At 38.5% G+C, this 55,216-nt stretch carries 52 protein-coding genes and 2 tRNA genes (1 of these 54 running past the window's edge); 21 read left to right on the top strand and 33 right to left on the bottom strand.

The annotated features are described in order from the left end of the window. Window positions 1-225: 225 nt before the first annotated feature. The 17 genes from ftsH to ACMZ6Z_RS01065 all read right to left on the bottom strand — a co-directional run bounded on the left by ftsH (window position 226) and on the right by ACMZ6Z_RS01065 (window position 17,993). Window positions 226-2,187 (bottom strand): ATP-dependent zinc metalloprotease FtsH, encoded by a 1,962-nt coding sequence (gene ftsH / locus ACMZ6Z_RS01145; protein ID WP_416130825.1) that lies wholly within the window; start codon window positions 2,185-2,187, stop codon window positions 226-228. Between the two features lie 16 nt (window positions 2,188-2,203). Then, window positions 2,204-2,755: a hypoxanthine phosphoribosyltransferase gene (gene hpt, locus ACMZ6Z_RS01140; RefSeq protein WP_416130824.1), complete on the bottom strand. Its 552-nt coding sequence runs from the start codon at window positions 2,753-2,755 to the stop codon at window positions 2,204-2,206. A gap of 14 nt (window positions 2,756-2,769) precedes the next feature. After that, window positions 2,770-4,047, bottom strand: coding sequence for a tRNA lysidine(34) synthetase TilS (gene tilS / locus ACMZ6Z_RS01135; RefSeq protein ID WP_416130828.1), 1,278 nt, complete (start codon window positions 4,045-4,047; stop codon window positions 2,770-2,772). Continuing rightward, entirely contained in the window at window positions 4,047-5,327 is a 1,281-nt protein-coding gene (locus ACMZ6Z_RS01130) for a serine hydrolase (RefSeq protein ID WP_416130823.1), read from the bottom strand. The genes tilS and ACMZ6Z_RS01130 overlap by 1 nt, the downstream gene beginning before the upstream one ends. A gap of 1 nt (window position 5,328) precedes the next feature. Continuing rightward, on the bottom strand, window positions 5,329-5,448 hold the full coding sequence (locus ACMZ6Z_RS01125; RefSeq protein WP_416130822.1) for an SP_0009 family protein: 120 nt from the start codon (window positions 5,446-5,448) through the stop codon (window positions 5,329-5,331). Continuing rightward, complete coding sequence (locus ACMZ6Z_RS01120; protein ID WP_416130821.1) at window positions 5,448-5,819, bottom strand: FtsB family cell division protein; 372 nt, start codon at window positions 5,817-5,819, stop codon at window positions 5,448-5,450. The genes ACMZ6Z_RS01125 and ACMZ6Z_RS01120 overlap by 1 nt, the downstream gene beginning before the upstream one ends. After that, window positions 5,806-6,078: an RNA-binding S4 domain-containing protein gene (locus ACMZ6Z_RS01115; RefSeq protein ID WP_416130820.1), complete on the bottom strand. Its 273-nt coding sequence runs from the start codon at window positions 6,076-6,078 to the stop codon at window positions 5,806-5,808. The genes ACMZ6Z_RS01120 and ACMZ6Z_RS01115 overlap by 14 nt, the downstream gene beginning before the upstream one ends. Window positions 6,079-6,322: 244 nt before the next feature. After that, window positions 6,323-6,736, bottom strand: coding sequence for a helix-turn-helix domain-containing protein (locus ACMZ6Z_RS01110; protein ID WP_416130819.1), 414 nt, complete (start codon window positions 6,734-6,736; stop codon window positions 6,323-6,325). Between the two features lie 109 nt (window positions 6,737-6,845). Then, on the bottom strand, window positions 6,846-10,352 hold the full coding sequence (gene mfd / locus ACMZ6Z_RS01105) for a transcription-repair coupling factor (RefSeq protein ID WP_416130818.1): 3,507 nt from the start codon (window positions 10,350-10,352) through the stop codon (window positions 6,846-6,848). Beyond that, entirely contained in the window at window positions 10,345-10,914 is a 570-nt protein-coding gene (gene pth, locus ACMZ6Z_RS01100; protein WP_416130817.1) for an aminoacyl-tRNA hydrolase, read from the bottom strand. Before pth ends, mfd begins: the two co-directional genes overlap by 8 nt. Before the next feature lie 64 nt (window positions 10,915-10,978). Then, window positions 10,979-12,094, bottom strand: coding sequence for a redox-regulated ATPase YchF (gene ychF, locus ACMZ6Z_RS01095; protein ID WP_416130816.1), 1,116 nt, complete (start codon window positions 12,092-12,094; stop codon window positions 10,979-10,981). Between the two features lie 83 nt (window positions 12,095-12,177). Next, window positions 12,178-12,534 (bottom strand): helix-turn-helix domain-containing protein, encoded by a 357-nt coding sequence (locus ACMZ6Z_RS01090; protein ID WP_416130827.1) that lies wholly within the window; start codon window positions 12,532-12,534, stop codon window positions 12,178-12,180. 119 nt (window positions 12,535-12,653) lie between these two features. Then, window positions 12,654-12,857, bottom strand: a complete 204-nt coding sequence (locus ACMZ6Z_RS01085) for a DUF951 domain-containing protein (protein WP_416130815.1) — start codon at window positions 12,855-12,857, stop codon at window positions 12,654-12,656. An 83-nt stretch (window positions 12,858-12,940) separates the two neighbouring features. Further along, window positions 12,941-14,077 (bottom strand): DNA polymerase III subunit beta, encoded by a 1,137-nt coding sequence (dnaN, locus tag ACMZ6Z_RS01080; RefSeq protein WP_416130814.1) that lies wholly within the window; start codon window positions 14,075-14,077, stop codon window positions 12,941-12,943. A 153-nt stretch (window positions 14,078-14,230) separates the two neighbouring features. Continuing rightward, window positions 14,231-15,598, bottom strand: a complete 1,368-nt coding sequence (gene dnaA / locus ACMZ6Z_RS01075; RefSeq protein ID WP_416130813.1) for a chromosomal replication initiator protein DnaA — start codon at window positions 15,596-15,598, stop codon at window positions 14,231-14,233. Between the two features lie 304 nt (window positions 15,599-15,902). Then, window positions 15,903-16,670, bottom strand: coding sequence for a ParB/RepB/Spo0J family partition protein (locus ACMZ6Z_RS01070; protein ID WP_416130812.1), 768 nt, complete (start codon window positions 16,668-16,670; stop codon window positions 15,903-15,905). Window positions 16,671-16,790: 120 nt separating this feature from the next. Further along, window positions 16,791-17,993: a S1C family serine protease gene (locus ACMZ6Z_RS01065; RefSeq protein WP_416130811.1), complete on the bottom strand. Its 1,203-nt coding sequence runs from the start codon at window positions 17,991-17,993 to the stop codon at window positions 16,791-16,793. Between the two features lie 218 nt (window positions 17,994-18,211). Here ACMZ6Z_RS01065 and rlmH point away from each other — a divergent pair, with 218 nt between their 5' ends. Then, entirely contained in the window at window positions 18,212-18,691 is a 480-nt protein-coding gene (rlmH, locus tag ACMZ6Z_RS01060; RefSeq protein ID WP_416130810.1) for a 23S rRNA (pseudouridine(1915)-N(3))-methyltransferase RlmH, read from the top strand. A 60-nt stretch (window positions 18,692-18,751) separates the two neighbouring features. Here the strand turns inward: rlmH and ACMZ6Z_RS01055 are convergent. Further along, window positions 18,752-18,825: transfer RNA gene (locus tag ACMZ6Z_RS01055), tRNA-Arg, on the bottom strand. Between the two features lie 126 nt (window positions 18,826-18,951). On the opposite strand from ACMZ6Z_RS01055, the gene ACMZ6Z_RS01050 reads away from it, so the two are divergent. From ACMZ6Z_RS01050 to ACMZ6Z_RS01010, 9 genes are all read left to right on the top strand, one after another. Then, window positions 18,952-19,023: transfer RNA gene (locus ACMZ6Z_RS01050), tRNA-Glu, on the top strand. Window positions 19,024-19,219: 196 nt separating this feature from the next. Next, on the top strand, window positions 19,220-20,569 hold the full coding sequence (locus ACMZ6Z_RS01045; RefSeq protein WP_416130809.1) for a glucose-6-phosphate isomerase: 1,350 nt from the start codon (window positions 19,220-19,222) through the stop codon (window positions 20,567-20,569). Between the two features lie 287 nt (window positions 20,570-20,856). After that, a complete protein-coding gene (locus tag ACMZ6Z_RS01040) occupies window positions 20,857-21,954 on the top strand; it encodes a hypothetical protein (RefSeq protein WP_416130808.1) in 1,098 nt (365 codons plus the stop codon). Between the two features lie 26 nt (window positions 21,955-21,980). Continuing rightward, a complete protein-coding gene (locus ACMZ6Z_RS01035) occupies window positions 21,981-24,383 on the top strand; it encodes a GbpC/Spa domain-containing protein (protein WP_416130807.1) in 2,403 nt (800 codons plus the stop codon). Next, window positions 24,380-24,910 carry a hypothetical protein gene (locus ACMZ6Z_RS01030; protein WP_416130806.1) on the top strand — a complete coding sequence of 177 codons (531 nt, stop codon included), beginning with the start codon at window positions 24,380-24,382 and terminating at the stop codon, window positions 24,908-24,910. Before ACMZ6Z_RS01035 ends, ACMZ6Z_RS01030 begins: the two co-directional genes overlap by 4 nt. Window positions 24,911-24,919: 9 nt before the next feature. Further along, window positions 24,920-25,234, top strand: a complete 315-nt coding sequence (locus tag ACMZ6Z_RS01025; protein ID WP_416130805.1) for a hypothetical protein — start codon at window positions 24,920-24,922, stop codon at window positions 25,232-25,234. A gap of 223 nt (window positions 25,235-25,457) precedes the next feature. After that, complete coding sequence (locus ACMZ6Z_RS01020; protein WP_416130804.1) at window positions 25,458-25,988, top strand: hypothetical protein; 531 nt, start codon at window positions 25,458-25,460, stop codon at window positions 25,986-25,988. A gap of 9 nt (window positions 25,989-25,997) precedes the next feature. Next, window positions 25,998-26,522: a hypothetical protein gene (locus tag ACMZ6Z_RS01015; protein WP_416130803.1), complete on the top strand. Its 525-nt coding sequence runs from the start codon at window positions 25,998-26,000 to the stop codon at window positions 26,520-26,522. 9 nt (window positions 26,523-26,531) lie between these two features. Further along, complete coding sequence (locus ACMZ6Z_RS01010; protein ID WP_416130802.1) at window positions 26,532-27,053, top strand: hypothetical protein; 522 nt, start codon at window positions 26,532-26,534, stop codon at window positions 27,051-27,053. Between the two features lie 88 nt (window positions 27,054-27,141). On the opposite strand, the gene spx is transcribed toward ACMZ6Z_RS01010, so the two are convergent. The 3 genes from spx to ACMZ6Z_RS00995 all read right to left on the bottom strand — a co-directional run bounded on the left by spx (window position 27,142) and on the right by ACMZ6Z_RS00995 (window position 30,478). Continuing rightward, entirely contained in the window at window positions 27,142-27,540 is a 399-nt protein-coding gene (spx, locus tag ACMZ6Z_RS01005; protein ID WP_416130801.1) for a transcriptional regulator Spx, read from the bottom strand. Between the two features lie 373 nt (window positions 27,541-27,913). Next, window positions 27,914-29,074 (bottom strand): recombinase RecA, encoded by a 1,161-nt coding sequence (gene recA, locus ACMZ6Z_RS01000; RefSeq protein ID WP_416130800.1) that lies wholly within the window; start codon window positions 29,072-29,074, stop codon window positions 27,914-27,916. Between the two features lie 147 nt (window positions 29,075-29,221). Next, window positions 29,222-30,478: a competence/damage-inducible protein A gene (locus ACMZ6Z_RS00995; RefSeq protein WP_416130799.1), complete on the bottom strand. Its 1,257-nt coding sequence runs from the start codon at window positions 30,476-30,478 to the stop codon at window positions 29,222-29,224. A gap of 376 nt (window positions 30,479-30,854) precedes the next feature. On the opposite strand from ACMZ6Z_RS00995, the gene ACMZ6Z_RS00990 reads away from it, so the two are divergent. Then, complete coding sequence (locus ACMZ6Z_RS00990) at window positions 30,855-31,430, top strand: helix-turn-helix domain-containing protein (RefSeq protein ID WP_416130798.1); 576 nt, start codon at window positions 30,855-30,857, stop codon at window positions 31,428-31,430. 128 nt (window positions 31,431-31,558) lie between these two features. Here the strand turns inward: ACMZ6Z_RS00990 and ACMZ6Z_RS00985 are convergent, their stop codons facing one another. From ACMZ6Z_RS00985 to argR, 6 genes are all read right to left on the bottom strand, one after another. After that, window positions 31,559-32,110 (bottom strand): DNA-3-methyladenine glycosylase I, encoded by a 552-nt coding sequence (locus ACMZ6Z_RS00985; RefSeq protein WP_416130797.1) that lies wholly within the window; start codon window positions 32,108-32,110, stop codon window positions 31,559-31,561. A 35-nt stretch (window positions 32,111-32,145) separates the two neighbouring features. Beyond that, window positions 32,146-32,739 (bottom strand): Holliday junction branch migration protein RuvA, encoded by a 594-nt coding sequence (ruvA, locus tag ACMZ6Z_RS00980; protein ID WP_416130796.1) that lies wholly within the window; start codon window positions 32,737-32,739, stop codon window positions 32,146-32,148. A gap of 9 nt (window positions 32,740-32,748) precedes the next feature. Continuing rightward, complete coding sequence (locus tag ACMZ6Z_RS00975; RefSeq protein WP_416130795.1) at window positions 32,749-33,972, bottom strand: MDR family MFS transporter; 1,224 nt, start codon at window positions 33,970-33,972, stop codon at window positions 32,749-32,751. A 37-nt stretch (window positions 33,973-34,009) separates the two neighbouring features. After that, the gene (gene mutL / locus ACMZ6Z_RS00970) at window positions 34,010-35,965 is read right to left on the bottom strand and encodes a DNA mismatch repair endonuclease MutL (protein ID WP_416130794.1); all 1,956 of its coding nucleotides are present in this window, start codon (window positions 35,963-35,965) and stop codon (window positions 34,010-34,012) included. 180 nt (window positions 35,966-36,145) lie between these two features. Beyond that, window positions 36,146-38,698: a DNA mismatch repair protein MutS gene (mutS, locus tag ACMZ6Z_RS00965; protein ID WP_416130793.1), complete on the bottom strand. Its 2,553-nt coding sequence runs from the start codon at window positions 38,696-38,698 to the stop codon at window positions 36,146-36,148. Window positions 38,699-38,700: 2 nt separating this feature from the next. Continuing rightward, entirely contained in the window at window positions 38,701-39,147 is a 447-nt protein-coding gene (argR, locus tag ACMZ6Z_RS00960) for an arginine repressor (RefSeq protein ID WP_416130792.1), read from the bottom strand. Window positions 39,148-39,313: 166 nt separating this feature from the next. Between argR and argS the strand changes: the two genes are divergently transcribed. Next, a complete protein-coding gene (gene argS, locus ACMZ6Z_RS00955; RefSeq protein ID WP_416130791.1) occupies window positions 39,314-41,005 on the top strand; it encodes an arginine--tRNA ligase in 1,692 nt (563 codons plus the stop codon). Window positions 41,006-41,084: 79 nt separating this feature from the next. Here argS and ACMZ6Z_RS00950 read toward each other — a convergent pair whose 3' ends face one another. The 4 genes from ACMZ6Z_RS00950 to hisS form a co-directional block, all read right to left on the bottom strand. Further along, on the bottom strand, window positions 41,085-41,963 hold the full coding sequence (locus ACMZ6Z_RS00950) for a YitT family protein (protein ID WP_416130790.1): 879 nt from the start codon (window positions 41,961-41,963) through the stop codon (window positions 41,085-41,087). A 104-nt stretch (window positions 41,964-42,067) separates the two neighbouring features. Beyond that, on the bottom strand, window positions 42,068-43,006 hold the full coding sequence (locus tag ACMZ6Z_RS00945) for a YitT family protein (protein WP_416130789.1): 939 nt from the start codon (window positions 43,004-43,006) through the stop codon (window positions 42,068-42,070). Continuing rightward, window positions 42,999-44,750 (bottom strand): aspartate--tRNA ligase, encoded by a 1,752-nt coding sequence (gene aspS, locus ACMZ6Z_RS00940; protein WP_416130788.1) that lies wholly within the window; start codon window positions 44,748-44,750, stop codon window positions 42,999-43,001. The genes ACMZ6Z_RS00945 and aspS overlap by 8 nt, the downstream gene beginning before the upstream one ends. Before the next feature lie 119 nt (window positions 44,751-44,869). Beyond that, window positions 44,870-46,147, bottom strand: a complete 1,278-nt coding sequence (gene hisS / locus ACMZ6Z_RS00935; protein WP_416130787.1) for a histidine--tRNA ligase — start codon at window positions 46,145-46,147, stop codon at window positions 44,870-44,872. A 345-nt stretch (window positions 46,148-46,492) separates the two neighbouring features. Here hisS and rpmF point away from each other — a divergent pair, with 345 nt between their 5' ends. The 8 genes from rpmF to ACMZ6Z_RS00895 all read left to right on the top strand — a co-directional run bounded on the left by rpmF (window position 46,493) and on the right by ACMZ6Z_RS00895 (window position 52,393). Beyond that, on the top strand, window positions 46,493-46,675 hold the full coding sequence (gene rpmF, locus ACMZ6Z_RS00930) for a 50S ribosomal protein L32 (protein WP_416130786.1): 183 nt from the start codon (window positions 46,493-46,495) through the stop codon (window positions 46,673-46,675). Window positions 46,676-46,690: 15 nt separating this feature from the next. After that, the gene (gene rpmG / locus ACMZ6Z_RS00925; protein ID WP_002982147.1) at window positions 46,691-46,840 is read left to right on the top strand and encodes a 50S ribosomal protein L33; all 150 of its coding nucleotides are present in this window, start codon (window positions 46,691-46,693) and stop codon (window positions 46,838-46,840) included. Window positions 46,841-46,930: 90 nt separating this feature from the next. After that, window positions 46,931-47,293, top strand: coding sequence for an IS630 transposase-related protein (locus tag ACMZ6Z_RS00920; RefSeq protein WP_416130785.1), 363 nt, complete (start codon window positions 46,931-46,933; stop codon window positions 47,291-47,293). A gap of 14 nt (window positions 47,294-47,307) precedes the next feature. Beyond that, window positions 47,308-47,706 (top strand): transposase, encoded by a 399-nt coding sequence (locus ACMZ6Z_RS00915; RefSeq protein ID WP_416130784.1) that lies wholly within the window; start codon window positions 47,308-47,310, stop codon window positions 47,704-47,706. 103 nt (window positions 47,707-47,809) lie between these two features. Then, the gene (locus ACMZ6Z_RS00910) at window positions 47,810-48,700 is read left to right on the top strand and encodes an Rgg/GadR/MutR family transcriptional regulator (protein ID WP_416130783.1); all 891 of its coding nucleotides are present in this window, start codon (window positions 47,810-47,812) and stop codon (window positions 48,698-48,700) included. Window positions 48,701-49,051: 351 nt separating this feature from the next. After that, window positions 49,052-49,228, top strand: coding sequence for a hypothetical protein (locus ACMZ6Z_RS00905; protein ID WP_416130782.1), 177 nt, complete (start codon window positions 49,052-49,054; stop codon window positions 49,226-49,228). Further along, window positions 49,218-51,164, top strand: a complete 1,947-nt coding sequence (locus ACMZ6Z_RS00900) for a protein kinase domain-containing protein (protein WP_416130781.1) — start codon at window positions 49,218-49,220, stop codon at window positions 51,162-51,164. Before ACMZ6Z_RS00905 ends, ACMZ6Z_RS00900 begins: the two co-directional genes overlap by 11 nt. Before the next feature lie 8 nt (window positions 51,165-51,172). After that, complete coding sequence (locus tag ACMZ6Z_RS00895) at window positions 51,173-52,393, top strand: transporter (protein WP_416130780.1); 1,221 nt, start codon at window positions 51,173-51,175, stop codon at window positions 52,391-52,393. A gap of 104 nt (window positions 52,394-52,497) precedes the next feature. On the opposite strand, the gene ACMZ6Z_RS00890 is transcribed toward ACMZ6Z_RS00895, so the two are convergent. Next, window positions 52,498-53,715, bottom strand: coding sequence for an ABC transporter permease (locus ACMZ6Z_RS00890; protein ID WP_416130779.1), 1,218 nt, complete (start codon window positions 53,713-53,715; stop codon window positions 52,498-52,500). Next, complete coding sequence (locus ACMZ6Z_RS00885) at window positions 53,715-54,605, bottom strand: ABC transporter ATP-binding protein (protein WP_416130778.1); 891 nt, start codon at window positions 54,603-54,605, stop codon at window positions 53,715-53,717. Before ACMZ6Z_RS00885 ends, ACMZ6Z_RS00890 begins: the two co-directional genes overlap by 1 nt. Window positions 54,606-55,002: 397 nt before the next feature. Between ACMZ6Z_RS00885 and ACMZ6Z_RS00880 the strand changes: the two genes are divergently transcribed. Beyond that, window positions 55,003-55,216, top strand: the 5' portion of a protein-coding gene (locus ACMZ6Z_RS00880; protein WP_416130777.1) for a PadR family transcriptional regulator. 113 nt of this gene lie beyond the right edge of the window; the window shows 214 of its 327 coding nt (coding positions 1-214); it begins with the start codon at window positions 55,003-55,005; its stop codon lies beyond the right edge, outside the window.

Here is a 55,216-nt window from a genome sequence, read left to right as displayed (position 1 = left end):
ACAATAGCACTGACTGTTGCACCTTCTTGGTAGTATGCCTCTATCATAACAAGTTCATTTGTGGTTCATCAGTATAGGTCATTTAGGTTAGTTCCTTTCAGACAAATGTGGTGTTTATCTGAGCCTAACATAAATGGCTTTTTTCTGTCTAGCTTAATTTTACAAATTGGGATCATTATAATAACCAAAAATCAACACTGATTATCAATGCTGATTTTTGAACATTTAGTCTTCTGTCATTTTTTCTTTGATTTCGTCGTAAGATAAGGCGTGCACTTCATCTTCTTGGTCTACAATATCAGGCATTTTACCTGTTTCATAGATTGATTTGATTTGGGCAGCATCCAATGTTTCATGTTTAAGAAGAGCTTCCGCAATTAACTGATGTGTCTCACGATTATCATTGATGATGTCTGCTGCTTTTTGTCGCGCTTCATTTAGAAGGTCGCGGACTTCATCATCGATGATTTGGGCTGTCTCTTGCGAATATGATTTTTCTGGTGGTATTTGACCTGCTAGAACAGTGTGATTTCCTTCGTACTGCACAGGCCCTAATTTCTCGCTCATTCCATATTCTGTTACCATCGCACGAGCCATTTGACTTGCCTGCTCAAAGTCATTAGAAGCACCAGTCGTCTGAACATTAAAGATTACTTCCTCTGCTACACGACCACCCATGAGACCTGCTAATTGCTCTTTCATATCATCTTTTGATAATAACATTTGATCTTCTTTTGGAAGAGCAATCATGTAACCACCTGCACGTCCACGAGGCACAATAGTTACTTTATGAACTACGCGAGCATTGGATAACACTAATCCAACAATGGTATGACCTGCTTCGTGATAAGCTACAATTTCACGATCTCGTTTAGAAACTGACTTGTCTTTCTTAGATGGCCCTGCAATCACACGATCTTCTGCCTCATCAATATCAGAGGCATCGATAACTTTTTTATCGCGACGTGCAGCAACTAGAGCAGCTTCATTAAGAACATTTTCCAAATCTGCTCCTACAAATCCTGGGGTTTGTTGAGCAACAACTTTTAAGTCAACATCATCTGCTAAAGGTTTGTTCTTAGCATGAACACGTAAAATGGCTTCACGACCCTTAACATCAGGCTGCCCTACAAGAACCTTACGGTCAAAACGTCCAGGACGTAGAAGAGCAGGATCTAAAACATCACTACGGTTGGTGGCTGCAATCACAATGATGCTTTCGTTTCCTTCAAAACCATCCATTTCAATAAGCAGTTGGTTAAGAGTCTGTTCACGCTCATCGTTTCCGCCACCCATACCAGCACCACGGCGACGTCCAACAGCATCAATTTCATCAATAAAAATGATGGCACGTTCTGCTTTTTTAGCATCCTCAAATAGAGATCTAACACGACTAGCACCAACTCCAACAAACATTTCAACAAAGTCAGACCCTGAAATGCTAAAGAATGGTACACCTGCTTCACCAGCTACTGCCTTAGCAAGTAGTGTTTTACCTGTTCCTGGAGGACCTTCTAAGAGGACACCAGCAGGGATACGAGCGCCGAGTGCTTTGTATTTTTTAGGATTTTTCAAAAAGTCGACAACTTCAACCAGTTCTTGCTTTTCTTCCTCAGCACCTGCAACATCTGAAAAACGTATTTTGACCTTGCCATCGCTTTGATTCTTAGCTCTATTTTTTCCGAAACTCATGGCACCACGAGCACCGCCGCCACCTTGATTCATCATCATACTGAAAAATACAATCATGATAACCAAGGGTAAGAAACTCATGATGACAGAAATCCAAGTGCCGCTAGAACTTTCTTGCTTGACTTTAATGGTAACACCAGCATCATCTGATGCTTTTTGGATAGTATCTAAAGCTGAATCACTGTATAAAATCATGCTTGTAAAATGGGTGACTTTTTGGCTAGATTTTCCTAAAAAGGCTAAATCAGTGGATGTTTCTGTCTGTTTAGGCTTTTTATATTCTCCAGTCACCTCTAAAATTCTACCACTTGGTTGGTAGGTTACGGTTTTAATATCGCCTTTTTTAAGCTGTTTTACTAAACTTGTATAACTGATTCGCTGACTCTGAGCGTTATTCCCGCTAAAATAATATTGAAATCCCGTTACTAAAAAAACGATAATCAATATATAAAGCAGAGAATTTTTCACAAAGCCGTTATTATTTTTATTATTCATTAAATGAAGTGACCCTCTAATCTTGTGACTTAATGTAGACTTCTTCTTTTAGAACACCTACATAGGGGAGATTGCGGTAATGCTCGTTATAGTCTAAGCCAAACCCAACGATAAACTCGTTTGGAACATCGTAACAGACATAATCAGCATCAATAGCAACAGCACGATTTTCTGGCTTGTCAAACAAGGTCGCAATTTTTACAGAATTTGCTTTACGGTATTTAAACATATCACGCAGATAAAGAAGCGTACGACCAGTATCAATAATATCTTCAATAAAGATAACATCGCGACCTTCTATATTCGTGTCAACGTCTTTCAAAATTTTGACCTCACCGCTAGATGTTGTACCACCATGATAGCTAGAAACCACCATGAAATCCACTTCTACATGCGTGTCAATGTGTTTGATGAGCTCCGCCATAAAAGGAACAGCTCCCTTTAAAACCCCGACAAGTAGAGGATTTTTACCTGCATAATCTCTGGTTAACTGTTGACCAAGCTCTTTTGACTTTGCCACAATCTCTTCTTCAGAATAAAGAACTTTTTTAATATCTTTTTCTAACATTATTGCTCACCATTCTAGATTTTTTGAATATACAATTTTCCCCTCATTATATCATGATAAGAAGGATTACTCAAATATGTTTTTCCCTGACACAATACAGCTAGGATTTCATTGTTTTGTTCAACAATAATCGTTTCTTCTCGCTCTTTGTGTGGCACCTTTTCATCTATAAAAAAGCGTCGCAATTTTTTGGAAAGCTTTTTGACAAAAATTCTATCACCTGGTTTGCGATGCCTTAATGTCAGGGGTGCTAAACCTGATAATGGGATAAAAGTCTCATAAGTCTCTTCAGTGTCTGCTTCTGATTTGTAGGAAAAAGCATACTCTCCAAAAGTAGCCAGTAAGCCATATTTTAGCACCATTTCTTTGGGCTGACTATCCGTCTTTGGACTGATTTTTTCAATCATAAAACGCTCTGCCGTTTTGTTAAAATGATAATTATTTTTTAACGGAAAGTCATAATTTTTAGCGTTATTAAGCTGACGTAATAACTGCTCAAATTGGGATTTTCCAATTTGCAAATCTAAAAAATTAGCTAAGTAATCCTCCAGTAAAAACCGTTGGACTAACGGGGATTGACTTTGAAAGACTTTGCAATCTTGACTATCAATGGTTTTGGTTAATTCTTGCAAAGCCTCTATCAGCATGGCCACATCTCTGCCGTGGTTGAGAAGGGCCTCATCAATATTGGGATTTTCTTTTCTCAAATCTGGTAAATAACGATTTCGGACACGATTCCTCAAATAATGATTGTCATGATTACTATCATCCTCAAAATGAAAAATAGAGGGAAGCTCACTTTTGGTAAAGGCTAAAAATGGACGAATCAACTCTCCTTGAGCAAATGCCTGCCGCTCCTTGATGCCAGATTGATAACGTAATTTACTGCCACGAAGGAGACGCATAAAGATCGTTTCAACCTGATCATCAGCATGGTGAGCAGTTACCAAGGCGGTATAGCCATGTACCTGCATCAGCTCTCTAAAAAAAGCATAACGGTAATCACGCGCCCTCTTTTCGCTAAACTGTCCCTCAAAATGTCCCAAATGAAAAGGAATACTTTGTTGTCTAGCCCATGCTTTAAGGTAATCTTCTTCTTTTTGAGACGATAATCGCTGATGATGATTGACATGAGCTATGCCAATGTCAATACCAAGAGTTTCACGTGAAACGTATAAAAAATGCAGTAGATTCATCGAATCTACTCCACCTGAAACCGCTATGAGTACTTTTTGATGTCTTGTGAAAAATTGCTTTTTGGTAACATGTTGTAAAAAATCATCTGCTTTCATCATTTTAAAATCTCATAAACATCCATTGCAATCGCTGTTATATCATCATAGCTTGCCTTATCTGTCATAATGGTCATAACAAAAGGAGATGGTGTATAAATAATAGCAGCATCATGCTTATAGTCGTAAGCGTCTCCAATTTTATGCGATACCTTGTCAGTAATTTGTTTCGAGATCCGCTGATCATCAAAATCCGTCTCCGATAAATAATCTAGAACAAAACCGTCTTGATGATAAAGAGCCTCCAACACCTTATTGATCATTTCTGGTGAAGCCTCTCGCTTTCTCATATCCCAAGTTGTTCCAGAGATTTTTTTGAGATGCTTTTGAAAAGCCGCACCAAATTGATTAGTAATGTAGTATGCCAGTATGTTACTGGCTACATTGTCCGACTCCTTGGCCACTTTTTTCATCAAGTCATCCACAGTATAATCTTTATCATCTGCTTCTTTAGGAAGGCTGCCACTACCACTGGGATCATAAGCCCCATAAAAATCATTCACTTTTGAAGTGTATTTAAATGTGGTGTCCATACTTATTTTTCCTTGATGAATGGCTTCTTGCGCGGCATACAAAACAGGAAGTTTTGCTAGACTGGCCATGTAAACAGGCTTATCAGATTGAATTCCCGCCACTTGATTCGTCTCTAGTTGCTTAACGCTAATACTATAATCAGCTTTTTGATATTTCTGATGAAGCATCTCCTGAACTTTTTCCATCCGTGTGTCTTGACTAGAAAGGAAATGCTCTTCAACCCAACCATAGTGTTCTAATTGGTAATAAGTACCACTATGAGTTGTCGCAACAGCAGTCACCTTAACTGGCGTAAAATCTTGAGGTTTTTGAGATAAGGTTTGGCTTCCTTTGACATAAGGACTATTGTAGATGGTGTCAATTTTTCGTGTCCAATATGTCTTTGAAAGCGGTCTTTGCTCTAAAATAATATCTTGATAATAAAGGCTCTCATCAGCTAGCATGTAGGTGTCATCAGCCAAATGAAAGACTGGTAGACCGAGTTGATTGAGACTTACAGCTGTGATCTGTAGAGGGTCTGTTGGGGATAAGATTTTGACAGGAAGGTTTAAATCAAGATCTTGATAGACTGAAATAGTGGTTTTTAAAACAGGGTTTTGAGGTAGTTGCAAGGTTAGTGATGAGCCTGCTGTATGTGATAACTCATAGCGTTGGGCATCAGTCAGTGCCACATCAACCTCAGTGCTGTCCACATGGAAAGACTTCAAGAAAAAAGGAAGGAGCATCAAAAGAATGATTTTCTTCATGTTACTTTTCGCTTTCCTCACTTTCTTCCTGTCTTAGGGCTAGATTTTTTTCTGAGAGTTCTGCTAATTTGTCATCAGAATAATACAAGAACTTCTCTATGATATCGATTAACTGTTCCATTATTTCGGTAATAAGTCTGGCACGGGGAAAATCATTTCCCCTTCTTTAGAATAGTAATATTTTGCTCTGGCGTATTTGGCAGCAAAAGCTTTGTCTTTTAAACTATTGGCTAACTTCTTTCTGTCTTGAACTTCTTGAGAAACCGCTTGGTAGTCTGTTTTTAACTGTTTAACAAGTCGTTGTTTATCTTGTAGTTTATGATAATTACTAATGAGATTATAAGTTGGCAGGATAAAAAGAAGCATGACAATCAATAGTAGCCCACCCATAAATCGATGACGTTTGGCATTTTCTTCCATTTCATAGCGATATTTGAGTTTTTCATCTTTGATGTAATGGTTGTTAAGCTGAACAACATTAGGCTTCTTCATTGGCTTCTACTCGCTTTTCACTAATGATGTCGTACATTTTTGTAGCATCTTCTTTTTTAGTGCTGTCTTTCATTTCTAATACCCTAACGGTTAAGAGTTTATTTCCAAAACGAACTTCTACTTCATCATTTAATTTTAAATCTGTAGAGGATTTGGCTAAAACACCGTTAACTTTGATACGTCCTTTATCTGCAACTTCTTTAGCCACAGGACGACGTTTGATAATCCGTGATACTTTTAAATATTTGTCTAAACGCATACTCTTCTCCTTTTGAGACTGTCTCTTACATTTTATCATTTTTTTGTGAAAATGGCAGAGCTTATGGTACATACCATCAAAATAAAAAGAGAGTTATGAATTCTCTTACCAGAATATTAAAGCTGAACATATAGTCCCTACAAAGAAAATCAAGAAAATAACAGCTAGAATACTAATACCAAACCACAGTTCACTAAAAAGACTTGTTTTAGTATTTTTCTTAGGATCTAAAAAATTCAAGATATCAGCATAAGTCTGTAATTGACGATTTCATGATGTCAAAAATTTGAAAAGCTGAGTAAATCATCGGACATGATAATAACCATAAAATAGGAGAAACTACCCCTATAGAAAACAAATATCTTGTCGGAACAACAACTGAAAATAAAAACCAAGAAATTCCTCCAACAACAAGCCACTTTTTGAATTGCGATTGATCAACCTGATGTTTCATAATGTCCACATCTCCTTTAATTAGATTATCTAAGGAGACATCGAAAAATGTTGCTATCAATAATAGTGAGTTGATATCAGGGTAAGTTCTACCTCTTTCCCAATTGGAAATGGTTTGTCGTGAGACATAAAGTTTCTCAGCCAATTCTTCTTGAGAGAGCTTTTTGCTATTTCTTAAATCAACTAAGCGATTATGAAACTTCATTTCGACCTCCTTGATAACTTTAGTCTAATTAACTCGAGTTTAGTTTACCATACAAGTCCTTTGTCATGAAGGTATTTTTATGTCAAAAGGCTTTGACAAGGGGGGATGGTTATTTGTCTTCCATTTTACGTTCTTTAATATCAGCAAATCCTTGTCCAAACTGAATCAATTCTTCCAAAATCTCATAATCTTTTTTGTTACGAATATCAAAAATGACTTCAATTTTTCCTTGATGTTCACTGATGCGAGCCTTGAGATTGGTTTTTGATAGGGCTTCAAAGTAATCTTGCGTTAAAAAGAGGGTCTGAGCCACTTTTTCAAAACGAACGACCAACTGACTATCTTTACGGTCAACTAATTCTGTAAAGACGCTGTCAAGGTAAGATTTGACAAGGCCAATTTCTAGTAAATAGGCAACTTGATCAGGATACTCTCCAAAACGGTCAATCAACTCATCTTGAAGTTCTTGGTAGGCAGTGCGTGAGTCAAGTTCACGGATACGTTTGTAGATTTCAATTTTCTGACGTTCATCCGAAATATAGTTTGTCGGTAGATAGGCGTCAATTTGCAGATTAAGCTCTGCATTGCCTTTTTGGCGAACTTGCGATTTTCCTTGTTTCTTCAAAATAGCATTTTCTAAGAGTTGCGAATACATTTCAAACCCAACAGAATCAATAAAGCCACTTTGTGAAGCACCTAAGATATTACCAGCACCACGAATAGACAAGTCACGCATGGCAATTTTAAAGCCTGAACCCAGTTCTGTAAAGCCTTTAATGGCATCCAAACGTTTTTCTGACACCTCCGTTAAAATCTTGTCAGGTCGATACATGAGATAGGCATAAGCAATCCGATTAGAACGTCCGACACGTCCACGAAGTTGATACAAGGTTGACAAGCCCATGTGGTCAGCATTTTCAACAAAGAGGGTATTGACATTAGAAATATCAACTCCAGTTTCAATGATGGTTGTTGCAACCAAGACATCGTAAACCCCTGCAATAAAGTCTAGAAGAGTATTTTCTAACTGAATCTCACTCATTTGACCATGGACAAAACCAATACTTGCCTCTGGGACAAGTTCTTGTAATTCTGCTACTTTTTGCTCAATAGTGTCAACTTTATTGTAAACATAAAAAACCTGTCCTCCACGGTCTAATTCTCTCAAAACAGCTTCTCGAATCATGCCAAGATTAGTTTCCATCACATAAGTTTGAACAGGATAACGATTGGTTGGTGGTGTCTCAATAACAGACAAATCACGGATACCCAGCATAGACATGTGAAGTGTTCTAGGAATTGGCGTAGCAGTCAAGGTCAAAACATCAACCTTAGTTTTCAACTCTTTCAAGGTTTCTTTATGCTTGACTCCAAAACGCTGTTCTTCATCAATGACGATGAGGCCCAGATCTGAAAAGATCACATCCTTAGAAAGTAGGCGGTGAGTTCCAATAATGATGTCAACTTGACCCTTAGATAATTCCTCTAAAACAGCTGTTTGCTCTTTCTTACTCCTAAAACGACTGAGTTCCTCAATGTTGACAGCTTGGTTGTCAAAACGTTCTTTAAAGTTGACATAATGCTGGTGAGCCAGTACCGTCGTTGGCACTAAAATAGCAACCTGCTTGCCATCTTTAACAGCCTTAAAAGCAGCGCGCATAGCAACCTCAGTCTTACCAAAGCCAACATCACCAACCAAGAGGCGATCCATAGGCTTGTCAGACTCCATGTCTTTTTTAATCTCAGCAATAGAGCGCAACTGATCCTCAGTCTCTACATAAGCAAAATCCTCATCAAATTCACGCTGGTCATCATCATCTGGTGAAAAGGCAAAACCTTTGAGTTGACTTCTCTCAGCGTAAAGTTTCAATAAATCATCAGCGATATCCTCAACTTGCTTGGTGACCTTTTGTTTGGTTTTTTGAAAACGACCATCATTTAGTTTATTAATTTTTGGTTCTTTACCATCTGCTGAAACATACTTAGATAAGCTATCAATCTGCTCAATCGGTAATGAAATCTTGTCAGAATTTTGGTATTGGATGGTCAGATAATCACGGTGAACACCCTTTATTTCTAGCGTTTCGATTCCCAAAAATTTCCCGATACCATGAACTTGATGAACAACATAATCTCCTTTTTCTAATTCATTATAATCTTTAAGACGTTCAGCATTAGAAATGTTGGAAGAGCGAGCACGGCGTTTGATTTTTTTATGGAAAATCTCTCGTTCTGTGATTAGAACAAGCTTTTCATCAGCCAAATAAAAACCTTTTGACAAGTGACCAATCATCAACTGAGCTTGATGGGGCACGATATGCTGATTATCAGAAATCAGTAAGTCCAACTCATACTCTTGTAGTGTTTTTTGTAAATTCTCCAAAGTTTTTTGAGAATCAGCTTGAAGGATGATGGTTGCTTTTTGCTTTTGATAGCGGTGAATCTCATCTACTAAAAGAGGAAACTGATTGAAAAATTCCTGCATCTGATATTGGGTCATGTTATGCAAGGTATCAAATGTGATGTTTCCTAATCCTTTATGGAAATTGGAAAAAAAAGTAGCTGGTTGGTACTGTCTCAGTTTTTGATAGGTATCTGCAAAGTAAATCTGACTTGACACAGCTTTACACTGTTGTAAATCATCTGTCAATAAATTGGCTATCTCTACTTCAAATCGAGCATGACGATCCATCAGTTTTTGAAAATCATCAATAACTAAAACCGTTTTATTATCAAGGTAATCAAAGAGGCTATAGATTTTATCATAGAAAAAACTCAAAAAACGACGACTGTCCTTATGACGATAACCCTCTCTTGTCACTGATAAGACATCCGTCAAATAACCTGTCAACTCCTTGTTAAGAGACTTGTCAACTTCTTTTTCTAACCTACTGATGGCTCTATCAAAGTCACTTTGATGAAACAGAATGTCTGTTGCAGGTGAAATCCTAATTTCTTCTAGGCTCTCTAAGGATTTTTGACTCTCACTGTCAAATCGTCTAATACCATCGATTTCATCACCAAAAAATTCGATTCTAAAAGGATAAGGCTCTGTGACTTCGTAAATATCAAGAATGTCGCCCCTTCGACTATACTCTCCTGGACTTAACACTTGGTTGACACGTTCATAACCAAGTTGTGCTAATTGTTTGACAATATTATCAAGTTCCTTATCAATACCTACTGTTAGAGTGATTTGTGCCTTCTGATACTCTTTAGGACTTGGCAAGATGATTTTTGTGCCAATGATTGATGTCACCAAAATACCACTTGCCGTATGATCTTGTAAAAAATTAAGGCTTTCTAAACGGGATAAACTGCGATCAAGTGATGAAAAGATGAACTCTGCTGCCGCGACATCATCTGCAAAAAAATGATACAAATAACAATCATCAAGAAGAGCTGATAAATCACTGAGCAGCTGTTCTGCCTCATTTTGTGTTGATGTCACAATAAGGAATTTTCCTTGATGTTCCTTAAAAGCTGTTGCAATAGCTAAAGCTTTGCTGGAAGCAGATAACCCCATAACCAATTGACGGCCTGTATGAGCTTTTAAAATCCAATTTTGTATTTGTTTATTTTGTAGTAGTAAATCTGTTAATCCTAATTTAGCCATTGTATCGTCTCATTATCGCTTCAAAATCATCCATTTTTAAATAATCATTGACAGCCTTGTCAACTTTATCAAGCGTATTGTCAATTGTAATCATTTCTTCTGATGAGAATTTTCCTAAGACATGATTGATAACGGTCATACCATTTTGAGGGCGACCGATACCAATTTTGATACGGTCAAATTCTTGTGTTCCGATATGAGCGATAATGGATTTAATACCGTTATGACCACCGGCAGAGCCTTTTTGGCGGAAGCGAATTTTCCCAACTGCCATATCTAAATCGTCATAAATCACCATCAAGTCTTCGATGGCAATGTTGTAGTAGGTTAAGAGTGCTTTAACAGCAATGCCACTATTATTCATAAAAGTAGTTGGTTTGATCAAATAAACTTTCTCACCCTCAATAAAACCGCTTGTGACATAAGCTTTGAAGGTTTTATCTTCTGTAAAGGTTAAGTCAAGTTCCTTTACAATAGTGTCAACTGCCATAAACCCAACATTATGTCGCGTATTGTCATATTTTGAACCAGGATTTCCCAAGCCCACAATCAATTTTGTCATATTTTCTCCATACAAGCACAAAAGGACTGGAAGTGACTTCCAGTCAGTTACTTATTGTTCAATCTTAAACGTTGAAACGAAACTCCATAACATCGCCATCTTGAACGATGTATTCTTTTCCTTCTTCACGCAGGCGGCCTGCTTCTTTGACGGCTTTTTCAGAGCCATGGTGAACCAAGTCATCATAAGACATGGTCACAGCTCGAATAAAGCCTTTTTCAAAGTCTGAGTGGATGATTCCAGCTGCTTGAGGGGCTTTGATGCCACGTTTAAAAGTCCAAGCACGCACTTCTTTTTCGCCAGCTGTAAAGTAGGTCCCAAGTCCTAATAAATGATAAGCTGCACGTGTTAACTTGTCGACACCTGACTCAGTCAAACCAATAGCTTCTAAAAAGTCTTGTTTATCGTCATCGTCAAGTTCAGAAATTTCTTCTTCAGCACGCGCTGAGATCACAACAACTTCGGCATTTTCAGTCGCTGCAAATTCACGGATGGCTTTGACGTAGTCAATCTCATCTGGCTCTGCAACTTTATCCTCGTCAACGTTGGCGACATAGAGGATTGGTTTCGTGGTCAAGAGAAATAGCCCTTTAACCACTTTTTGCTCTTCTTCTGTAAAGTCAATGGTACGAGCTGATTTGCCATCTTCTAAAACTGGTTTGATTTTTTCTAAAACCTTAAATTCAGCCACTGAGTCTTTATCTTTTTGCGTCCGAGCCATTTTTTCAACACGCGCATAGCGTTTGTTAATAGATTCCAGGTCAGCTAAAATCAACTCTAAATTGATGGTTTCAATATCAGCGATGGGATCAACAAAGTCTGATTCACGCCCTTGCTCACGCATGACATTTTCATCGTCAAAAGCACGAACAACATGGACAATAGCGTCGACTTCACGGATATTAGCCAAGAATTTATTGCCCAAACCTTCGCCACGAGAAGCGCCTTTGACGATACCAGCGATATCTGTAAATTCAAAGGTTGTAGGAACTGTCTTTTTAGGTTTAACCAATTCTGTTAATTTATTAAGACGTTCATCTGGCACTTCAACCATCCCAACATTAGGATCAATGGTGGCAAATGGGTAGTTGGCTGCTTCTGCACCAGCCTTTGTAATTGCGTTAAATAGCGTTGATTTCCCAACGTTTGGTAAACCAACAATACCTGCTGTTAAAGCCATAGTCTATAACTTCCTTATCTTTTTTTCAATCAAGTCTATTATAGCAGAAAATAAAGGAAAAAGCCCATCATCTGACAGACTTTTTACCCAAAGACATTTGGAAGGATGTGTGGCAAAAACCAAGACAAAAATCCTAATAAGGGAAACAAAATCCACCAAAAGCCCGATAAAAATTCCCAAAAGTTCATTGGTCTCTCTGCTTCTCTTGTTTCGACTACTCGTTCAATTTTTACTTGTGGTTCTTTGTCTAATATGAGTCGATCTAGACTAACGTCTAGAATCTCTGCCAACTTAATTAAATTCTCCAAATCTGGTGTGGCATCACCATTTTCCCACTTTGAAATCGACTGCCTAGAAATATAACGTTTTTCAGCTAAGGCATCTTGAGAAAGCTTTTTTTCTGTTCGCAGTTTTTTGAGTTGTTCTGCAAATACACTCATAATCATGATCATCCCTTCTTTTTTGATAGTTTTAGTATAAGGCAGGCAGACCTTATTTACCAGCACTTTTGAGAGCAACTAATGGTTGCAAAAGGTCTTAAAAATTGATTTTAATAGGCTTATTGAGGTTGCGATAAGATTTTTTTGAGTTTACGCTCAAAATCATGACGGCTCATCATCACCACATGCTGACAATTAGTGCATTTGATTTTAATATCAGCTCCTAGACGGGTGATTTCCCAACTATTAGCTTTTTTACCAGTTTCTTTAATGAGACAGGCATGAGGTTTTTTCATTTCAACCTTACTTCCCACATGATACATGCTTTTTCTCCTTAGGGTTTATTATACCAAATTATGAGCTTAAAAAAACCACCTAGACCTGCTAAATGGTTTGATTAATAAGACTAGTTTGTACGTACAGGTGTAATCAGTTGAATAAAGTTCTCACTATCATCACCCGGTGCTAGGGTAAATGGTCGTACTGGTGATAAGAAACGAATGCAAACTGTTTCACTCTTTAGGGCTTTTAGCGCATCAATCAAATAAGTCGGATTAAAACTAATGATCAAATCATTACCTGATAAGGTTTCTATATCCAGTTCTTCATGGACTTTTCCAACTTCTGGTGAGTTAACATAGGCATTGACTGCATTATCTGCAATTTCAAGTTTGACCGTACCGTTTTGTGTCGCATTGGATACCAAGAAAGCACGTTCCATAGCATGACGAAGGGTCACTGTCTTAAAAATAACCTCTGTTTCAAATTGATCTGTTAAGAGACGATCAGTATCTGGGTAAGCTCCTTCAAGAAGACGTGTGTAGAAGCTAATATTGTCACTTCTAAAGAGGATTTGGCTTGCTGAGAAGAAAATCTCAACGGTTTCAATATCATCCGTAAAAACGGCTGAAAATTCGCGTAGAGAGCGACTAGGGATTACGACATCAAAATCAGCTGATTTTTTCTCTAAAGTTAATTGACGTTGGCTCATGCGATGAGAATCTGTCGCTACAGCTTTAAAAATATGATTATCCTTTAGCATGACATGGACACCTGTTAGGATAGGACGACTTTCTTGTGTACTTGCTGCAAAAGCTGTTTCTGCAATCACCTGTTTTAAGGTTTTGGTTTCTAAAATCAAGGGGTTTTGAGTATCAACTTCTTGAAGGCGAGGGTATTGTTCAACATCCTTACCTTTTAGGGTAATCTCTGATTTACCACTTGTGATTTGAACTTGATAGTGGGGTAATTCCTTAACATCAAGAGTCACATCAGGCAAACTTGATACAATGTTAATGAAAAATCCGGCTTCTAAAAGAATGGCACCAGTAGAAGTTATCAACAAGCCAGCGTCATCATTTTCAATTGAAATAAAATGTTCTATTGAGATTTGACCATTTGATCCTGTTAAAGTGATTCCTGAAGTAGCCACTTCAATCTTAATGGTTGATAAAATAGGAATGGCATTTTTAGTTGAAATAGCTTTTTTAGTCGCATTTAAAGCATGGAGAAAGAAAGCTTTATTAATAGCAAATGAAATCATGGATACTCCTTTATATCTAAAGTATTATATATAGTATTAGTAATAGGCTTTGTTGATACTGTGGAAAAGTCTTTAAAACCGTCTAAACGCAATCTTTGGGACTTGTTAACAACTTGTGGAAAAAAGACAAGAAAACACAAAACTTATCCACAACTACTTTATTTTGTTTTTAATACTGTCCAGCTCAAGACGAAGACTTTGATCCTGAGCTAGCATGTTTTTGATTTTATTATAGGCATGAAGTACGGTCGAATGATCACGGCCACCAAATTCTTTTCCAATTTTAGGAAGGGAATTATCGGTCATTTCGCGTGCCAAGTACATGGCAACCTGTCTGGCTAAGACAATGTTCTGTGTTCGTTTGGTAGCCTTGATTTCTTTGACAGTTACCCCGTAGAATTTACCGACGGTTGTCTGGATATCTTCGATTGGGATAACAGTGACTTGAGGACCATCTTTCTTGCGAGCCCTGATGGCTTCTGCCGCAACATCAACGGTGATGACTTTTAATTTTTTAAAATTAGCTACTAGGCTAATATCTTTTAAAGCTCCTTCTAAGTCTCGGACATTGGAGTCAAATTGGCCAGCTAGATACTCAATGGTTTCTGTTTTGAAATCAAAGTCGTATTCTTGAATTTTATTGGTTAAAATAGCTACCCGTGTCTCAAAATCTGGCGGGGTAATATTGACTGTCAGTCCCCACTTGAAGCGCGTGACCAAACGGTCTTCTAAGTCATTTAGATGATCTGGATTACGGTCACTGGTCAATACAATTTGTTTGTTATTGACATGAAGGGCATTGAAGGTATTAAAAAATTCTTCTTGAATCCCAGCATTGGTTGTTTTTTTGGGGAGAGATTGAATATCATCAATGAGAAGGACATCAAGGGTTCTGAATTTGTCTTTTAGCTCATCCATAGTGTTGAGTCGCAAATGTTTGGTAAATTCATTCATGAAATTTTCAGCGGTGATGTAGCGAATTCTAGCATTAGGATTATCTTTTAAAATGGTATTTCCAATAGCATTTAATAAATGGGTCTTACCTAGGCCTGGACCACCATAGATAAAGAGAGGATTGTAAGTGGTTCCTGGACCTTCTGTTACAGCAATAGAGGCTGCAACTGCCCAGCGATTTTCATCTCCTTGAACAAAATTTTGAAAACTATACTTGTCATTAAGATTTGAGTCAATATGAGCCAGTACAGGTGGGTTAGGTGTTAAGCTGGTGCTTTGATGAGTGATTCCAGTTGTTTCTGAGGCTTGTAAATCATCTTCTGGAAAAATATAGTGATTGGTAATTTCCGCATTAAAAATTTCAAATCCAGCAGTTAAGGTAAAGGGCTGAAGGTTTTTTTGCCAAAATAATTCTTTAATCTCACTATCTAATAAAATCGTTGCGACATGATTGTCAATCTTGATTAATCTTGCATCAGTTACAAAAAAATCAAAAGTCGCTTGTTTTAATTGGCTATGAGCCAATTCCAAAACCCTACTCCAAAAGAGACGTTCGTTTTCGGTCATAGCTATCCTCTCTTTCTTGATTATGTCTCTAACATTTTATCATAAACTCAAAAAGTTTTCCACAAGTTTATAAATGATACCCACATTGTTCAAAGGAGTTTTCCACAAGTTGTGGAAAATAAAAAGAGAAGCTACTGACAAATCGACAACTTCTCTTTTAGAATCAGATGATGTTACAGTTAATCTATTGATACCAAAGCCTTTAGTGGGGTATTTTATTAAAAAAAATACCTGAGTGATGACCAATAGTTTTAGCTGTTTAAGTGTGTATAAGTCCGTTTTTGAGATTGTTATTATCAACAGCTTATCTTAACTTGTTGATAATTCTGTTGAATTCCTCTTCATTGGCAAAGCTTATGGACAGGTATCCTTTTTGTTGTTGGAATCCTGATATTTTGACCTCCAAACCAAGTGATTTTTGAAGTTCTATCTCAATATGATGTTGAAAAATCGTTTTATTTTTTGAAGTTACTTTATCCTTCTGTTTTTTAAGCTGTTTTTCCAGTTGATGGACACTTAGGACCTGGTGGATAATAGTTTTTAACCAACTGTCTTGTTCTTTTTTTGATAAGGCTAAAATTAACCTGGCATGTCCTGGTGTGACCAATCCTTTTTCAATAGCATCTTGAAAAGACTTGGAAAGTTGCAGTAGGCGTAGTTGATTAGAGATATAAGGACGAGATTTTCCAATGGATACTGCTAGTTCTTGGTGGGTCATCTTAAGCTTATCAATGATATTTTGATAGGCTTTAGCTTCTTCAATGGGATTTAAATCAGCTCTTTGGAGATTTTCAATCAGAGCTTGTTTCATACTTTCTTGATGGCTTTTTTGGGTAATAACGGCTTTAATATATGTTTTACCAAGGTATTGATGAGCTCGTAGTCGTCTCTCACCAGCAATCAATTCGTAACCAATAACATCAGATGGTCTAACGATAATGGGTTGAATCAGCCCATTATTAGCTATGGATTCAGCCAATGTTTTAATGGCATCTTCATGAAATAATTGTCGCGGCTGATTAGGATTTTTGGTGATATCACTGATGAGGATATCTTTTAACATATCTTCCATTACTTGGTTTCCTTTAGAGGTAACATGATGACATAGAGATTGGGACCAACGATTAGTCCCAATAGTTTTTTTAGTCATGACTTTTAATGATGCGGATTGAAAGGTCACACTCATGCTAAGTTAGCGATTTTCTAAACCCTGTGTTGACTTGCTTAATGTGACATCAACGGTTTCTTTGTCTTTACCGCGATAATAAGTTATTTTGATGGTATCACCAATTTGATGGCCGTAAAGAACACTTTGTAGATCACTAGCAGATGTTATATCTTTATTATCAATAGCAGTAATGACATCATACTGTTTTAGTTTTCCAACTGCTGGCATCTCATTTTGAACGGAAGCAACGACAACACCAGCAGTGATTTTATTAGGAATTTTGAGTTCTGAGATAGCACCTGTTGAGAGATCACTTAGATCAACCATCCAAATTCCTAGGGCTGGACGTGTGACCTGCCCACTTTTTTCTAACTGATTGATGATTTTGATCACGTCATTGGCTGGAATCGCAAATCCCATTCCTTCTACAGATTTTTCAGACTTTGATGCTACTTTACTTGAGTTGATTCCAATAACTTGTCCCTCAATATTGATAAGAGCACCTCCAGAGTTACCAGGATTGATGGCAGCGTCTGTTTGAATGGCGTTGGTTGAGATAGTTTCGCCATTCTCATTTTTAAGGGTTACAATACGGCTCAAACTGGAAACAATACCTTGTGTGACAGAATTGGCATATTCACTACCAAGAGGACTTCCCATAGCGATAGCAATTTCACCAACATTTAACTTATCTGAATCAGCAAATTCTGCAACGATGCTTACTTTGTCATCAGCAATTTTAACAACAGCCAAGTCAGAGTAGGTATCAGCACCAACTAATTCACCGACTACTTTAGTGCCATTAGAGAGCATGATTTCAATACTATCTGCACCTTCAATAACGTGATTATTAGTGACAATATAGGCTGAGCCATTTGCTTTTTTATAAATAACGCCAGATCCCTCGCTATAGATACTTAATTTTTCTTCAGAATGACTCTCATTATTATTTCCACCAAATATTTGGCGATAGAGATCATCTGAAGTTCCTGTGTTTTTTCGATAGTTAATAACAGATACAACAGCATCTTGAACTTTTTTAGCGGCCTTGGTTGTGTTTGTTGTGTTATTATAGACGACATCGCTGGTTTTTAGTGATTGAGAGCTATTTAGGGATACTGGTCTGTGATCAGAAAATTGTAACATCGCATAAGCTCCTATCAAACCAGAACCTAGTGCTATGATGACTGTTGTGAGAGTGTTTTTAAAGTGAGTATTTTTGTTCAAATCAATCGCTCCTATCTATTTTTAAATGATTTGTTAGCATCATAAATGAAGTGTCTTAATTATATCTTAAAGGTTTAAAAAAAGAAAGTATCCACAGGCTGTGGATAAGTCTAGTTATTTTGTGGAAATCCCTCTAAATCAACTTTTTTAAAAAGGTATTATGGTGACTAAGATGTGGATAAGGTGTGAAAAACAGCTATCTATGGTATAATCAAAGCATGAAAATTAAGCTGATTTGTGTTGGAAAATTAAAAGAAAAGTATTTAAAAGAAGGTATAGCAGAGTATGTCAAACGCCTAGGACGTTTTACCAAATATGACGTGATTGAATTAGCTGATGAGAAAACCCCTGATCAAGCTAGCCCAGCAGAAAATCTTACTATTTTAGCAAAAGAAGGTGATACGATTTTAAGTAAAATCGGAGATAGAGATTATGTCGTTGCGCTTGCTATTGAGGGAAAGCAAGCCTCGTCAGAAGATTTTGCTAAACATCTGGAGAAAATGACTCTCTCAGGTTATTCCACGTTTACGTTTATCATTGGAGGTAGTTTAGGCTTAGATGCGCGTGTCAAAAAGAGGGCTAACCATCTCATGAGTTTTGGCTCAATGACCTTACCTCATCAGCTTATGCGCCTAGTTCTCCTCGAGCAAATTTACCGTACTTTTATGATTCAACAAGGCAGTCCTTATCATAAGTAAAGGTTTAAGCTATTAGTTTTTGAAAAAAAGAATCTGGCATATTACCAGACTCTTTTACTTTGATCCCAGCAGGATTTGAACCTGCGACCGTTCGCTTAGAAGGCGAATGCTCTATCCAGCTGAGCTATGAGACCTTTATCAACTCCATTAGTTTATCAAAAAATCTGCCAATCTGCAATAGTTAAAAAAAATTGAAAAAAAGTCTAGACAAAGAAAAATTTTCTGCTATAATAATAAGAGTGTTACAGATAACATCTATTGGTCCGTTGGTCAAGGGGTTAAGACACCGCCTTTTCACGGCGGTAACACGGGTTCGAATCCCGTACGGACTATCTTTAAAGCTGAGATTTCTCAGCTTTTTTTATTTTTCTATTCTTTTACAATAAGTAATAGAATTACTGAAATGACTCAGTTTTAGAGTTCATTGATGGGCTGATTTGTCCATTTGATTTCTATTGAAATGATTGAAAAAAAACTCACAAAAGAGTATGATAGTAGTTAAGTTAAAAAATGAACAGGAGTATTGATATGACACATCTTCAATTTGATTATTCTAAAGTCCTTGATCAGTTTGTCGCACCACATGAACTTGATTACATGCAAGTGCAGGTAACCGCAGCAGATAAGCTGCTTCGTCAAGGCACTGGACCTGGTTCAGACTTCTTAGGTTGGTTGGACCTCCCAGAAAACTATGACAAGGAAGAGTTTGCTCGTATCCAAGAAGCTGCTAAAAAAATCAAAGCTGATAGCGACGTTCTTGTCGTTATCGGTATCGGTGGCTCTTACCTTGGTGCTAAAGCAGCTATCGACTTTTTGAGCAACCACTTTGCTAACTTGCAAACTGCAAAAGAACGCAAAGCCCCTCAGATTCTTTACGCTGGAAACTCTATCTCCTCAACTTACCTTGCTGATTTAGTAGAGTACGTTCAAGATAAAGACTTCTCCGTAAACGTGATTTCAAAATCAGGGACAACAACTGAGCCAGCTATCGCTTTTCGTGTTTTTAAGGAACTTTTGGTTAAAAAATACGGTCAAGAAGAAGCTAACAAACGCATCTATGCGACAACTGACAAAGTTAAAGGCGCTGTTAAAGTCGAAGCTGACGCTAACAACTGGGAAACTTACGTTGTGCCAGACAATGTCGGTGGACGTTTCTCAGTTCTTACAGCTGTAGGTCTTCTTCCAATCGCTGCATCAGGTGCTGATATCACTGCTCTTATGGAAGGCGCTAAGGCAGCTCGCAAGGAATTGTCATCAGATAAGATCTCTGACAATATTGCCTACCAATACGCAGCTGTTCGTAACGTGCTTTACCGCAAAGGTTACGTGACTGAAATCTTGGCTAACTATGAGCCATCACTTCAATACTTCGGTGAATGGTGGAAACAATTAGCTGGTGAATCAGAAGGTAAAGACCAAAAAGGTATCTACCCAACATCTGCTAACTTCTCAACAGACCTTCACTCACTTGGACAATTCATCCAAGAAGGTTATCGAAATATCTTTGAGACCGTTATTCGTGTGGACAAACCACGTCAAAACGTTCTGATCCCTGAAATGGCTGAAGATCTCGATGGTCTTGGTTACCTCCAAGGCAAAGACGTTGACTTTGTAAACAAAAAAGCAACTGACGGTGTGCTTCTTGCCCACACAGATGGTGGCGTTCCAAACATGTTCGTCACACTTCCAGAGCAAAATGAATTCACACTTGGCTACGCTATCTACTTCTTCGAATTGGCAATCGGTCTTTCAGGTTACCTCAACAGCGTTAACCCATTTGACCAACCAGGGGTAGAAGCCTACAAAAAAAACATGTTTGCCTTCCTTGGCAAGCCAGGATTTGAAGACCTCGGTGCAGAACTCAGCGCTCGTTTGTAAGGCTGTTTGAAACCTAAAATCAAAAAAAGTACAATTCGTGAGGTCAGTTTTGGTCGTTTAAAAACCTTCCAAATGACCAATCAAGCATTGTATCAAGCTGTTTTTTTAAAATAATTTTAAGAGGTTGAACTCATTGTTCAATCTTTTTTTGACTGTTGATAGTAATGATACCTATTGACTTGTCTAATCTTTTGTTGAAATCATTTTAAGGACATCACAATCCTTAGAAAATATGCTAAAATAAACTACAAATAAAAAGAAAAGATATGATTTCATAAAGAGGTTCTATGACAACGAAAACGATTTTACGACAATCTATGGGTATTGCTCTTTTTAGCACCAGTCTTGTTTTAGGAAATTATCAAACCGTTCATGCAGATGAACTTAGTAAAAGCCCATCCTTAGCGACCACCAATCTATCTAGTGATGATTCTAACCTTGCTCCACTAGATGCTGCCATCACCAAAGCTAGCCAAGCTGGTGTTTTAGCGGTTGAAAGTCAACCAGTGGCTTTTGATCGTTTTGAGGATGCTGAAAAAGACGCCAAACATCAGATTGGTATGCTTGAGCAAGCAAGACAAGAAGCGCTGATTGATCAAAGCAACTACCTAAAAGACCAACAGGCTTATCAAACCTATCTCAAAGACCAAGCAGCCTATGAGCAAGCTAGTCGTGACTATGAGGCTTATCTTAGAGAGTTAGCAGTCTATCGTAAGGCCTACACCACCTATCAAGAGCAAGAAAATGCCTATCAACAAATCCTAGAAGAAAATCGTCAAAGCCAAGACCATCATCAAGAAGCTCTCAAAAAGTATGATCATGACTTTAAGCAATACCATGACAAACTCAAGGCTTTTGAACAAGGACAGCTTAGCAATGAAGTCTTAAAACAAGAATACGAAGCAGCGCAACTAGCCTATGAGCGTGACCTTTTAGCTTATCAAGAGCAAGAGAAAAAACAGCAACAAGCCAAACAAGCACAAATACAGGCACAATCAGCCTACCAAAAAGCTTTGGAAGGCTATCAGGTTGAGCTTAAGACTTATCAAGTTGCCAGGGCAAGGTACGATGAGCAGGTAGCAGAAGCTCAAGGAAAAATAGGCCAGTTTGGCTATCTTTCTGAGGTTGTCGCTCAAAACCTCATCTTTAGATCTGAGCCAAACACCACCCAAACCTTTACTGGAAAGTACCTTTCACCCCAGCAGTTGGCTACTTTGAGCAAAAATGGAATGGGCTGGTTAGATCCAGGAACACTGACAACACCTGTCAGCCAAACAACCATTCGTAACAAAGGGCAATGGAATGCCGCTTACATGCGAGTGGGAGATACAGTTCAAGTGGACTATAGCGGTCTAGAAAATCTAGTTTTTCTGGCAATAAGTTAAAGCGGGTTCGCTACACCTATACTTTATTGTCTTCTACTCATTATGACCAGTCGGTTATCCTTCAAGCCATTAGTGATCCTACAGTCACAGTCTATGCTCATGTTTACAATAAGGATGATAAGACAACGGCTTCTTTTGAGATGGAGATGAGGGTTCAGTTCTTTGATGCTAACGATCAAGAAATCATCCCAACTCCTAGTCAATATGCTCTAACCAGCTTTGCTAGTATCAACTCCTTCAACGCAAGTGGCGAATATGTCGCAGGCTATAATGGGCAACTGCTCCCTATTACTGGCTCAACCATCACGGTGCAAAATGGGCGTGCCATGAATCACTCAAATATCAGACAAGAAAGTGTCGCACCTGATTGGGATCACGCGAACAGTCCTGATGCTTATATCGGAGCGATTGTAGGGAAGTCAACAGGGCCTATCCGATTTACCTTTGGAAATTCGGATGGCTTTGCCTACTGGTTTGCCTTTAATAGCGATGTCAAGGCAAAGGGTGTGCTCGGACCAGAGCCCATCGCCCCAGTCAAGCCAGAGCTTTTACAGATCGCCTTGCCAGATCTAGGACCAGCACCACAGAAACCGACCAAGCCTCAGTATGGCACTCTTGAGAAGCCTCTAGCTCCCCAAAAACCTCAAGCACCTAGCCTTAAGACAGCTATCAAACCAAGTGCTCCGATAGCACCAATCTCTGTTAAAAATCCCATCCAGCCTAAGGTGGTTAAAGCGCCTAGCCTGCCAGAGCTAATCGTGCTTGTCTTTCATCGGAGTTTCTATCGTCCAAAACCAAGTAACAACCAGTCTCTCTCAACTCCCAAACCACAGCCAGTCTCAGGTCAAGAAAGGCCTTATGCTCCTATCACAGTGACTGTCCAGACCCATCAGCCAAGCTCAGCATTAAACTATCCAGTTATTGCTACTAATGATCTAGCAGGTCTGCCTCTACTGACGAGCTCTTGGTCGCCTCAAAGACCACCACTTCGGATAAGCCCAGAGCTTATCCCAGTCTACACTCGCCAGCAAGTACCTACTGATAGCCAAGCCCAGCATTTTAGGGATAATCTCAACCTCAACAATGATGAAGGAAATGCTCTGAAAGATGCTAAAGCAACGCTTGCCTATATTGATTCAGTCACTAAGACCCTCAAGCAAAAACACCGAGGAAACCAGACCAAGGTTGATCGTGACTTAGCCCTCCTTCTGGCAAAAGACGTCTATCAAGAAGATAGGCTACAAAATCTATTAAATAATTTTACAGATACAGGCATCAGTAAAGGCTTAAGTAATCTTAATAAGGTGATGACAAAATCTATCCAGGAGAACCATTATAATAATAGTGCCGACATTGACTTTGCCCATGTCATGACCACTCTGGCTTCTTTGGAAAACCAAAAAGGGCATATGACTGAAATGATGAAAGGTTTCTTTAGTGTGAGGCTACCAGTCTTCAATCTTTCTTGGAAAGATTTATTATTAAATAAAGCATTACTAAAAAATAAACAATTACTAAGGATCAGTTGGCAGCGCTTCTGGAGGGAACTGGCTTTGCGTCCTGTTTTAGGAGCCTATGATAGACAAAATATCCTACAGCTCAACTCTCTTGTGGGGGATTTTCTAACCACCAATTCCCAAAAAGACATCTACTCGGACATGGATGCTATTATCCTCAGCCAGCATCCTCGCTATCGCAAACTCCCTCTCAATGAGCGGATCAAGGCTTACTATGGGCAGAAAGACCTGACCAAAAAGCGTCAAAGTCTCTTTTTAGAAAGCTATCACAAGGATCAAAAGCTAGCCAAAACAGCTGCTACGCTAGATCTCTTAGTTCCTCTAGCTACTCTGGGAGGTCTTGCAGCTTTGGCCTTCGGCTTAGGCAAGTACAAGGGCTCCTCAAAACCAATCGCTAAAAACCTAGCCTTGACTGATCAGATCGCCCTAAAAGGAACGCTACATCAGTGGCAGAAACAGCCTCTCAAGGCAGTCAAAGAGATAGCTACCCTAAAGTCTAGTAGGATCATCCAGCCTATCGCCACGGCTAGCAAACTAATCGCCAAGAAAACCCATCAGACAATCAAGCAAGTCTCTGGTGTGGTAAAAAAGACCGTTTCAAAAGTGCTTCAATCTATTACCAAATCACCCCAACCTACTCAAGCTCCCAAACCTGTTTCAAGACCAGTCTACCATCCTCCTGCTCAGGTCCAGCCTCTACGCCCTTCAACTAGACCTCAATCAGCTCCCAAGCCAACGGCAGCACCCTCAAGACCACAGCCAGCCCCAGCTGCTCCTCCAAAACCAGCTTCTATCATTAAGCAAGTCTCTAAAGCTGTCATTGCCCCAGTCGTAAAGGTAGCCAAGACTGTCATCAAAAACATCACCAAAGTATTTCACAGAGCCCCTAAAAAGAAAGGACGCCGTCGATGAAAAAGCCCATCCTTATCACTTTCCTCCTCACTCTACTTAGCCTCCTCCTTTTTGGTGTGGCAAAGCTCTACATCGCCTATAACCTAGCCGCCTACGCAGGCTACTATGTCCAGCACATGCCTAGAAAGGCAGGGACGCACCCAGAGTTAGCAATTATTGTGGATTATATGCATGATATCACAGAACCGACCAAAGGGAATGTTACTTTTGACCTTGATGGAAACGGCACAGTTCATAAAAGCAAGCTAGGAAAAGATGCCATTTATGTTACTGACTATACTTTTCCTGAAAAATATCATTTAAGCAATGTTTTGAATGATGATGTCTATTATTTTAGTTATAATACCATTTTTGCTTATAAAATTAGAGGAAGTGACTATCAAAAAGAAGAAGTTACTGAAGACAATTTATCTGAAGCTGAGTCTCTCTTAGACGAACTCCTCCAGCCTGTGCTTGACGTTCAGCCCAAGCCTAAGATCAACCTGCAACACTGGTTTAACGCCAAACACCAAGAACGCTTTAATTAGGTCAATACGATGAAAAAAACCATCCTTATCACTTTCCTCCTCACCCTGCTTAGCCTCCTCCTTTTTGGTGTGGCAAAGCTCTATATCGCCTATAACCTAGCTGCCTACGCAGGCTACTATGTCCAGCACATGCCTAGAAAGGCAGGAACGCACCCAGAACTAGCGATTATTGTGGACTATGCACATGATATCACAGAACCGACCAAAGGGAATGTTACTTTTGACCTTGATGGAACTGGTGCAATTCATAAAAGCAAGCTAGGAAAAGATGCCATTTATGTTACTGACTATACTTTAAAAATATTATTTAAGCAATGTTCTTAATGGTGATGAATATTATTTTAGCTATGATACCGTTTTTGCTTATAAAATCGGAGGAGGTGATTATGACGAAAAGGAGATAAATGATGAATCTACTTTATCTGAAGCCGAGTCTCTCTTAGAGGAACTCCTCCAGCCTGTGCTTGACGTTCAGCCCAAGCCTAAGATCAACCTGCAACAACAGTTTAACGCCAAACACCAAAAACGCTTTAATTAGGTCAATACGATGAAAAAAACTCTCCTTATCACTCTCCTCCTCACCCTGCTTAGCCTCCTCCTTTTTGGTGTGGCAAAGCTCTACATCGCCTATAACCTAGCCGCCTACGCAGGCTACTATGTCCAGCACATGCCTAGAAAGGCAGGGACGCACCCAGAGTTAGCAATTATTGTTGATTACATGCATGATATCACAGAACCGACCAAAGGGAATGTTACTTTTGACCTTGATGGAAACGGCACAGTTCATAAAAGCAAGCTAGGAAAAGATGCCATTTATGTTACTGACTATACTTTTCCTGAAAAATATCATTTAAGCAATGTTTTGAATGATGATGTCTATTATTTTAGTTATGATACCATTTTTGCTTATAAAATTAGAGGAAGTGACTATCAAAAAGAAGAAGTTACTGAAGACAATTTATCTGAAGCTGAGTCTCTCTTAGATGAACTCCTCCAGCCTGTACTTGACGTTCAGCCCAAGCCCAAGATTAACCTGCAACAACAGTTTAACGCCAAACACCAAAAACGCTTTAATTAGGTCAATACGATGAAAAAAACTCTCCTTATCACTCTCCTCCTCACCCTGCTTAGCCTTCTCCTTTTTGGTGTTACAAAGCTCTACATGGCCTATAACCTAGCCGCCTACGCAGGCTACTATGTCCAGCACATGCCTAGAAAGGCAGGAACGCACCCAGAACTAGCGATTATTGTGGACTATGCACATGATATCACAGATCCCAGAACAAAAACCCATTACTTTGATTTAGATGGCAACGGAGCAGTCTTTAAGAAAGATACCTCTTATGCAGCCTATTATACTGCTTATGACAAATACTACCTCCGAAATATTTCTAATAATTATGAGTATATTTTTAGTAATAATACTGTTTTCGATTACAAAGTTAGAGGGAGTGATTATGAAGAAAAAGAAAAAATATACAATGATCATACTTTATCCGAAGCCGAGTCTCTCTTAGACGAACTCCTCCAGCCTGTGCTTGACGTTCAGCCTAAGCCTAAGATCAACCTGCAACAACAGTTTAATGCCCAACACCAAAAACGCTTTAATTAGGTCAATACGATGAAAAAAACTCTCCTTATCACTCTCCTCCTCACTCTGTTTAGCCTTCTCCTTTTTGGTGTGGCAAAGCTCTATATTGCCTATAACCTAGCCGCCTACGCAGGCTACTATGTCCAGCACATGCCTAGAAAGGCAGGGACACACCCAGAACTAGCGATTATTGTGGACTATGCACATGATATCACAGATCCCAGAACAAAAACCCATTACTTTGACTTAGATGGCAACGGAGCAGTCTTTAAGAAAGATACTTCTTATGCAGCCTATTATAACGCTTATGACAAATACTATCTCTTAAATATTTCTAGTGGTGATGAATACTTTTTTAGCTATGATACCGTTTTTGCTTATAAAATCGGAGGAGGTGATTATGACGAAAAGGAAATAAATGATGAATCTACTTTATCTGAAGCCGAGTCTCTCTTAGACGAACTCCTCCAGCCTGTGCTTGACGTTCAGCCCAAGCCCAAGATTAACCTGCAACAACAGTTTAACGCCCAACACCAAAAACGCTTTAATTAGGTCAATATGATGAAAACTCTGTAAGCCACCATAATGTAATCGCCAAAAAACAGTCAGGCACAATCCCGACTGTTTTTTGGTATTTCTTTTACAATGCTGCGCGTAGGCGTGCTTGTTCATTTTCGACATTACGGATATTACGCGGTAGAAAAGCACGGATATCATCTTCTTTGTAACCAACTTGCAGACGCTTATCATCAATCAAGATTGGACTTTTAAGAATACGTGGATTTTCCTGAATCAAGTCAATCACTTGGCTTAGGGGTAGCTCCTCAATGTTGCAATTCAGAGCTTTGGCATAGCGGTTTTTTGATGACACAATGCTCTCAATGCCACTTTCTGTTTTAGCGAGAATTGCTAATATTTCTTGCTTGGTTAGTGTTTCTTTTCCTAAATTTTGTTCTTTATAAGGGAGCCTGTGTGCGTTGAGCCACGTTTTTGCTTTTTTACAGCTCGTGCAACTTGAGATGGTATAAATTTTAATCATGTACATTCTCACTTTCTATCCCATGATAGTATCATTATAGCATGTGTTTATCATCAAGTATATAGGTCTTTGGACCTATTTATGGATTTGTCAAGAGTTTACTGTCAAATGGCTTAAAAACTTAACAATTTCTTAAATGTGCAATTTAAAAATCTCCTTCGGACTTAGACTTAACTCACTTTCTTATTTCTCGGCTCGTGAAAAAACAGTCCGCTGGACTTAACTCGCTCTCTTATTTTTCGGCTCATGAAAAAACAGTCCGCTGGACTTAACTCGCTCTCTTATTTTTCGGCTCATGAAAAAACAGTCCGCTGGACTTAACTCGCTCTCTTATTTTTCGGCTCATGAAAAAACAGTCCGCTGGACTGTTTTTTTACTCTTCAATTTCAATGCTACTATCAAGGTCTAAGATAAGTTCGTCTGTTTTTGTCTCTACTTCTACTTTTGAGAGGTCTTCCGTTGCTTTTTCTTCACCTTCAGCATCAGTAGTGTTATTCATGCCAAAATGAGCTCGTACTTTTTGGTCGATGTCATCAAAGACTTCGGGATGTTCGGAAAGGTATTTTTTAGCATTTTCAGAACCTTGACCGATTTTTTCACCATTATAAGAGAACCAAGATCCAGCTTTTTTAACAATATCCAGATCACTAGCAATCTTGATCAGCTCACCAGTGTGAGAAATTCCCTCACCATACATAATATCAACGAAAGCTTCCTTGAAAGGTGGGGCAATCTTGTTTTTGACAACCTTGATTTTAGTTTCTTTACCAACATTTTGGTCTTTTTTATCACCGCTACCCTTGATTTGTGTGTTACCACGAACATCAAGACGAACGGAAGCATAAAATTTAAGGGCACGACCACCAGGTGTTGTTTCAGGATTACCAAAGGTTATACCGACTTTTTCACGTAATTGGTTAATGAAAATGGCAATGGTTTTGGTTTTATTGATAGAAGATGATAATTTACGCATGGCTTGACTCATCATACGCGCTTGTAAACCAACGTGGCTATCTCCAATATCCCCATCAATCTCTGCACGTGGCACAAGGGCTGCAACCGAGTCAACAACAACTAAGTCAACCGCACCAGAATCAATGAGTTTACCAGCGATTTCAAGCCCTTGCTCTCCCGAATCTGGTTGAGACAAAAGTAATTCATCAATATTGACCCCAAGTGCTTGAGCATAGGCTGGATCCAGGGCATGCTCGGCATCAATAAAGGCGGCGATTCCACCCTCTTTTTGGGCCTGAGCAACAGCGTGAAGTGCCACAGTGGTTTTCCCGGAACTCTCAGGACCGTAAATTTCAATGATACGACCCTTAGGATAACCACCAGCACCAAGAGCAATATCAAGTGCCAATGAACCTGAACTCATGACTTGAACTTTTTGCTCAAAACGCTCCCCAAGTTTCATGATAGCTCCCTTACCAAAATCTTTTTCGATTGTTTTTAGAGCATCATCAAGGGCTTTTTGACGTTCTTCCCCAAATTTTTTAGTGATTTCTTCCATTTTTTTTTGTTTTTTAGCCAAAATAGTCTCCTATAGTTTTGATTAAAACCAACTGTTACATCAATTAACAGTCAGATATAGAGTAGTGTTACGGTGTTATTTCTATTAATGATTTTAGAAATAATAAAGGTATCAACCTTTTTATTATACCAAATTAAGTGAATATAATCATGCTAGCAATGCTTGCTGAACCATATCTAAGGCATGTAAAACGGCAATATAGCGAATGTCGAAACGACTGCGATTTCCAATAAAGACTTTTTTAACGCAACTGCCTTTTGCACTGGCTAAGCCTATAAAGACCGTTCCAACGGCTTGTCCTTCTAGCTTATCAGGGCCTGCCACACCTGTCAGAGAAATCGCAAGATCTGCCCCGACCTTCTCACGCGCAGCCTCAGCCATGGCTCTAGCTGTAAACTCACTAACAACACCATGCGTCTTTAAATCATCCTCCGGAATTCCTAAAATCGCAGCCTTTTGAGCCAAGCTATAGGTCACAAAACCACCCTGGAAAATAGCAGAAATACCTTCTAAATCAGCGATTGTCGACTGAAAAAGCCCTGCGGTCAAGCTTTCTGCAGCCGTGATCGACTTACCAGAAGCCTTCAACAAGTCAACCGTCACTCGGGCTAAGGAATTGTCCTCACCATAGCCGTATAAGTGGTTTTTGAGTGGTAAATCATCCAAACCTTGTCTTGCTAAAATTTGGGATTCCAGTGCATCCAACTTCAAATCAGCTGCTTGTTGATTTGTCGCCTTGGTTGATAACCTCAAGGTCACTTCACCAACCTTGGCATAGGGAGCAAGTGTCGGGTCAGTCTGCTGTGTGATGAGGTCTGCTAGGACCGTCACCAGCTGGCTTTCACCGATACCAAAGAAACGCAGAACGCGGGAGTAGAGTTGCTCACCGCTATTAGCTAACAAAGGCATTAAGCTTTTTTGTACCATGGGTTTTAGCTCACTTGGTGGGCCAGGTAAAATGATATAAGTCACATCATCAACTGTCAAGATACCTCCGACAGCCAGTCCAGTAATGTTTTCAATCGGAGTCGCTCCTTCAATAATCTGAGCCTGACGGTCATTATTTGGGGTACGGCTGTGTTTAGGTCGTGACGCAAAGAATTGATCTAATTTCTGCTTGGCTTTGCTGTCAAAAACTAAGTCTCGCCCCAAATATTTAGCCAAGGTTTGCTTGGTTAAGTCATCCTCTGTTGGTCCCAATCCCCCACAAAGAATAAGCAGATCACTACGTTTACTGGCAATATCAATGACCGATAGGAGTCTTTTCTCATTATCCCCAACAGCTGTTTGATAGTAAACATCAATACCGATTTCTGCCATTTTTTCTGACAAATACTGGGCGTTGGTGTTAACGATTTGTCCAGTTAAGATTTCTGTTCCGACTGCAATTAACTCTGCTTTCATTTACCCACCTACTTTACTATTCGAAAACTTGTTTACATTTTAGCATAAATTGCTAAAAATTATTCTTTTGGGTTCAATCACTGGATTGTCAATCATTATGATAAACTACTAGACCACTTCCCAAAAATTTGAGAATATCACCAACTTTTAGCATTTCCAAGTAAATACATACCCTAATGTAGCAAAAAATTCCCAGTCCTTAACGATCCTAATCTAATCTCTAAAAATCCTAAATTTTGATGGGTTTACAGAATTGTCAACATATTGTAAAGATGAACATGTCACTAACCTTTTGAATTACGACATGTTAAAAATATTTGCTAGCTTTAACCTAGCAGAATAACTATAATAAAGTCATAGTAAAGGAGGGCAAATCATGAAAATTGGTCAACATATCTATCAGTTAAGAACTACCCAGAATCTCACTCAAGAAGAACTAGCAAGCAAGGTTTATGTTACCAGACAAACCGTTTCCAACTGGGAACGCGGTTACTCTTATCCTGATTTACAAAGTCTCATGACTATTTCTGAGTATTTCAATATCTCTGTTCACGAATTGCTTAAAGAAGATCTACCTAAAATTGAAAGGAGTCTATCAATGAAAGCACATCAACACTTTCAACAATTATCCATCGAGTTTACGTTACTATTAATCTGGTTTGTTATCTCATCAATTTTTAGTTTTTATTTTTTCAGAGAAAATGGACTTCTGCTTAATTTGATCATTTCTAGTCCTTGGTTGGTTTATAAAAGTTTTCAAGTTGACCGCTACAAAAGTGATTATCAGTTAAAAACCTATCAGGATATTAGTGATTTTTTAGCAGGTGAAATCACTCAACCGATCAAAGCACCATCTCATTCTAAAACGTTGTTTTGGCATGTGCTAGACCTCTTACTTCCTATGATTTTGGGCTTTGTTGCTGTCTATCTTCTTCTGCATTTAATATTCTAAAATGAATACAAACTTCAATACTAAACGTTCTGTTGAACACTGAACAATATAAAATGGCATAGAATAAGGTCTCTTAATGATGTTATCCTATGCCGTTTTCTATTTTTAGACTTCTTGTCTAGACTCTCTTATTTAAAATCACAATCATTCTCATGGTCATTGACTAATCCGGCTGCTTGAAGAAAAGATTGAACAGCGACAGGTCCTACAAACTTGAAGCCTGCTTTTTTGAGAGCCTTAGACACTTTTTCTGATAACTCTGTTTTAGCTGGCGCTTGACGATAATCTGGCACGTCATTATTTTCAGTAACACCATCAACAAAGGACCAGATATAATGATCAAACGAGCCGTGAGCTTTTTGAATATTTAAAAAAGCTTGCGCGTTTGATCTGGTTGCATACAATTTCAGACGGTGACGAATGATGGCTGGATTCTCCAATAGTTTATCCAGTTCGTCATCTGTCATTTGAGCTACCTTCTCCATATCATAATCATAAAAAGCGTCGTGGAAAGCTTGACGCTTATTGAGAACAGTTTCCCATGATAAACCAGCCTGATAGGTTTCCATGCAGAGCAACTCAAACAAAGCCTGCTCCTCATGAAGTGGCTTACCCCACTCTTGATCATGGTAGGCGATATAGAGAGGGTTTGATGCTTTAACCCAAGAACAACGTTTCATGTGAAACCTCCATCGTTTTACAGCTCTACTTCTTATTATTTCATCAGCATTTTAAGAGCTGATTTAATGTATTGTTCTGCTGTCTCATTAGTTCCCTCAAAGAAGGCTTTGATTTTCTTGAGTTCACTTGCTTTGTAACCAAGTGCCAAGAGGGCTTCCATAGCTTCATCCAACTGTTCATTAGTTGCAACAGTCTTAGTTTTAGGCGCCTTACCATTTTCCATTGGGGTATCAACAAATTTACCAGCCAAATCAAGAATCATTTGCTGGGCTGTCTTTTTCCCAATTTTAGGGAATTTCATGAGGTACTTGATGTCACTGTTATCAATCGCATTAACAAGTCCTTCATTATCATCCACAGCTACAATAGCAAGAGCCGTCATTGGCCCAATCCCTGATACTGAAATTAACTTGAGGAAAACCTCTTTTTCGTGATCGGTATGAAAGCCAAATAACAGATCAGCATCTTCTCTGACCACATGATGCAGGTAAATTTGAATATCTTGATTGACATGATCTGAAAAAGAGTAGGGATTGGCAACATAGATGATATAGCCTAAACCATTTGTCTCGACGACAATAAACTTAGCGGTGATTTTCGTCAATTTTCCTTTAATATAATCGTACATAAATTCTCCTTAAGAAAGATGATGCAACTTAGCAGAATGCACCATAAGATAAAGTCCTAGAGAGGCAATAATGATAAAGGTCAACTGAACCCCTAATACTCCCGTAAAATCGCTGAGTGAGACCATAGCACCAGCAATAATCATCCCCAAAGGCTGAGAAATAGCTAGAAAACCTGAGTAAGAACCGATCTTATTCTCGTCCATCATCTTGACACGGAGGACCTGACTTGCTGGAATGTAAATCATCTCACCTATTGTATAAACCACTGCTGCAAGCATGATTGGTAGCAAGGTCTTGAAAGTTAGTGCCGCAAAAATCCCTGTCGCAAAAGTGCTAGCTCCTAATATCAACTGAGGCAACAGTTTCATTTTCTCTGTCAAACGGTTAAATGTCGTCATCAAAAGAACAATCAGGACGGTGTTGATAAGTACTGCCAAACTAAGCAACTTAGGTCCACTGATAAGAATGCCAAAGAGATCAGTTTCCTGATACAAGGTTTTATAGTGAATCGGCAGGTAGTTATCAATCTGTCCCCAAACTGCCGCAAAGAGAATGGTTCCCATAGTGTAAACCATGAAAGTCTTATCTTTGATCACTTCGCTATAATTTTTAAAAGTAGCCAATACTCCTCGACCATGAGTAAAAACAAAATCTTCTGGACGCGTTTCTTCAAATTTCCAGAGCATAATCAGGTATGAAAAGGCTGCAATGGCTGTCATGACGAGAAGCAATTCGAAGAAATGATGGTCATAGAAAACACCTGCAATGCCTGCTCCCATCATAACAGCTACATTAATCAGCCAGTAGTTGATTGTATATACAAAGCGACGATTTTCCTCGGTCGTCAAGTCAATCAACATAGCTTCATAAGCAGGATGGGCAAAATTGGACGCCACTTCTACAATAAAAATCCCCACAAACGTCAAAACAGGCTCAACATGTCCTGGGAGATTAGCAAAAGTTGTTAATACATAACCCAGTAAGACCCCTAAATTCCCGAGGTCCGTTACTTTTTTACGACCTAGTGAATCCGATAAGTGTCCGCCGTACAAGATGCCAATAAAACTAACAACCTGCGTCACAATAACGAGTAAACCCGTGATAAAAGCTCCAAAATACTGAACATAATACATGGACATAAACGGAAAAATAGCACTTCCTAAAATGATAGAAATAAAGCGCAATTCCTCCCGCCACTGCAACTGCTTGGGCAGGGTAAAAAATTCTCTCATAATCTCCCTCTAAAACTAAATTGACAATATTGTCAACCTAATATTTTCCTAAATCTCTTAAACTAGTATGATTTTCCTGAATCCTTCTAAACATTTTTTCCATATCCGACGATGAAAAGTTAATCAAAACAGGACGTCCATGTGGACAATTATAAGGATTTTGACACTTGGATAATTGGTAAATCAAGTTTCTAGCAGAAGAATCATCAAGCCTGTGATTAGCCTTGATCGAGCGTTTGCAAGACATCATGATGGCAAGTTCTGCACGGTATTTTTTGATAGAAACGTCATTGGTTAAGAGCAGCATGTCGCACATTTCATAGACGCCAGACTCAATCTCCTCTTCTGCCATCCAAATAGGATGTTCACGTAGAATAAAGGTATTTTCGCCGTAAGGTTCTAAGTAAATGCCGACTTGATTTAGGAGTGGCATTTTTTCCTGTAAATTCAGATAATCAGCTGCCGAAAATTCAAACAAGTAAGGGACTAAAAGCTGCTGTAACGAACTGTCAACATCAGCAATTTTATCACGGTAATACTCGTATTTGACCCGCTCTTGAGCAGCATGCTGATCAATGATATAGAGACCTCCCTTACCTTGAGCAAAAAGATAGGTTCCATGCATCTGTCCAAAATAATCTAATTCTGGAAAAGTTGACGTTTCTTCGTTTTCCAGAGTTTCAATCAGACGATTGATTTTTGATTTATTTTGAAAGTCTAGGCGACCATGATTGTGATTTTCCAGCAGGCTAGGATCACGTTCAGCATATTTAATCGTTGAGGGTAGATTTACAGTTCTCTTGACATCGTTGTCAACAAAGTTTACAGAATCACTTGGATCAAACTGGGTTGACTCCTCTAAAACAGCAGGTTTTTCAAGAAAATCCTGGGCATTAGTGTCATAATAAATAGGAGCTTGTTTCAGGCTTAGACTGGTTTGAACAGCATCAGTTCCCTTTTTGGTGGCTGATTTAGCTAGATTTTCCAAAGCATCTGGAATCAACTCTTGCTCTTGTAGGGCATCTTTGATAGCTGAGCTAATTAAACGCATTAGCTCACCTTCTTTTGAGATACGAACTTCTTGCTTTGTAGGATGGACATTGACATCAGCTAGGTAAGGATCTATCTGAATATCAATGACTGCAACCGGGAACCGACCGACCATCAGTTTTGAACCATAACCATCTAAAATGGCACGGTTGAGTAGGAAATTTTTGATGTAACGCCCATTGATCAAGAGTGTTATGTAGTTACGATTGGCTCTTGTTAACTCAGGTAAACTAACATAACCAGATACCTCAAAATCCAAATCAGCTGCGGCAATTTCAGTCATTTTTTTAGCAGTATTAAGGCCGTAAATGCCAGCAATCGCCTGTTTTAAGTCGCCTGTCCCGGCTGTTTGAATCACCTGACGACCGTCACTTATTAGGCAAAAGGCAATGTCTGGATGTGCTAAACTCAGTCGGTTGATAATGTCAACAATATGAGCCAATTCAGCTTGTAAACTTTTAAGGTATTTGAGACGGGCAGGTGTGTTATAAAAAAGATTCTCCACAGAGATTTTTGTTCCAAGGGGGCGTGAAATCGTCTCGATTGACTCAATATGACCTCCTTTGGCAAATAAGGAAGTCCCACTAGGGTCATCTTGACTAGCTGTCTCCATCGTCAAGTGCGCAATCGAAGCAATCGAAGGCAGGGCTTCCCCACGAAAACCCAACGTTCTAATACGAAACAAGTCCGCTTGATTTTTGATTTTGCTGGTTGCGTGACGTCGTAAACTCAACTCTAAATCCTTGCGATTCATACCGATACCATTATCGGTGATGACAATTTTTTGCAATCCAGATTCTTCGATTTCAATAGTAATTTGAGTCGCTTTGGCATCTATAGCATTTTCAACCAACTCTTTTACCACACTAGCTGGTCGTTCAATCACCTCACCAGCAGCAATCTGATTGGCTAATATTTCTGGTAGTTCAATAATTCTATTCATACGAACCTCGCTTTAGTATTGGTAACTATTATAACACAAATGGTCTGGCAACCTTTTAATAGAGTCAAAGATTGCGCTAAAAAGACTGAAATTTTATTCCAGCCTCGGTATGCGTTGATACGCTTTAAAAATCAAGATGATAGGTTGTTGTCCAAACTATCATCTTGATTTTTAAAATCTTTAGAGCAGTTGCTTGAGGTCAACTAAAATCGTCATTGCCTCCATCGGAGTTACTGTCAAGACATCAAGTGCCTCCAACTTGTTTAGTAGCTGGCTGTGGCGTTCATCTGTAAACAGTGTTAATTGCTCTGATTCTTTACCAGGATTGGAGTTGGTTTTTGCAACCTTTTCGCTCGTTCTTAGCTTAACTGTGTGACTCTCTAAATCCTGTAAAATATGATCAGCCCTTAGTAGTAAAGATTTTGGCAGACCTGCAATTTTAGCGACATGGATACCATAAGACTTGTCTGCGGGACCTTCTGCGATTTTATGGAGGAAGGTCACATCGCCTTTTTCTTCTAAGATTGACACATGAACATTGACAAGATTTGTCAATGATGTTGACAAGGCTGTCAACTCATGATAGTGTGTGGCAAACATTGTTTTTGCTTTGATCTTATCATGGATATGCTCAATAATGGATTGAGCCAAGGCCATGCCATCATAAGTCGCTGTACCACGTCCCAGCTCATCAAAGAGAATAAGAGACTGCTTCGTTGCTCGCTGAATGGCTTGATTGGCTTCCATCATTTCGACCATAAAGGTTGACTGTCCTGAGATGAGATCATCTGCTGCACCGATTCGCGTGAAGATGGCATCAAAAATCGGTAATTGTATTGTTTTTGCAGGGATGTAAGACCCCAACTGCGCCATAACAACTGATAAAGCCAACTGTCTCATATAAGTTGACTTACCACTCATGTTTGGCCCTGTAATGAGTTGTATATTGGTGTCTTGGTTAAAATGAATACTATTTGGGATATAAACCTGTGTTCCCATGACTTTTTCCACCACAGCATGTCGCCCTTCTCTAATCTCAATGATATGCTGATTGTTAAATTCAGGCCTCACATAGTGATTGGTTTCAGCGACAAGCGCTAAACTTTGAAGGACATCGACCTTAGCTAAGACCTTGGCCAAAGCTTGCAAGCGCTCGATATAAGTCTCGATGCGGGCACGGATGCGCATAAAAAGATCATATTCCAGATTAGCAGACTGCTCACGTGCTTCTAGCATATCTCCCTCAATCTTAGCTAATTCAGCTGTTCCAAAACGCTCCGAATTTTTTAGAGTTGCTTTCCTAAAGAAATAATCTGGCACTGAGGCTAAATGAGAGTTGGTGACATGGAAATAATAGCCATCTTTTTTGTTGTAATCAATTTTGAGTGAGGTGATACCTGTATTTTGACGCTCTTTGGCTTCAATATCTGCAATCCAAGCACGCCCTTCTTTCATGACTTTTCGATAATGGTCTAAAGTGTCATCAAAGCCTGTACGAATGATGCCACCTTCAGAAATCGTTGCTGGTGCATCTGGATCAATAGCCAGACTGATTAAGGCTTCTAGATCAGAAATCGTGTCAATATCCTTGTCAACCTTGTCAATAATAGGCTTATCAAAAGCTAATAGAACGGACTTTATGGTCGGAACTCGTGTCAAGGTATTGCCCAACTGCAAAAGGTCTTTAGGAGATGCCTTTCCAAAAGCAAGACGGCTAGCTAAGCGTTCAATATCGTAAACACCTTTTAGACTTTCTGATAAATCACTTCGATTGATGAAATCATTTAAGAAGGCTTCAATAATATCTTGACGTTCCTTGATATCTTCCAAACGAATCAGAGGACGATCAATCCACTGCCTTAAGAGCCGCATTCCCATGGCTGTCTTCGTTTCGTCCAATAACCAAAAGAGACTGCCGTGTTTTTTACCTGTACGAGCATTTTCTAGCAAATCTAAGCTAGACTTGGTCGCATAGGTCATTTGAAGGTAATCCTTTACCTCATAATGTAGCAGGTGTTGAATGTGTCTAAGCTCTCTCATCTGTGTATGGTGAACATAGGAGAGTAGTTTTGAGGCACTGCTTTTTTCAACCTTAGCTAAGCCATTACTGATGAGGTCATCTTGATCAAACAGCTGATTTTCGTAAGAAAGAATGAGGTTCATCTGCTTGGTGAAAATCTCTTGCTCCTCTTGGGATAGTTCAAAGCCAATGACCAGTTCTTTGGCTTTAAGGTTTTGGATTTCACTTTTGACACTTAAAAAGTCAGTCAAGACCGTCACCATAAATTCACCTGTTGATAAATCCATATATGACAAGCCATACTGCTCACCATCAAAGTCCAATGCCACTAAAAAGTTATTGGCATTGTCTGGTTTGCTGGCATCTATTGCTGTTCCTGGTGTGATAACCTGCACAACATCACGTTTAACCACGCCAACAGCTTGCTTGGGATCTTCCATCTGCTCGGCGATGGCGACTTTATAGCCCATTTCTACCAAAATGGTGATATAGGATTGAGCAGAATGATAAGGAACACCAGCCATGGGAATGGGATTTTCAGCGTTTTTATTACGACTGGTCAGGCTGATCTCTAATAACTGTGCGGCTTTGACCGCATCCTCGTAAAATAGTTCGTAAAAATCACCCATGCGAAAAAGCAAAAAAGCATCTGGATAATCGGCTTTAATATCCAGATACTGCTGCATTCCAGGAGAAATCTTGTCCTTAACCATGCTTAATCCTTCTGTAATTCTACTGTTATTTCTTGACAAATAGTTTTGGCACTCTCTTCATTTTGACAAATGACCAGGAGGGTATTAGCTCCAGCAACAGTGCCTAAAATCTCCTCACGCCCTTCTTGATCAATGATGTTAGCTAAAACATCTGCCTCACCCAGATTAGTATTTAAAACCAGCATAAACTGTGCCCTAGATACTTTCTGAATAAAGGCGCGAATACGCCCACCAAAAGATTCGACCCCATGCTCGGTCAAACTGTAGTAGAGTTTACCATATTGACTGCGTAACTTGATCAAGCCAATCTCGCGCAAATCGCGCGACAAGGTCGCTTGAGTCACACAAATACCTTTTTCTTCCAAATGAAGTTTGATGTCTTCTTGTGTGCTGATTTGTTTGGTTTTAATCAGTTGCTTAATTTCTTCGAGACGCTTTTTTTTTGACATTTTTTCCATCCTTTGTTAGTCAGACTTTGACTAAAATTATAACAAAAAAGACTATTGTTTGCATCTTTTATCAAATTCTTTGTCAAGTTGTCAAAAGTTTCTTAAAGATTTTTGAAAATATGTTAAAATAGAAAATAGTTAGTACAATAAAATTACAGGAGATGCCATGACTGATAAATCATTAATTGCGCTTGAGCTAGCCAAAGTCTTAAAGGATTTGGACCAAGGCACCATTGAAACTCTACTTGAAACACCTAAAAATGCAAGCATGGGAGACCTTGCTTTTCCAGTCTTTACATTAGCCAAAGTTCTCCGCAAAGCCCCAAATCTAATCGCTGCGGAAGTGGCTCAGCAAATCGATACTTCTGCTTTTGAAAAGGTTGAGGCAGTAGGCCCTTACATCAACTTCTTCTTAGATAAATCAACCATTTCAGGACAAGTCCTTTCTGATGTCATTAAGCATGGTAGTCATTATGCTGACCAAAATTTAGGGCAAGGTCGACAGGTTGCTTTTGACATGTCTAGTCCAAATATCGCCAAGCCATTCTCAATCGGACATTTGCGTTCAACCGTTATTGCTGATAGTTTGGCTAATGTCTTTGAAAAATTAGGTTACAAACCTGTTCGTATCAATCATTTAGGAGATTGGGGCAAGCAGTTTGGCATGTTGATTGTCGCCTATCAAAAATGGGGTAATCAAGCTGCTGTTGAAGCAGACCCTATCGCTGAACTTCTGAAACTATATGTTCGTATCAACGCTGAAGCTGAAGAAGACCCGTCGCTTGATGAAGAGGCGCGTGAATGGTTCCGCAAATTAGAAGCTGGAGACGAAGAGGCTCTTTCTTTGTGGCAATGGTTCCGCGACGAAAGTCTTGTGGAATTCAACCGTCTCTATAAGGAACTTGATGTTTCCTTTGATTCCTATAACGGAGAAGCCTTTTACAATGACAAGATGGAAGAAGTCCTTGACCTTTTAGAAGACAAAGGGCTTCTAAAAGAGTCACAAGGTGCCCAAGTCGTTGACCTTGCAGCCTACGGTATTGAATACCCTGCTCTTATCAAAAAGTCAGATGGGGCAACCCTTTATATCACCCGTGATTTAGCAGCTGCTCTTTACCGTAAACGGACCTATGATTTTGCTAAATCCATCTATGTTGTCGGTAATGAACAATCGGCTCACTTTAAGCAACTAAAAGCAGTCCTCAAAGAAATGGGATATGACTGGTCAGACGATATGCACCATGTTGCCTTTGGACTTGTTACCAAAGAAGGTAAGAAATTATCCACGCGTAAAGGCAATGTTATCCTGCTAGAGCCTACTATTGCTGAGGCAGTCGCTCGTGCCCAGGCACAAATTGAGGCTAAAAACCCAAATCTTCCCAATAAAGAAGCTGTTGCACATGCTGTCGGAGTTGGGGCTATCAAATTTTATGACCTCAAGACGGATCGCATGAATGGCTATGACTTTGACCTTGATACCATGGTTTCTTTTGAGGGAGAGACAGGACCATATGTCCAATATGCTCATGCTCGTATCCAGTCCATTTTGCGTAAAGCTGACTTCACTCCAAATGCTGAAGCGACCTACAGCTTATCTGATAATGAAAGCTGGGAAATCATCAAGCTAATTCAAGATTTTCCGCGTATGATCAAGCGTTCATCCGATAACTATGAGCCGTCAATCATTGCTAAGTTTGCCATTCATTTGGCACAAAGCTTCAACAAATATTACGCACATACACGTATTCTTGACGCTAATCCAGAACGTGATAGCCGCCTAGCCCTCTCATACGCGACAGCAACTGTTCTCAAAGAGGCTCTTCGTCTTCTCGGTGTGGAAGCACCAGATAATATGTAAGCCTTGTTCATCTAGACTCTAGCTTGACTGAGAATATCACTACAAAAAAATCAGGTTGACAATATTGTCAACTTGATTTTTAAATATCTCGGTCATAATTTTTTCGCCTAATCTTAAAATCAGAAGAAATCACTTCATCAATATTGATCACAGATATAAAGGCGTCTGGGTCTAACTCTGCTAGAATATCTTTAACATCACGTACTTCATTAGGATTCAAAACAACATAGAGGACATCAAAACCTCGTCCTGTATAGGCTCCCTTACCTTGTAGATAGGTCACACCTCGGTTGATCTCTTGTAAGATAGTAGCGGCAGCCTTGTCTGATTCTTTGGTGATAATCAGCATACCACGAACCATGTAGCCACCATTTTGCACAGTGGTTAAGACCTGGCTAAAGACAAAACTGGCTATCAGGGTGTAAAGCATGTGTTTTAAATCGATGTAAACTAAAGAGGATGCTAACACCAAAACATCAATCAAAAGCAGGGTTTGCCCCAACTTCATACCTGTCTTTTCTTCTAATACGCGGCCGATGATGTCTGTCCCACCAGTGGTAGCACCATAGCGAAAGACGATACCACTACCAACACCGGCAAAAATCCCAGCGACGATAGCGACCAGCATCATATCGTTTTGCAAACCTAATGCTATGGGAACACGTTGCCAAATCCAAATAAAAATGGACATGGTCACCGTGCCATAGATGGTTAACAGCAGTGATTTTCTACCGAAAACTCTTGCTCCAAGGACAAAAAGGGGCAGGTTAATGAGGAGCGACGATAGGGCTGGATTTAATCCAAAGAGGGCATGAAGGATCAAGGTAATACCAGCAACTCCTCCTTCGGCAAGGTGATTAGCCATATTAAAATTGACAAAACCGAATGTGTAAAGCGCAACACCAAATGTAATCCAGATAAGATGAATGCTATCTGAAAGGTGCCATCTAAGTTTCATATCATTACCTCTTTTTAAACTCTTTTATTTTCAGTTATTTAATGCTTATCATTTAGCGATTTCAGCTTATTTTTGGTTTATCAGTTGTCAGTGTCTAGCCTACTCTAATCATCCTTAAACCTTCCAATAATTTGGACATTTTCAGAGATAGAGATGAAGGCCTTTGGGTCTGCCTTTGCCATGAGGTATTTGAATTCGGTGAATTCCTCTCGTGTGATAATCACTAGAAGAACCGCTTTTTCCTCATTTTTGAAGGTTCCCTGAGCATTGTTGATGGAGGTGACGCCACGGTGTAATTTTTTATGAACCATGGCAATGACACGCTCAGGACTTGAGGTCACGATCATCGCCTGCATCTTTTTTTGCTTGGTGTAAATAGCGTCAGTCACTCGACTAGAAACAAAAATAGTCACCATCGAATAAAGAGCGTATTGCCAGCCAAATAAAACACCAGCAAAAATCATAATCACACCATTAACAATAAGAGAAATACTACCGACATTTCGTCCAGTTTTTTGACGGATGGTCAAAGAGACAATGTCTGTTCCGCCACTAGAAATTCTGGAACGTAGACCGACCCCAACCCCTAATCCCATAAATAAACCTCCAAAGATAGCATTGACTAAAGGATCTTTGGTCAAGATGATTTGTGGCATGAGGTAGATAAAAAATGAACTCATGGAAACGGCAATAAATGTAAAAATGGTGAATTTATGGCCGATTTTGTGCCAAGCTAAAACCAATAGCGGTAAGTTTATAGCATAGAAGGCCAGTGAAATAGGGATTGGCTGATTAAAGGTCTTTTCTGTCAGGGCTGAAATGACCTGTGCTAAGCCCGTTGCTCCACTGGAGTAGACATGCCCTGGTTGAAAGAAGAAATTAACCGCAATACTAGACAAGACTCCATAAAGCAGTGAAGCTGAAATTTTCTCTGCATATTTTTCTTTGGAGATGCTTCGTAAGGTATGCCATAAGCCAAATCGTTTGGCTATTCGTTTTAAGGAGTAGGTTAATTTTTTAGAAAATCTTGTTTTTTTAGCCATTTAGATTGAGATGTAATGCTAGTTCGTCAAGTTGTTTGTCAGCTACCAGACTTGGTGCTTTTGTCATTGGGTCTGTTGCCTTGTTGTTTTTAGGAAAGGCAATGACTTCACGGATATTATCCTTACCAGCTAAAAGCATTACCAGGCGATCAAGACCGATGGCTAAACCACCGTGTGGAGGAAAGCCATAATTCATGGCTTCTAATAAGAAACCAAATTGCTCATAGGCATCTTCTTCTGTAAAGCCGAGTGCTTTAAGCATCCGTTCTTGTAGATCTTTTTGGTTAATACGAAGACTACCGCCACCGAGTTCATAGCCATTGAGGACGATGTCGTAAGCAACTGCTCGAACCTTAGCTAATTCGCCTTCAAGTTCATGAGCTGACTCTTGGGTTGGCAAAGTGAATGGATGATGGGCTGACATGTAGCGCCCTTCTTCTTCAGACCATTCAAACATTGGCCAGTCCACAATCCAAAGGAAGTTGAACTTAGTATTGTCAATCATGTCAAGTTCTTTAGCGATACGGCCACGTAAAGCACCAAGTGTATCATTAGCTACTTCAAGTTTATCAGCAACAAAGAGAACCAAGTCATTTTCGTCAAGTTGTAAAGCATCTGTCAACTGACCTTCAATACTTGTCAAGAATTTAGCAACTGGACCAGCAAGAGTTCCATCAGTCATTTTGATCCAGGCTAGTCCTTTAGCACCGAATTGCTTGGCGAATTCAGTCATCTTGTCAATGTCTTTACGTGAATACTTGTCTGCTTGTCCTTTAACAACAATCGCTTTGACAGCTGGCGCTTCTGAGAAAACCTTGAAGTCAACATCCTTGACAACTTCTGTCAAGTCTTGCAACAACATGTCAAAGCGTGTATCTGGTTTATCTGAACCATAACGGTTCATAGCATCATCATAAGCCATACGTGGAAAAGGGAGTGTCACATCAATTCCCTTGGTATCTTTCATGACTTTGGCAATCATGCCTTCCACGATGTCCTGAATTTCTTGCTCATTAAGGAATGACGTTTCTAAGTCAACTTGTGTAAACTCAGGTTGACGATCCCCACGTAAATCCTCATCACGAAAACACTTAACAATTTGATAGTAACGGTCAAAACCAGCATTCATCAAAAGTTGTTTGGTGATTTGTGGACTTTGGGGAAGAGCGTAGAAATGACCTTGACTAACACGAGATGGCACTAGGTAATCACGCGCCCCTTCTGGCGTTGATTTAGTCAACATTGGTGTTTCAACATCAATAAACTCAAGTTCATCCAAGTAGTTGCGGATAGAGTGGGTCACTTTGGCACGTAATTTAAAGTTTTCCAACATCTCTGGACGACGCAGGTCTAAATAACGATACCTAAGGCGATTGTCATCAGAAATATCAACACCATCTTTGATTTCAAACGGTGTTGTTTTTGCAGTGCTTAGAATTGTCAAGGCAGCCACCTTCAACTCAACCTCACCAGTTGCCAAGTTAGGGTTGGCTTGTTGGCGTGCTTCTACAGTACCACTAACCTCGATGACATACTCATGACGCAGGCTTTCAGCAGTTGTCATCAGCTCACTTGAAACTTCTTCAGGGTTGATGACCAACTGCATGATTCCTTCACGGTCACGCAAATCAATGAAAATCAAGCCACCCAGATCACGGCGACGTCCAACCCAACCTTTGAGGGTAAGAGTTGTTCCAATGTGTTCACGACGAACACGACCAGCATACATACTACGTTTAGTCATTGTTTTCTCCATGTGTTCAATAGTTCATACGACAAAAGTATGAGTCTTATTCATTGTACCAAAATATAAGAAAAAGTCCTACCATATCAGAAGGACTTTTTGCATCATTTAATGCTATTTTAGAGTAATCGGCTGATGACGCTGGCAAAGTCAGTTGTCAACTCATCAAAGCTTGCCATAATTTCCTGACGGGTAGTGTTATTTTTAATGGTTACTTGCTCAGTCTCTATCTCACTATCGCCAAGGGTTAAAATAGTTTTTGCCCTAAAACTATCAGCAGATTTAAACTGTGCTTTGATCTTACGATTGAGGTAATCACGTTCTGCTATAAAGCCTTGGTTACGCACAGCCTGCACCAATTCCAAAGCTTTACGATTGGCCTTATTTCCTAAAACAGCGATATAAAGGTCCATATCAGTTTCGATGGGGAGTTCAATGCCTTGCTTATCAAGGATCATCAAGAGTCGCTCCAGACCTAGCCCAAACCCAAAACCAGGTGTCTCAGGACCACCAAAATAGTCAACTAGGCTATCATAGCGACCACCAGCACAAAGGGTTAATGCTGTTTGATTGATGGTGGTGATAAACTCAAAAATAGTGTGATTATAGTAGTCCAGCCCACGAACCATATTCGTATCGACGACATAAGGGATATTGAGAATTTCCAGCAGGGCACGCACCTCATCAAAGTGTGCTTGGCTTTCCTCATCTAAGAAGTCCAAGATAGATGGGGCATTTTCAACAGCTATTTGATCCTCTTTCTCCTTAGAATCAAGGACACGAAGGGGGTTTTCCTCCAAGCGACGCTGGCTATCCTTAGAAAGCTGGTCACGCATCGGTCTCAAGTAATCAATCAAAGCCTGACGATAGGCTTGACGACTGGAGCTGTTTCCGAGGCTATTGAGATGAAGGGTAAGATCCTTAATACCGAGATCTTTAAAGAGTTGGTAAGCCATAGCAATCGTCTCAACATCGGTAGCAGGATTGCTAGAGCCAAAGGCCTCAACACCGATTTGATGGAATTCACGCAGGCGGCCAGCTTGAGGGCGCTCGTAACGAAACATAGAGCCAATGTAGTACCATTTAACAGGTTTTTGAACCTCTGGTGCAAATAGCTTGTTTTCGACATAAGAACGCACAACAGGTGCTGTCCCTTCAGGGCGCAGGGTAATATGACGCTCACCTTTATCGTAAAAATCATACATTTCCTTGGTGACAATATCTGTTGTATCCCCAACAGAACGTGAAATCACTTCGTAATGCTCAAACATTGGTGTTCGGATTTCGCCGTAATGGTATTTTTCAAAGGTCTTACGAGCAAAATTCTCCACATATTGCCATTTGGCACTCTCTTCAGGGAGAATATCCTGAGTGCCTTTGGGTTTTTGAAGTTTCATAGAGTGTCATGATAAAGAGTATTAAGCAAGGGATTTCTCGTCATAAGCTGCTGCCTTATGACAGTAGCGATTAGTGTCATCATCTGTAATCTTAGTTTTCCCCTAGCGATATAGCTTAAGACCCTTTCCTTTCTGTAGACGTTATGGTTTTATTTTACCATGTTTAGGTATAATTTTCGATAGGCAAAAAAGATTTGCACAAGGATTATTTTTTTGTCAAGTAACTTTACTTTACAAAAATGATATGGTAAACTAGTATAGTTGATGATAAAATCATCTTTAAAAGAATCGGGCAGCTGCTCAGTCAGTCCCCGAAATCGTTATTATTGAAAGGAAGAACCTACAATGGCAGTACCAGCACGTCGCACCTCAAAAGCGAAAAAAAACAAACGTCGTACGCATTACAAATTGACAGCTCCGACTGTGAAATTTGACGAAATCACTGGAGATTATTCACGCTCTCACCGTGTATCTCTCAAAGGATACTACAAAGGGCGTAAAATCGCTAAAGCAGCTGAAGCGAAATAATAGAAGGGAGATACCATGCGCGTAAACATTACACTTGAACACAAAGAATCTGGTGAACGCTTGTACCTTACTTCAAAAAACAAACGTAACACTCCAGACCGTCTTCAACTAAAAAAATACTCACCAAAATTGCGTAAACACGTTACCTTTACGGAAGTGAAGTAGTTGAACATACAAAGCCTACGAAATCAACATTTCATAGGCTTTTTCTTTTGTTATAGTTGTTCCACTTTAAAAATGTTTTAAAATAGACTTATGACATATAGCCAAGATTTTAGACAACGTGCCTTAGACTTCGTCAACGAAGGTCATACAAAAGCAGAAGTCAGCCGTATTTTCAATATTAGCCCAACTACCCTGAAAAAATGGGAAATGATTTTAGAAACTCAAGGGAATTTGAAAGACCGTCCAAGAAAATCATCCCCCCGAAAACTGCCTAAAGATGACCTTCTTGCCTACGTTAATGAGCATCCTGATGCCTATCTACGAGAAATTGCCGAACACTTTTCTTGTGCCATCAACGCCGTTTGGAAAGCCTTAAGAAAACATGGCATCACTTTTAAAAAAAGACAACCATCTATCGCGAGCAAAATCCCGAAAAAGTTAACGTTTTCTTAGCAGTACTGTCTGCTTTGGTCGGAATCCCAGTCGTTTATAGTGATGAAACAGGTATTGACACCTACCTTTATCGAAAAGGGCAAAAAATTTATGGCAAAATGAGTGGCAGACGCTTTGAGCGAACGTCCATTGTCGCAGGACAGATTGATGGGCGTTTTGTTGCACCTTTGATTGACAAACAGAGCATGACCAGCGCCTTTTTTGTCAAGTGGTTTAAAGATCAACTCATACCATCATTAGAAGAGACACATGTTGTCGTCATGGATAATGCCAGCTTCCATCCAAAGAAAGAATTAGACCCAATTTGTAAAATTAAGCTAGACAGAAAAAAGCCATTTATGTTAGGCTCAGATAAACACCACATTTGTCTGAAAGGAACTAACAAATGCCCTATATTCATGAACCACAAATAAGCTCATTATAATAGAGGCCCTACTACCAAGAAGGTCAAGAAGTCATTGGTTATCAAATAGAAATGATAAATAAAAAAGCATCTCAAAATTGATTTATGTGCAGATGAAGGAAACTAAAGGAGTTGATAAAAGGATGAATGCAATGGGAGAACTGTTTAAAATGCTACGAGTGTCTCGAAATGTTTCGCTTAAAGAAGCTACAGGAAATGAGTTTAGTCATTCGATGCTAAGTAGATTTGAAAATGGTGAGTCTGATATGACAATAACTAAATTATTGGTTGGATTGAAAAATATTAGAACTGACCTTGACGAGTTTATTTACCTTTACAATGATTTCAAACCCTCTGACTATACGATTTTAAAAGAAAACATATGGCAAGTACTATCTAAGAAGGATTTAAACAAGCTGAATAAAATGTATCTTGAGGAGATTTCGAAGTATACTATATCACAAAAAGAAGACCATTTTTTTAATGCTTTGATCATTAAAGGACATATGTTCATTTTAGATGAAAGTACTCAATTAACAGAAAAAGAGCAAGAAAAAATGTATGATTATTTATTTTTAGTAGATATTTGGGGAGAGTACGAACTAAAGCTTTTTTCAGATATATCCCCTTTAATATCATTAAATCTATATTTTGAATATACTAGAGAAATGATGAAAAAAATCGATTTCCTCGGAGAATTACGAAAAAATAGAAATCTGGTACACAGCATATTGCTTAATGGTTTATTTAAATCGACTTATGAAAATAACTTAACCAAAGCTGCTTATTTTAATCAAATGATCCAAAAAAGATTTTTTAATGATAACGATTTATACCTGAGAACAGTATATATGATTGCTAACGGACATTACCTATATTGCAAAGGAGAAAAAGATTTAGGCATTAATCAGATTCGAGATGCGATATATGTTCTAAAATTATTAAAATGTGATGAAATAGCTGATTATTACAAAAGGCAGTTTTCTGATATATTAGTGAATTAATTTGTGAATAAATTCAAACAGAAAACATAAAAATAACGTAATGTTTTGTAGAAAAGATGGAGGAACAGTAGTGATAGCAAATGACTGTTCCTTTATTTTTTAAAAACAATATTTGAAAATATGAACATTCTATTTCATTTAACTCATTTTAGAATATACTAGATACATCAAATGGAAAAGGAGAAATGATATGACTCAATTTATTCGTGAAGCTAGTAAATATTCTACGAAAAAAGAAGCACATTTAACATATAAATGTACTATTCTTTAAGAGAATTAGATTAGTCGCAAAAAACACTCGTAAATTTAAGAGTGTTTTCTTGTATTTTCAATTTAAGGAGTCAATCAAAAATGTCTGATGTAATGATAATTAAAAAATGTACTTATGACGATAACTTCTACAAATCAACTAATCATCTGGAAAAAATATTTGAACAGTATATCGAAAAAAAGGTAAAAAAAATAATAGATACTCCAGATAAGTACTCATTTTTAGATATTAGGAATGGAGATAAATATGAATCTTAATAGTTTTAAGTATATTGATTTTGATGACTATTCTTTACCAAAATTTGGATTTAAAATTCATATTTCAGGAACGTCTAAAAATTATAGAGATATCTTTTCGCTAGTTATGCCTTATTTAAAAAAATGTAAACTATCCTTTAAATATTTAAAAAATAGTATAGAAATTCTAAATAATTTATCTGATTTAGAAAGTCCAGGAGAGTCTGGGAAGTTAATAACAATCTATCCTAAGGATCGTACGCATTGCATTAAAATTTTAGATGACCTGTATCGTATAGTTCCTCAGAGTATGGAAGGTGTTTATATTTTAAGTGGTCGAAATTGCAAGAATTCCAATATATTATTCTATCGTTACGGTCTTATAAAATCATCTGGTCAAAATCTAACATCTAAAATACCAATATTGATTGGCCCTAACGATGAGGAATGGCAAGATTTTCAAAAAAACTATTTTGATTTACCTGAATGGATTGAGGATATTCAGGATAAACAAGTATTCCATCCCTCATATTTAAGCGACAACTATCAGGTAAACAGTTTATTGAAAGAATCTAATGGTGGTAATGTTTATCAAGCTATTCATATCAAAACAAACAAGAAGGTTGTTATAAAAGAGTGTCGTCCGCATGTTATTTGTTTGGAGAATGTTTATAGAAAGCAACTTAGAGATACTGAATGGACGATCGCAAAATCTCTTCCATTAAATACTAATTCTGCGTCTTGCGTTGAAGTGGTAAACGAGTGGATCAATACTTATTATATCTACGAGTATATAGAAGGAAACAAGTTAACAGACTTTTGTAACAAGATAAATTTATTTTCATATAAAAGAAGAGAGCTTTCTCAAAATATTGAAAAGTTTAATAGATTAAAAAACTGCTTCTTAGGTATTTTGGAGACTGTTCTTTATTTTCATGAACAGAATATTATACTAAATGATATCCATCCAGATAATTTTATTGTCAATCATAATTCAAAAATTACATTTATTGATATGGAAAATTCTTATTTTCTATATCAATCGCCATTAGTAGGAATTTATTCTGAAATAGCTCTTAAACAATGGCATCTAAAAAAAGGAATTGTAGCAGATTGTCATAAAATTGGAAATTTATTTCTATATCTATTTGGAAAATTACATATAAAAAATGATACTGTACTAACTTCTGAGTTAAAATCTTTATTATTTCAAAAAGGAATAGATTCTAATATCCATATTCCTATTGATTATTTATTGAGTGCAGAACCAAATATCAAAGAAGCAATACAGATTCTTAAAAGCTCCATACATACGCGTCGTTCAGCATATACTTACAAGTTAAGTAATTGTATTACGGTATCTTCAGATTGGAAACATGAATTAATTAAATTCATCTCATTTCAGACAGAATTAATTAGTAAATATAATCTATTGCTATCTAATCAAGATGCTATGCTTGAAGAAATGAAAGCTGAGAGTAATTTGGGTATGCAGGGACTTACTGGAATATTACTGTATTTATCTTCTATGTCTTATGATAAAGAAATTATTTTTAAAGGAATAGAGATGCTACTTAACCAACTAGTTGAAGATTGTGAAGGTAATGTAGGCATAAGCTTAGAAGAGGATTCCACATCTCCTTATCTCTTAGATGGAACCGCTGGAGTCATTCAATTACTTATTTTTGTAGATCCTATAAAATATTTAGCACACATTCAAAAACTATCTCAATCGTTACTGTTTGAGTATGCTCAGTTCAGTCATTTATGGAGAGGAATGCTAGGAATTGCCATTATTCTACTTCAAGTATATAACATCACAAACGATAAAAACTATTTTGATAAATCTCAAGAATTGTTAATCAGTTCTACAATACTATCTAAAAAAGATACTAAATTGCAACATGAAATACTATATTTCATCAATGCTATCTCTCAAAAAATCATGATTCCTTGAGGTGCCAAATGACATTAATTATTAAAAACAATATCTTTAGAATTCTATCACTATCAAGAATTTTAAGTGCTATTGGTTCCTATTTATATAACATTGTCTTTATCGTATATGCTACTTCCATGTCGCATTCCCACATAGCAGTTTTTATAGCTAATATAGTAACCATTATCCCTACGTTATTTACCTTTTGGATAGGAGTAAAAGCTGATCAGACAAAAAATAAACATCAATTATTAATTTGGACAGGTTTCTTACAAGGAATGTTATTTATAATCATTTCGATTATTATTTCGAACAAAACCTTTTTAGTTTTTTCAATGGTTAGCCTACTTAACATTGTTTCAGATATCCTATCTGATTATACTAATGGGTTGCGTATGCCTATAATGCAAAAAAATATTGATAAAGAAGATTTTTTCGAGGCATACTCATTTACACAATTTTTATCATACATTGCAACGATTTCAGGGCAAACATTAGGAGTATGGCTATTAACAACAACTAATCATAATTACTCACTTATTGCCATATTAAACGCTCTTTCCTTTTTACTCTCATCGCTACTTATCTTAAAGAATACTCGGCTGCTCACTTATGAAAGAGTGACTGAGATAGAAAATGATCACTCACTTGTACATCAATTTAAAAACATGTTTAAAATGATGATGAAGATATTTGAGGATATTGATAAAGATTCCTCTTTTATTAAGATTCTTCTTTCTATATTACTTTTAAATTCTTTAGGAGGTGCGATCAACTCTATCTATCATTTCTATTTTCTTAAACATCAAATGTTCAACTTAAACTATGGAAATTCTCTCGTTGTTATTCAAGCGTTTACTATTTTTTGTGCTATTTTGGGAACTTTAACCCCAAAAGATTTTTTCTCAAAATGTTCCATCTCTGAATTGATAGTTATTCAAAGCATTAGCTATGCTTTAGTTGGAGTATTCAATATTTTGAAACTACCCATCTTAGGAATTGTTACACTAGGACTTGCTGCTTACGTTATGGGGAAGGTTTCACCCAAATTAGACGCTCTTTTAATGGAAAAACTACCTTCTCATCTGCTGGCTCAAAGTAATAACTTTCTAGGATTACTTTTTACACTATCTTTACCATTAGGTGTTAGTTTATTCTCATTTTTAGCTTTGTATAATATTGTTATTTGTTGGATTGTATTTTCGTTTATTTCTCTCACATCACTTGTCATGGCTTATTCTAAGTAAGCTTTTCTTAAGTTGACGAGCAATTCCCTAGCTCAAAAGGGTAATAAAAACTCACATCTCTGTATGATAGAGATGTGAGTTTTTTAGTATTTCTACCGCATAGATTATTTATGGCTGAGGCCTCGTTTGAGGTTTTTGATGAAACCACGATCATCCGTCTGCAAAATCAAGCCAGCATAGGATTTCCCGATGTAAAGGGTGACCATAAGAGCTGTGATGCTCAAAATAGCTAAAGCTATTAGTGCTTCGTGAGTAGTAGCGTAACTATTGATCAGGCGAATCGGCATAAAGAAGGAAGATATAAATGGCACGTAAGAACCAATTGTTAAAATCAGATTATCCTGACCTTGTTGGCCAAGGGTAATAGCACCCACAAAACCAACAATGACAAGATACATAACCGGTTGAACCGCTTTATTGACATCTTCCACACGTACCACTAAGGAACCGCAAAGCGCTGCTAAGACCACATAAAGCAAAATTCCAAAGATGGCAAAGAAAAGCATGGTCCAATCCAAATTATCAATGACAGTATCCACTATAGGCTTGACCATGTCTACCATGTCCTTACTAAAAGCAAATTGAGGTAAAAACTGATAAAGCAAATAACCACCTAGAGCATAAATCCCTAAATGCGTGGTAATGACCCCAAAAATCCCTAAAATACGGCCATAGAAATAGAGATTGGCTGGAACACTTGAAAAAATGACTTCCATGATTTTGGTTCCTTTTTCACTAGCAATCTCTTGAGCTGTTGAACTTGCATAAGTCAAGATAATGAAATACATGATAAAGGTCAGCCCTAAGAAGGTAATGTATTTGCCTGCTTTTTGCAAGTCCCCTTTTTCTTTAAGATCCTCTTTAAAATTAGGCTCTTGTGCTAAGGCTTCCACTTGTTGTGGACTTAACTGGGCTTTTGCCATGTTGAGCTGGCCTTGTAAGCTCCCTAGGACTTGGAGCAGGTCTCTTTTAGTCTTTTCAGCCAAACTAGTATCGCTATAGTAGGTTGCTTTTATCTGTTTGCCTGCGGTGTCAACAAGGACATATCCAGAAATATCCTCGTCTTTGTGCGCTTGTTTAGCGGTTTTTGGCGTTTTATACTTTAGGGTCGTTCCATCAATATCTTGGAAGGCTTTCTTTAAAGCATTGTCCGATAAAACGACAGCTACCTTGTCTGAATCCACTGCTGCAGATTCTGTCAAATACCCGATGCCCAGTGAAAAGGCCAGAAAGAGAAAGGGCGATAGGATCATGAGGAGGAAGGCCCAAGACTTGACCTGTCTAAGATAGGTTTCTTTAGCTACTAATAACAGCTGTGTCATTATTCTACCCCCGATTTCATTTTAAAGATTTCATCAATAGTTGGCGCTTGTTGGTCAAATGTCGCAATGTAATAACCGCCACTAATGGCTTGAAAGAGCATTGGTCCTGCGGCTTCATCATCTAAAACCAGTCGCCAATAGCCCTGCTTCGTCTTGCTGACAGATGTCACATGAGCTAGGTTGTCAAGGCGTTCTTTTGGCACATCATTTGACACAAAGAGACGGGTACGGCCAAATGACTCACGAATCTCCTGAATACCACCATTAAGGACGATTTCCCCATTCTTAATCATGACCAAGGTATCACACAACTCCTCAACGTTAGTCATGACATGGTCTGAAAAGATAATGGTTGCTCCGCGGTCTCTTTCAGCCAAGATAATGTCCTTTAAGAGCGCCGTATTAACGGGATCAAGACCTGAGAAAGGCTCATCCAAGATAATCAACTCCGGTTCATGAATCAGCGTGATGATCAGCTGGATTTTTTGTTGATTTCCTTTAGAAAGGCTCTTGATTTTATCGCTTAATTTTCCCTTAACCTCTAGCTTTTCCATCCAAATCGGCAATTTCTTACTAACTTCTCTACGCGACATGCCTTTAAGACTAGCTAGATAACGCACCTGCTCAAAAACCGTCAACTTCGGCATGAGACTACGCTCCTCAGGAAGATAGCCGATTCGGGCATTGTTTTTTGGTGTCAGAGGCTCACCATTTAGGGCAACCTCTCCCTCGTAGGTCACAAAATTTAGGATCGAGTGAAAAAGTGTCGTCTTACCTGCACCATTTTTACCGACCAAACCACAAATGCTACCTGATGGCACGTCAAAAGACATGCCTTTTAGCACTTCTTTGTCACCATAACTCTTAGAAAGCTTTGAGATGCTAATCATAAAAATTCCTTTCCTTACATTAGCCTATCAAATGGAAAAAGCAATCTTGCTAAAACTGCCCTCATCAAAGAGATTTAGGAAAATCTTAACCCATATGCTATTTGCCATTATAGTCTGTAACTGTCTTTAATTCCATTATACCATAAAAAGAAGTTTATCGGTGTTTTTGTGAAAAAAACCACAATACCGATCCACGTTTTTTAATCATGGGACTTTGTTAGGGACTATTTTGAGTCATCATTCTTTTGATATCAAGGCTAACAGGCACTTTTTAGATTTTAGAACCAAATATATCAAAAAATAATATATAAAATATTGACATATCAAAAAAGAAGGGCTATACTATATGTGTAAAATAATTATATATAAAAATCATACACATAAAGGAGCTGATGACATGCATTTTCCAGTATCATCAAGCCTGATTGAATTTTTGATTTTAGCCATTTTAGAAAAGGAAGATTCCTACGGCTATGAAATTAGCCAGACCATCAAATTGGTGGCAAGCATCAAGGAATCTACGCTTTATCCTATTTTGAAAAAATTAGGGCAAGCAGGCTATCTCACCAATTACAGTCAGCAATATCAAGGCCGTAAGCGTAAGTATTACG

Source organism: Streptococcus pluranimalium, assembly GCF_047785705.1.
Taxonomy (GTDB): domain Bacteria; phylum Bacillota; class Bacilli; order Lactobacillales; family Streptococcaceae; genus Streptococcus; species Streptococcus pluranimalium_A.
This window is presented reverse-complemented; position numbering and strand designations above follow the sequence as displayed.

Coding starts and splice junctions, on each gene's coding strand:
- ftsH (WP_416130825.1), bottom strand. CDS start 2,187: ATGAATAATAAAAATAATAACGGCTTTGTGAAAAATTCTCTGCTTTAT.
- hpt (WP_416130824.1), bottom strand. CDS start 2,755: ATGTTAGAAAAAGATATTAAAAAAGTTCTTTATTCTGAAGAAGAGATT.
- tilS (WP_416130828.1), bottom strand. CDS start 4,047: ATGAAAGCAGATGATTTTTTACAACATGTTACCAAAAAGCAATTTTTC.
- ACMZ6Z_RS01130 (WP_416130823.1), bottom strand. CDS start 5,327: ATGAAGAAAATCATTCTTTTGATGCTCCTTCCTTTTTTCTTGAAGTCT.
- ACMZ6Z_RS01125 (WP_416130822.1), bottom strand. CDS start 5,448: ATGGAACAGTTAATCGATATCATAGAGAAGTTCTTGTATTATTCTGAT.
- ACMZ6Z_RS01120 (WP_416130821.1), bottom strand. CDS start 5,819: ATGAAGAAGCCTAATGTTGTTCAGCTTAACAACCATTACATCAAAGAT.
- ACMZ6Z_RS01115 (WP_416130820.1), bottom strand. CDS start 6,078: ATGCGTTTAGACAAATATTTAAAAGTATCACGGATTATCAAACGTCGT.
- ACMZ6Z_RS01110 (WP_416130819.1), bottom strand. CDS start 6,736: ATGAAGTTTCATAATCGCTTAGTTGATTTAAGAAATAGCAAAAAGCTC.
- mfd (WP_416130818.1), bottom strand. CDS start 10,352: ATGGCTAAATTAGGATTAACAGATTTACTACTACAAAATAAACAAATA.
- pth (WP_416130817.1), bottom strand. CDS start 10,914: ATGACAAAATTGATTGTGGGCTTGGGAAATCCTGGTTCAAAATATGAC.
- ychF (WP_416130816.1), bottom strand. CDS start 12,094: ATGGCTTTAACAGCAGGTATTGTTGGTTTACCAAACGTTGGGAAATCA.
- ACMZ6Z_RS01090 (WP_416130827.1), bottom strand. CDS start 12,534: ATGAGTGTATTTGCAGAACAACTCAAAAAACTGCGAACAGAAAAAAAG.
- ACMZ6Z_RS01085 (WP_416130815.1), bottom strand. CDS start 12,857: ATGTATCATGTGGGAAGTAAGGTTGAAATGAAAAAACCTCATGCCTGT.
- dnaN (WP_416130814.1), bottom strand. CDS start 14,077: ATGATTTCATTTGCTATTAATAAAGCTTTCTTTCTCCATGCTTTAAAT.
- dnaA (WP_416130813.1), bottom strand. CDS start 15,598: ATGACCGAAAACGAACGTCTCTTTTGGAGTAGGGTTTTGGAATTGGCT.
- ACMZ6Z_RS01070 (WP_416130812.1), bottom strand. CDS start 16,670: ATGGAAGATATGTTAAAAGATATCCTCATCAGTGATATCACCAAAAAT.
- rlmH (WP_416130810.1), top strand. CDS start 18,212: ATGAAAATTAAGCTGATTTGTGTTGGAAAATTAAAAGAAAAGTATTTA.
- ACMZ6Z_RS01045 (WP_416130809.1), top strand. CDS start 19,220: ATGACACATCTTCAATTTGATTATTCTAAAGTCCTTGATCAGTTTGTC.
- ACMZ6Z_RS01040 (WP_416130808.1), top strand. CDS start 20,857: ATGACAACGAAAACGATTTTACGACAATCTATGGGTATTGCTCTTTTT.
- ACMZ6Z_RS01030 (WP_416130806.1), top strand. CDS start 24,380: ATGAAAAAGCCCATCCTTATCACTTTCCTCCTCACTCTACTTAGCCTC.
- ACMZ6Z_RS01025 (WP_416130805.1), top strand. CDS start 24,920: ATGAAAAAAACCATCCTTATCACTTTCCTCCTCACCCTGCTTAGCCTC.
- ACMZ6Z_RS01020 (WP_416130804.1), top strand. CDS start 25,458: ATGAAAAAAACTCTCCTTATCACTCTCCTCCTCACCCTGCTTAGCCTC.
- ACMZ6Z_RS01015 (WP_416130803.1), top strand. CDS start 25,998: ATGAAAAAAACTCTCCTTATCACTCTCCTCCTCACCCTGCTTAGCCTT.
- ACMZ6Z_RS01010 (WP_416130802.1), top strand. CDS start 26,532: ATGAAAAAAACTCTCCTTATCACTCTCCTCCTCACTCTGTTTAGCCTT.
- spx (WP_416130801.1), bottom strand. CDS start 27,540: ATGATTAAAATTTATACCATCTCAAGTTGCACGAGCTGTAAAAAAGCA.
- ACMZ6Z_RS00995 (WP_416130799.1), bottom strand. CDS start 30,478: ATGAAAGCAGAGTTAATTGCAGTCGGAACAGAAATCTTAACTGGACAA.
- ACMZ6Z_RS00990 (WP_416130798.1), top strand. CDS start 30,855: ATGAAAATTGGTCAACATATCTATCAGTTAAGAACTACCCAGAATCTC.
- ACMZ6Z_RS00985 (WP_416130797.1), bottom strand. CDS start 32,110: ATGAAACGTTGTTCTTGGGTTAAAGCATCAAACCCTCTCTATATCGCC.
- ruvA (WP_416130796.1), bottom strand. CDS start 32,739: ATGTACGATTATATTAAAGGAAAATTGACGAAAATCACCGCTAAGTTT.
- ACMZ6Z_RS00975 (WP_416130795.1), bottom strand. CDS start 33,972: ATGAGAGAATTTTTTACCCTGCCCAAGCAGTTGCAGTGGCGGGAGGAA.
- mutL (WP_416130794.1), bottom strand. CDS start 35,965: ATGAATAGAATTATTGAACTACCAGAAATATTAGCCAATCAGATTGCT.
- mutS (WP_416130793.1), bottom strand. CDS start 38,698: ATGGTTAAGGACAAGATTTCTCCTGGAATGCAGCAGTATCTGGATATT.
- argR (WP_416130792.1), bottom strand. CDS start 39,147: ATGTCAAAAAAAAAGCGTCTCGAAGAAATTAAGCAACTGATTAAAACC.
- argS (WP_416130791.1), top strand. CDS start 39,314: ATGACTGATAAATCATTAATTGCGCTTGAGCTAGCCAAAGTCTTAAAG.
- ACMZ6Z_RS00950 (WP_416130790.1), bottom strand. CDS start 41,963: ATGAAACTTAGATGGCACCTTTCAGATAGCATTCATCTTATCTGGATT.
- ACMZ6Z_RS00945 (WP_416130789.1), bottom strand. CDS start 43,006: ATGGCTAAAAAAACAAGATTTTCTAAAAAATTAACCTACTCCTTAAAA.
- aspS (WP_416130788.1), bottom strand. CDS start 44,750: ATGACTAAACGTAGTATGTATGCTGGTCGTGTTCGTCGTGAACACATT.
- hisS (WP_416130787.1), bottom strand. CDS start 46,147: ATGAAACTTCAAAAACCCAAAGGCACTCAGGATATTCTCCCTGAAGAG.
- rpmF (WP_416130786.1), top strand. CDS start 46,493: ATGGCAGTACCAGCACGTCGCACCTCAAAAGCGAAAAAAAACAAACGT.
- rpmG (WP_002982147.1), top strand. CDS start 46,691: ATGCGCGTAAACATTACACTTGAACACAAAGAATCTGGTGAACGCTTG.
- ACMZ6Z_RS00920 (WP_416130785.1), top strand. CDS start 46,931: ATGACATATAGCCAAGATTTTAGACAACGTGCCTTAGACTTCGTCAAC.
- ACMZ6Z_RS00910 (WP_416130783.1), top strand. CDS start 47,810: ATGAAGGAAACTAAAGGAGTTGATAAAAGGATGAATGCAATGGGAGAA.
- ACMZ6Z_RS00905 (WP_416130782.1), top strand. CDS start 49,052: ATGTCTGATGTAATGATAATTAAAAAATGTACTTATGACGATAACTTC.
- ACMZ6Z_RS00900 (WP_416130781.1), top strand. CDS start 49,218: ATGAATCTTAATAGTTTTAAGTATATTGATTTTGATGACTATTCTTTA.
- ACMZ6Z_RS00895 (WP_416130780.1), top strand. CDS start 51,173: ATGACATTAATTATTAAAAACAATATCTTTAGAATTCTATCACTATCA.
- ACMZ6Z_RS00890 (WP_416130779.1), bottom strand. CDS start 53,715: ATGACACAGCTGTTATTAGTAGCTAAAGAAACCTATCTTAGACAGGTC.
- ACMZ6Z_RS00885 (WP_416130778.1), bottom strand. CDS start 54,605: ATGATTAGCATCTCAAAGCTTTCTAAGAGTTATGGTGACAAAGAAGTG.